The 57671-nt window shown below is 71.4% G+C and carries 46 protein-coding genes and 2 pseudogenes (1 of these 48 running past the window's edge); 27 read left to right on the forward strand and 21 right to left on the reverse strand.

Translation table 11 applies throughout. The features are described from left to right. Positions 1–116: 116 nt before the first annotated feature. Together pspAB and BGM09_RS27195 are read left to right on the forward strand one after the other, a co-directional pair. Positions 117–272: pseudogene (gene pspAB / locus BGM09_RS27190) on the forward strand (PspA-associated protein PspAB); the annotation flags it as partial. Positions 273–348: 76 nt separating this feature from the next. Continuing rightward, positions 349–789, forward strand: coding sequence for a nitroreductase family deazaflavin-dependent oxidoreductase (locus tag BGM09_RS27195; protein WP_188284348.1), 441 nt, complete (start codon positions 349–351; stop codon positions 787–789). Positions 790–891: 102 nt separating this feature from the next. Here the strand turns inward: BGM09_RS27195 and BGM09_RS27200 are convergent, their stop codons facing one another. The 3 genes from BGM09_RS27200 to BGM09_RS27210 form a co-directional block, all read right to left on the reverse strand. Next, positions 892–2343 (reverse strand): MFS transporter, encoded by a 1452-nt coding sequence (locus tag BGM09_RS27200; protein WP_188284349.1) that lies wholly within the window; start codon positions 2341–2343, stop codon positions 892–894. A 153-nt stretch (positions 2344–2496) separates the two neighbouring features. Next, positions 2497–2862 (reverse strand): nuclear transport factor 2 family protein, encoded by a 366-nt coding sequence (locus BGM09_RS27205; protein WP_188284350.1) that lies wholly within the window; start codon positions 2860–2862, stop codon positions 2497–2499. Between the two features lie 329 nt (positions 2863–3191). Next, positions 3192–4793 (reverse strand): hypothetical protein, encoded by a 1602-nt coding sequence (locus BGM09_RS27210; protein WP_188284351.1) that lies wholly within the window; start codon positions 4791–4793, stop codon positions 3192–3194. A gap of 251 nt (positions 4794–5044) precedes the next feature. Here BGM09_RS27210 and BGM09_RS27215 point away from each other — a divergent pair, with 251 nt between their 5' ends. The 6 genes from BGM09_RS27215 to BGM09_RS27240 all read left to right on the forward strand — a co-directional run bounded on the left by BGM09_RS27215 (position 5045) and on the right by BGM09_RS27240 (position 14521). Further along, positions 5045–6001 (forward strand): hypothetical protein, encoded by a 957-nt coding sequence (locus BGM09_RS27215; protein ID WP_188284352.1) that lies wholly within the window; start codon positions 5045–5047, stop codon positions 5999–6001. A gap of 117 nt (positions 6002–6118) precedes the next feature. Continuing rightward, the gene (locus BGM09_RS27220; RefSeq protein WP_188284353.1) at positions 6119–7657 is read left to right on the forward strand and encodes an APC family permease; all 1539 of its coding nucleotides are present in this window, start codon (positions 6119–6121) and stop codon (positions 7655–7657) included. Between the two features lie 130 nt (positions 7658–7787). Further along, positions 7788–9728 (forward strand): primary-amine oxidase, encoded by a 1941-nt coding sequence (locus tag BGM09_RS27225; RefSeq protein WP_188284354.1) that lies wholly within the window; start codon positions 7788–7790, stop codon positions 9726–9728. A gap of 128 nt (positions 9729–9856) precedes the next feature. Further along, positions 9857–10999, forward strand: a complete 1143-nt coding sequence (locus BGM09_RS27230; RefSeq protein ID WP_317452913.1) for a CaiB/BaiF CoA-transferase family protein — start codon at positions 9857–9859, stop codon at positions 10997–10999. Positions 11000–11082: 83 nt separating this feature from the next. Beyond that, the gene (locus tag BGM09_RS27235; protein WP_188284355.1) at positions 11083–12297 is read left to right on the forward strand and encodes an acetyl-CoA C-acetyltransferase; all 1215 of its coding nucleotides are present in this window, start codon (positions 11083–11085) and stop codon (positions 12295–12297) included. Positions 12298–12346: 49 nt separating this feature from the next. After that, positions 12347–14521 (forward strand): 3-hydroxyacyl-CoA dehydrogenase NAD-binding domain-containing protein, encoded by a 2175-nt coding sequence (locus tag BGM09_RS27240; protein ID WP_188284356.1) that lies wholly within the window; start codon positions 12347–12349, stop codon positions 14519–14521. 50 nt (positions 14522–14571) lie between these two features. Here the strand turns inward: BGM09_RS27240 and BGM09_RS27245 are convergent, their stop codons facing one another. Further along, entirely contained in the window at positions 14572–15303 is a 732-nt protein-coding gene (locus BGM09_RS27245) for a MerR family transcriptional regulator (protein ID WP_188284357.1), read from the reverse strand. Positions 15304–15399: 96 nt separating this feature from the next. Between BGM09_RS27245 and BGM09_RS27250 the strand changes: the two genes are divergently transcribed. After that, a complete protein-coding gene (locus tag BGM09_RS27250) occupies positions 15400–16866 on the forward strand; it encodes a M1 family metallopeptidase (protein ID WP_317452914.1) in 1467 nt (488 codons plus the stop codon). A gap of 51 nt (positions 16867–16917) precedes the next feature. Continuing rightward, entirely contained in the window at positions 16918–17397 is a 480-nt protein-coding gene (locus BGM09_RS27255) for a macro domain-containing protein (protein WP_188284358.1), read from the forward strand. Positions 17398–17449: 52 nt separating this feature from the next. Here BGM09_RS27255 and BGM09_RS27260 read toward each other — a convergent pair whose 3' ends face one another. Then, entirely contained in the window at positions 17450–18535 is a 1086-nt protein-coding gene (locus BGM09_RS27260) for a fatty acid desaturase family protein (protein ID WP_188284359.1), read from the reverse strand. 181 nt (positions 18536–18716) lie between these two features. On the opposite strand from BGM09_RS27260, the gene BGM09_RS27265 reads away from it, so the two are divergent. The 5 genes from BGM09_RS27265 to BGM09_RS27285 all read left to right on the forward strand — a co-directional run bounded on the left by BGM09_RS27265 (position 18717) and on the right by BGM09_RS27285 (position 24916). Beyond that, entirely contained in the window at positions 18717–19238 is a 522-nt protein-coding gene (locus tag BGM09_RS27265) for a GNAT family N-acetyltransferase (RefSeq protein WP_317452915.1), read from the forward strand. A 93-nt stretch (positions 19239–19331) separates the two neighbouring features. Then, positions 19332–21815: a Tex family protein gene (locus tag BGM09_RS27270; RefSeq protein ID WP_188284400.1), complete on the forward strand. Its 2484-nt coding sequence runs from the start codon at positions 19332–19334 to the stop codon at positions 21813–21815. A gap of 126 nt (positions 21816–21941) precedes the next feature. Then, complete coding sequence (locus tag BGM09_RS27275; protein ID WP_317452916.1) at positions 21942–23924, forward strand: Xaa-Pro dipeptidyl-peptidase; 1983 nt, start codon at positions 21942–21944, stop codon at positions 23922–23924. A 150-nt stretch (positions 23925–24074) separates the two neighbouring features. Continuing rightward, complete coding sequence (locus BGM09_RS27280) at positions 24075–24257, forward strand: hypothetical protein (protein WP_188284361.1); 183 nt, start codon at positions 24075–24077, stop codon at positions 24255–24257. A 104-nt stretch (positions 24258–24361) separates the two neighbouring features. Next, a complete protein-coding gene (locus BGM09_RS27285) occupies positions 24362–24916 on the forward strand; it encodes an NADAR family protein (protein WP_188284362.1) in 555 nt (184 codons plus the stop codon). A 33-nt stretch (positions 24917–24949) separates the two neighbouring features. Here the strand turns inward: BGM09_RS27285 and BGM09_RS27290 are convergent, their stop codons facing one another. Beyond that, positions 24950–27931 (reverse strand): carbohydrate binding domain-containing protein, encoded by a 2982-nt coding sequence (locus BGM09_RS27290; protein WP_188284363.1) that lies wholly within the window; start codon positions 27929–27931, stop codon positions 24950–24952. A gap of 368 nt (positions 27932–28299) precedes the next feature. On the opposite strand from BGM09_RS27290, the gene BGM09_RS27295 reads away from it, so the two are divergent. After that, on the forward strand, positions 28300–29679 hold the full coding sequence (locus BGM09_RS27295) for an FAD-dependent oxidoreductase (RefSeq protein WP_188284364.1): 1380 nt from the start codon (positions 28300–28302) through the stop codon (positions 29677–29679). Positions 29680–29798: 119 nt separating this feature from the next. On the opposite strand, the gene BGM09_RS27300 is transcribed toward BGM09_RS27295, so the two are convergent. The 3 genes and pseudogenes from BGM09_RS27300 to BGM09_RS27305 all read right to left on the reverse strand — a co-directional run bounded on the left by BGM09_RS27300 (position 29799) and on the right by BGM09_RS27305 (position 31765). Beyond that, complete coding sequence (locus BGM09_RS27300; RefSeq protein ID WP_188284365.1) at positions 29799–30728, reverse strand: hypothetical protein; 930 nt, start codon at positions 30726–30728, stop codon at positions 29799–29801. 182 nt (positions 30729–30910) lie between these two features. Then, positions 30911–31102, reverse strand: a pseudogene (locus tag BGM09_RS38040) (PadR family transcriptional regulator); the annotation flags it as partial. Between the two features lie 54 nt (positions 31103–31156). Then, positions 31157–31765 (reverse strand): class I SAM-dependent methyltransferase, encoded by a 609-nt coding sequence (locus BGM09_RS27305; RefSeq protein ID WP_188284366.1) that lies wholly within the window; start codon positions 31763–31765, stop codon positions 31157–31159. Between the two features lie 13 nt (positions 31766–31778). Here BGM09_RS27305 and BGM09_RS27310 point away from each other — a divergent pair, with 13 nt between their 5' ends. From BGM09_RS27310 to BGM09_RS27320, 3 genes are all read left to right on the forward strand, one after another. Further along, complete coding sequence (locus BGM09_RS27310) at positions 31779–32114, forward strand: YnfA family protein (protein ID WP_188284367.1); 336 nt, start codon at positions 31779–31781, stop codon at positions 32112–32114. Positions 32115–32231: 117 nt separating this feature from the next. Next, entirely contained in the window at positions 32232–32636 is a 405-nt protein-coding gene (locus tag BGM09_RS27315) for a roadblock/LC7 domain-containing protein (RefSeq protein ID WP_188284368.1), read from the forward strand. A gap of 103 nt (positions 32637–32739) precedes the next feature. Then, the gene (locus tag BGM09_RS27320) at positions 32740–34125 is read left to right on the forward strand and encodes a DUF6397 family protein (protein ID WP_188284369.1); all 1386 of its coding nucleotides are present in this window, start codon (positions 32740–32742) and stop codon (positions 34123–34125) included. Here BGM09_RS27320 and BGM09_RS27325 read toward each other — a convergent pair. Together BGM09_RS27325 and BGM09_RS27330 are read right to left on the reverse strand one after the other, a co-directional pair. Further along, a complete protein-coding gene (locus BGM09_RS27325) occupies positions 34012–34878 on the reverse strand; it encodes an acyl-CoA thioesterase (protein ID WP_188284402.1) in 867 nt (288 codons plus the stop codon). The genes BGM09_RS27320 and BGM09_RS27325 overlap by 114 nt on opposite strands. Positions 34879–34903: 25 nt before the next feature. Continuing rightward, a complete protein-coding gene (locus BGM09_RS27330; RefSeq protein WP_188284370.1) occupies positions 34904–37417 on the reverse strand; it encodes a DEAD/DEAH box helicase in 2514 nt (837 codons plus the stop codon). 133 nt (positions 37418–37550) lie between these two features. Between BGM09_RS27330 and BGM09_RS27335 the strand changes: the two genes are divergently transcribed. Beyond that, on the forward strand, positions 37551–38345 hold the full coding sequence (locus BGM09_RS27335) for a metal-dependent hydrolase (RefSeq protein ID WP_188284371.1): 795 nt from the start codon (positions 37551–37553) through the stop codon (positions 38343–38345). A 69-nt stretch (positions 38346–38414) separates the two neighbouring features. Here the strand turns inward: BGM09_RS27335 and BGM09_RS27340 are convergent, their stop codons facing one another. After that, on the reverse strand, positions 38415–40196 hold the full coding sequence (locus BGM09_RS27340) for an ABC transporter ATP-binding protein (RefSeq protein ID WP_188284372.1): 1782 nt from the start codon (positions 40194–40196) through the stop codon (positions 38415–38417). Next, positions 40193–42067, reverse strand: coding sequence for an ABC transporter transmembrane domain-containing protein (locus BGM09_RS27345; protein ID WP_188284373.1), 1875 nt, complete (start codon positions 42065–42067; stop codon positions 40193–40195). The genes BGM09_RS27340 and BGM09_RS27345 overlap by 4 nt, the downstream gene beginning before the upstream one ends. Positions 42068–42446: 379 nt before the next feature. Here BGM09_RS27345 and BGM09_RS27350 point away from each other — a divergent pair, with 379 nt between their 5' ends. Both BGM09_RS27350 and mscL read left to right on the forward strand, forming a co-directional pair. Next, positions 42447–44186: a carbohydrate-binding module family 20 domain-containing protein gene (locus tag BGM09_RS27350; RefSeq protein WP_188284374.1), complete on the forward strand. Its 1740-nt coding sequence runs from the start codon at positions 42447–42449 to the stop codon at positions 44184–44186. An 87-nt stretch (positions 44187–44273) separates the two neighbouring features. After that, positions 44274–44714 (forward strand): large conductance mechanosensitive channel protein MscL, encoded by a 441-nt coding sequence (mscL, locus tag BGM09_RS27355; RefSeq protein WP_188284375.1) that lies wholly within the window; start codon positions 44274–44276, stop codon positions 44712–44714. Between the two features lie 15 nt (positions 44715–44729). On the opposite strand, the gene BGM09_RS27360 is transcribed toward mscL, so the two are convergent. Continuing rightward, positions 44730–45245 (reverse strand): MarR family winged helix-turn-helix transcriptional regulator, encoded by a 516-nt coding sequence (locus tag BGM09_RS27360; protein ID WP_188284376.1) that lies wholly within the window; start codon positions 45243–45245, stop codon positions 44730–44732. A gap of 95 nt (positions 45246–45340) precedes the next feature. Here BGM09_RS27360 and BGM09_RS27365 point away from each other — a divergent pair, with 95 nt between their 5' ends. Further along, positions 45341–47173 (forward strand): ABC transporter ATP-binding protein, encoded by a 1833-nt coding sequence (locus tag BGM09_RS27365; protein ID WP_223187675.1) that lies wholly within the window; start codon positions 45341–45343, stop codon positions 47171–47173. A gap of 84 nt (positions 47174–47257) precedes the next feature. Next, complete coding sequence (locus BGM09_RS27370; protein ID WP_188284378.1) at positions 47258–47635, forward strand: hypothetical protein; 378 nt, start codon at positions 47258–47260, stop codon at positions 47633–47635. Here BGM09_RS27370 and BGM09_RS27375 read toward each other — a convergent pair. The 4 genes from BGM09_RS27375 to BGM09_RS27390 form a co-directional block, all read right to left on the reverse strand. Next, on the reverse strand, positions 47604–48263 hold the full coding sequence (locus tag BGM09_RS27375; RefSeq protein WP_188284379.1) for a lactate utilization protein C: 660 nt from the start codon (positions 48261–48263) through the stop codon (positions 47604–47606). The two genes, BGM09_RS27370 and BGM09_RS27375, sit on opposite strands and share 32 nt — an antisense overlap. Further along, on the reverse strand, positions 48260–49753 hold the full coding sequence (locus BGM09_RS27380; protein ID WP_188284380.1) for a lactate utilization protein B: 1494 nt from the start codon (positions 49751–49753) through the stop codon (positions 48260–48262). Before BGM09_RS27380 ends, BGM09_RS27375 begins: the two co-directional genes overlap by 4 nt. Continuing rightward, positions 49750–50520 (reverse strand): (Fe-S)-binding protein, encoded by a 771-nt coding sequence (locus BGM09_RS27385; RefSeq protein ID WP_188284381.1) that lies wholly within the window; start codon positions 50518–50520, stop codon positions 49750–49752. Before BGM09_RS27385 ends, BGM09_RS27380 begins: the two co-directional genes overlap by 4 nt. A gap of 188 nt (positions 50521–50708) precedes the next feature. After that, on the reverse strand, positions 50709–51848 hold the full coding sequence (locus tag BGM09_RS27390) for an NAD(P)-binding domain-containing protein (protein WP_188284382.1): 1140 nt from the start codon (positions 51846–51848) through the stop codon (positions 50709–50711). Between the two features lie 176 nt (positions 51849–52024). Here BGM09_RS27390 and BGM09_RS27395 point away from each other — a divergent pair, with 176 nt between their 5' ends. After that, positions 52025–52570, forward strand: a complete 546-nt coding sequence (locus BGM09_RS27395) for a MarR family winged helix-turn-helix transcriptional regulator (RefSeq protein WP_188284383.1) — start codon at positions 52025–52027, stop codon at positions 52568–52570. An 11-nt stretch (positions 52571–52581) separates the two neighbouring features. Here BGM09_RS27395 and BGM09_RS27400 read toward each other — a convergent pair whose 3' ends face one another. The 3 genes from BGM09_RS27400 to BGM09_RS27410 form a co-directional block, all read right to left on the reverse strand. Further along, the gene (locus tag BGM09_RS27400) at positions 52582–53424 is read right to left on the reverse strand and encodes an NAD(P)H-binding protein (RefSeq protein ID WP_188284384.1); all 843 of its coding nucleotides are present in this window, start codon (positions 53422–53424) and stop codon (positions 52582–52584) included. A gap of 230 nt (positions 53425–53654) precedes the next feature. Further along, positions 53655–54488, reverse strand: a complete 834-nt coding sequence (locus tag BGM09_RS27405) for a glycoside hydrolase family 3 N-terminal domain-containing protein (RefSeq protein WP_188284385.1) — start codon at positions 54486–54488, stop codon at positions 53655–53657. Positions 54489–54655: 167 nt separating this feature from the next. Next, positions 54656–55861 carry an LLM class flavin-dependent oxidoreductase gene (locus tag BGM09_RS27410; protein WP_188284386.1) on the reverse strand — a complete coding sequence of 402 codons (1206 nt, stop codon included), beginning with the start codon at positions 55859–55861 and terminating at the stop codon, positions 54656–54658. A 376-nt stretch (positions 55862–56237) separates the two neighbouring features. On the opposite strand from BGM09_RS27410, the gene BGM09_RS27415 reads away from it, so the two are divergent. Both BGM09_RS27415 and BGM09_RS27420 read left to right on the forward strand, forming a co-directional pair. Next, positions 56238–56660: a secondary thiamine-phosphate synthase enzyme YjbQ gene (locus tag BGM09_RS27415; RefSeq protein WP_188284387.1), complete on the forward strand. Its 423-nt coding sequence runs from the start codon at positions 56238–56240 to the stop codon at positions 56658–56660. A 262-nt stretch (positions 56661–56922) separates the two neighbouring features. Then, on the forward strand, positions 56923–57671 hold the 5' portion of the coding sequence (locus BGM09_RS27420) for an extracellular solute-binding protein (RefSeq protein ID WP_188284388.1). Its footprint extends 481 nt past the window's final position; the window shows 749 of its 1230 coding nt (coding positions 1–749); the start codon lies at positions 56923–56925; the stop codon falls past the right edge of the window.

A 57671-nucleotide genomic window follows, 5' to 3' on the forward strand; every position in this document is an offset into this window, starting at 1 on the left:
GGTAGCTGATGCGTAGACCGATGAGGACTCGGACCGGCTTGACCCGACCTACGAAGGTCGCGGGGGCGTCTATCGCTGCTGTCACCTGCGGAAACTTAGCCGGTATACATCCCAGATACAAGCGCGGCTCCTTCTACCCCTTCGCCCCACTGCCCGGCGAGAAGCGGGACAACGCGCTGGAACTCCAGGTCAGAGCCCTGGTCACCAATGACCTCCGGCTGGAGGACGACCTGTCGCGCTGGTTCCCCGTCTGGGGCGCGCCGGGCCTGTGACCGCTCCGTACGCCCGATTTGCGGCGCGCCCGTCCTACGCTGGGTGCTACCCGAACCCTCTGGAAGGCACACACGCATGACGTCTTACGACCCCGCCGCGGTGAAGGTCAGCCCCGAGAAGTGGGTGGCCGACCAGGCCCGCCTCTACGAGGAGTCCAACGGCACCGAGGGCAACGACCTCAACGGCTCGCCCTGCCTGCTCCTCGACTACCAGGGCCGTCGCAGCGGCGCGTGGCTGCGCACCGTACTGATCTACGGCCGGGACGGCGACGACTACCTGATCGTCGCCTCCAAGGGCGGCGCCCCCGAGCACCCCCTGTGGTACCTGAGCGTCCGCGACCACCCCGAGGTCCACCTGCGGGTGCTCGGCGAGCGCTTCGCCGCCCGCGCCGAGACGCTGTCGCCGCAGGACAAGGCCCGGGTGTGGCCGCACCTGCTCGATGTGTACGCGCCGTACGCCGACTACCAGAAGAAGACCGACCGCGACATTCCCGTGGTGCGGCTCCGCCGGATCTGACGACATGTCGTTCTGACGTTCTGATGGTCTGACGATCCGACGACGGGTAAGGGGCGACCACCTGGGTGGTCGCCCCTTACCCGTGCCGTCCGAAGGCTCGGATCACTGAGCCGCCCTGCGCCGCCCGACGGCGAAGCTCAGGCCCGCAAGCACCAGTTCAAGGCCGAACAGGAACACCAGCCCCATCCGGAAGGCGTGCGGGTAGCCGCCGGGTGAGCCGTCGCCGACCGCGCCGTAGAAGATGATGCCGATCAGGGCGATGCCGAGCGCGCCGCCGATCTGCTGGGTGGTGGCCACCACGCCGGAGGCCGAGCCGACGAGCCGGGGCGGGACGGTGGCCAGCGCGTCGTGGGTGAGCGGCGCGATCACCATGCCCATCCCGACGCCGTCCATGATGAGCCCCGGCACCAGCTCCCACAGGCTGCCGGTGGTGCCGGAGCGGTGCGCCGCCTCCCACAGCAGGCCGAGCCCCGCGGCCATCGCCAGCGCTCCGGCCGGGACCGTACGGCCGCCGAGCCTGGCCGCGATACGGTGCGCGTTCGTCGAGGTCAGCAGGTAGCCGCCGCCGATCGCCAGGAAGACCGTGCCGGAGTGCAGGGCGTTCAGGCCGCGGCCCGCCTGGAGGTACAGGGCGAGGATCAGGAAGAACGAGCCCTGCCCGCTCCAGAAGACGAACTGCGCGAGGGAGCCGGGGCCGAAACCGCGCTGCCGGAACAGGTCCGTGTTCAGCACCGGGTCGCCGCCGCGGCGGCCGAGCCGGTCCTGGTGGCGGACGAAGACGGTGACCAGCACGGCGGAGGCGGCCAGGCACAGCCAGGTCCACAGCGGCCAGCCCGCCGCACGCCCCTGGATCAGCGGCAGTACGAGCGCGACGACCGCGGCGGTGGACAGCGCCACGCCGGTGAGGTCCAGCCGGGGCCGCTGCGGCGCCCTCGACTCGGCCAGGGCGCGCGGCGCCAGCGCCAGGGCGAGCAGCCCGACCGGGAGGTTGATCAGGAAGCAGGCCCGCCAGCCGAGGCCGAGCACGTCGGCCTTGATCAGCAGACCGCCGATGAGCTGCCCGAAGACCGCGCCGATGCCCATCGTCAGCCCGTACATGCTGAAGGCGCGGGCCTGCGCCTTGCCGGTGTAGGCGGTCTGGAGGATCGACAGCACCTGCGGGCTCATCAGCGCGGCCGACAGGCCCTGGAGGACCCGCGCGGCCACCAGCGTCCCGGCGGTGGGGGCGAATCCGCACGCCGCCGAGGTGGCGGTGAACAGCGCGAGCCCGACGGTGAACATCCGCCTGCGGCCGAAGACGTCACCGAGCCGCCCCGCCGTGATCAGCCCGGTGGCCACGGCCAGGCCGAAGCCCGCGACCACCCACTGGATCGACGCGGTGCCCGCGTGCAGGTCGCTCTGGACGGAGGGGATCGCCACATTCACGATGAAGATGTCGAGCGCGATCATGAAGGTCGCGGCCAGCAGGAGCAGCAGGCCGAGGTCTGGCCGCTTGCTGACCGGCGAGCCGTCGCGGCTCGCGGGCGGGGACGTGGCGGTGGTGGCCGAGGCCATGACGGAACTCCTGTCGCAGGGGGACGGATGTCCGGGGCGGTGACGGGGCACGGGTGCGGCTCGGTGGTGACGGGATGCGGGGTTACGGGGCACGGGGTACGGGGTACGGGTAGGGGCCCTGCGCGGGCCGCACCCGTACCCGTGGCGGGGTGCTCAGGCGCCGGCCGGGACCTTGTCGAGGAACCCCTGGACGCTGTGCACCAGCCCGTCCTCGCCGATCGCGGCCACGTCGAAGCCGACCACCAGCGACTCGCCGCCTGCCGGGCCCAGCTCCCAGGTGAAGCGGGCGATGTGGTGGTGTGCGTCGACCGGGCCCAGGGCGAAGACGAAGCCGGGGAACTGCGCCTGCACGGCGCTGACCACCGCGTCGAAGGCGTCCCGCCCGGTGACGTCGGCCAGGGGGTCGGTGTAGCGGCCGTCGGCCGCGAAGACCTCATCGATCAGGCGGCGCCGGGCGGCCGGGTCGGTCTCGTTCCAGACGGCGAGGTAGCGCTGGACCAGGTACAGGGTGTCGCTCATGGCTGGTGTCTCCCTACGTTGTCCGGCGCCGGGTGGCGCCGTGTTCTCGCAGGTCAAGACGGTACGGACGGGACCGCGTCCGCGAATCAGTCATCGTTGGGTACTTGCGCGGCCGGTTGTACGTCACGACCGGTCGCCCTGACGTACCCGCCGTGCGGGCCGGGGTCCGAACCGGCCTCTCGCGGCGGTCCCGTACGGCTCCGGCCGGTCCCGTGGAGACCTTGAGCGCCGTCCTTGAGCACCGTCCCTGAGCACCGTTCGCCGGAGCAGCCCGCACGATCGCCCCCGGTGCGCGGTCCGCGTCGGCGGGGCCGCGCACCGGGGAGGGATCACCTCGTGGCGTCGAGCCGGACCTTCAGCGCGTCCAGCGTGTCCGCGATGCGCGGGGAGCCGCAGTGCCGGGACAGCCGGGCCGCCTCGCGGCCCAGCGTGCGCGCGCCCTCCAGGTCACCGGTCAGGGCGCGGGCGGTGGCGGCGCGCGCCGAGTACAGGCAGCGGTCGCGTACGTACGAGGCGTCCTGCATCGCCAGCGCCTGCTCCAGCAGGGGCCTGGCCTCGTGCGCGTGGCCCAGGTCGAGCAGCGACTGACCGGTCTGCGCGGCCAGTTCGGCCGCGTCGAACCAGTAGAGCCACGACGGACCCGACTCCCGCTCCGCCAGGTCCAGTTGGCGTTCCGACTCGGAGACCGCGCGCCGTGAGGCGCCGTCGGCGCCGACCGCGGCGTGCGCCCGGCTCAGCCTGCTGGCGGCCAGCGCCCGAACGGCCGGGGGAGTGCCGCCCGCCGCCCGTACCCCCGCCTCCGCCGCGGCCACCGCGTCCCGCGGCTGACCCGCGATCACCGCGTGCAGCGCGAGGCCGCCCCACAGCGCGACGGCCAGCGAGCGGTCGCCCGCGCTGTGCGCGAGCCGCAGCCCGGTCAGATAGTGCCGCTGCGCCGCCCCGAGCCGGCCGGTGTCGGTGGCCGCCCAGCCGCCGAGCTGGGCTAGGTCGGCGGCGACCCGCAACAGCCGTGTCCCGTGCGTCCGTTCGTGCTGTCCCCGGTGCAACAGCCCGCGCACCATGCGCAGATCGGCCTCGACCCGGTGCCGCACGGCCGCGCCGCCGAGCCGGTCGTCCAGCTTGCGCAGCCCCAGCACTCCGGCTTCGAGCCAGTCGATCACCGGGCCGTCCACGACGGCCGCGGCGACCGCTTTGTCGACGGCGTTGTCGCGGTACGCGGCCGCGGCGCTCGCCTGTCGCGGCACGCGTCCCGAGCGGGTGCCGGGTACCGGGTCGTCCCACCGCTCGGCCATGGCGGCCGACGCCGGCCCGCGTCCCGCCGCGGCCGAGGATGAACCCGCCTTCGTATCCACGGCACTTGACGAGCCCATCGAGCCCATCGAGCCCATCGAGTCCGTTGAGCCCAGCGCGCCCGCCGCGCCCGCCGCACCGCCCGCGCCCGCTGAACCGGCAGCGCCCGCCGTGCTTCCCGCGCCCCCGGTGCCCTCCGCGCCCGCCGCGTCCCAGTCCGCGATGGCGTCGAGCAGCGCCTGCTCGTCCGCGATGGGGAAGCCGCGCGGGTCGCTCGCGCCGTTGTCGAGCAGCGCCGTGAGCGCGGTGAAACTGCCCTCGACCGTCCACGGCAGCCCGTCCGGCATGCCGCCGTGCGCCGGGAGCCAGCGCGGCCAGGGCCGCAACTCCAGTTCCCTGGAAGGGATTCCGAGCGCGCGGGCCAGCGCGCGCTGGCTGTCGGCCTCCGGCACGACCCCCCAGTGCTCCCAGCGCCAGACCTTCTCCCGGCGGGCCGCCATCGGCACCCCGAGGATCCGCGCGTTGTCGGCTATGACCCGTGCCAGGTCCTGGTAGCTCCACCCGTGTCTTCGCCGTACATAGGCGAGCGGGTGGGTGGAGGCTGCCGCACTCTGTCGTTCCCCCGCGTCCGCACCGCTCACGCTCCCGCCGTCCATGTCACCTGGTCCCCCACCGCGCGATGCCGACACACCTTGATCGGCCTCTCGAATATCAGGTGTCCGGCTGATCGCGCAGCCGAACCAGCGCATCCATCCCGATCCGTGTCCCAAACCCCCGTCACCCTACGGGACTACAGCGAGACAACAGGTCCGGGCTTGATGCCACCCCGTGCCGACCGGTTGGCTGTGCGTGATCACATGACGTTACGCACGCCGTGGAGGGCTGCCCGCGGATGACCCCACCGCCGCCACCCTTCCGCTTCTCGCGTGGCAAGGACGACGTGGCTTTTGACCCGGCTCTCGGTGACGAGGAGCTGGTCGCGGCTCGTGCTGCCCTGGCCCACGGCCGCTGGGCGGAGACCCGTGACCTGCTGAGCCGTACCGGGGACAACTGGGACCGCCGAGGGCATCGGCTGGTCGTCCTCGGCGAGGGCAAGAGCGCCGCCGCCTGGGCGGGCGAGTGGCAACTCACCGAACCCGAGAGCGCGGACGCCGCCGCGCTGGCCGCGTTCGCCGCCGTCTTCCGCGCGGTCGCGGGCAAGCAGAGCGCCGAGTCGGCGCGCGAACTGTGCCTGCGCGCGGCCCGGATGACCCCGCGCGACCCGTCGCCGTGGCTCGCCCTGCTGGTGCTCGCGCGCCGCACCGGCACCGACGACGAGCAGGTGCGGGCCTTCGACCAGGCGCGCGGCCGGCACCGCGCCCACCACCACGCCCATCACCTGATGACGCAGTGCCTGGCGGAGCGTCAGAAGACCGACGGCGAGGACCCGTTCCACGAGGTGTACGAGTTCGCCGAGTGGGCCGCGGACGAGGCGGGCCGCGGATCGCCGCTGGCCGTACTGCCGTTGGTCGCGCTGGTGGAGCGCTACCGGGTGCTCGCGTCGGCCGACGTACTGCCCGACGTCCCCAACGGCCTCCCGTACTGGGTCAGTCCGCGCGCCCGGCAGAGCGTGCGCATGGCCTTCGACTGGTGGCTCGAATGGCAGGGCTACGACCACTCGCGGTTGCTGCTCGACCTGAACTACCTTGCGTACGGCAAATTCCACGCGGGCGACACGGTGGAAGCCGCCGCACTGTTCAACCGGATCGGGTCGGAGGCGACACGCACCCCGTGGTCGTATCCGGACCGCGACCCGAAGAAGGCGTTCCGCACGGCGCGCAACTACGCGCTCGGCTTCGGTTCCGCCTAGGCCCCCACGGTCGTACTCACCCAGCAGGAAACGCAGTTGGAACCACGCACGAAGAACCATGCTCGAAGACCGATCCCGTAAGACCCGAACCACGGACCACCGGAAGGACACCGCAGCATGCTGACGGGCAGTACAAGCGAGATCAGCACGTTCAAGGGCGAGCAACGCGCACTGCGCGCGGACCGGATCGGCGCACCGGCCCTCCTGCTCTCGGTCCTCGCCGCGACCGCGCCCCTGATGGTGGTGGCCGGGGTGGTGCCGACCACCTTCGCCACCATGGGCGTCGTCGGGGTGCCGCTGCTGTTCGTCATCGTCGGCCTCGTGCTGATCCTCTTCAGCTTCGGCTACGCCGAGATGAGCCGCCATGTGCACAACGCGGGCGCGCTGTACGCGTACATCTCCAGGGGCCTGGGCGGCACCATGGGCGCCTGCGCCTCGTACGTCGCCCTGTTCGCGTACAGCATCATGCAGGTCGGTCTCTACGGGATCTTCGGCTACGAGATCTCCAGCCAGATCGCCCAGCACTGGAACCACAACGTGGCCTGGTGGATCCCGGCGCTCGGCGGAGTCGCGATCACCGCGATCTTCGGCGCGCTGAAGATCGACCTGAACGCGAAGACGCTCGGTGTGCTGCTGCTGGTCGAGACGCTGCTGACCATCGTCTTCGACATCAGCTTCCTGTCCGACCCCGGCCCGCAGGGTGTCTCGGTGCACGCCTTCGACCCCGGCACGCTCAGCGGCGCGGGTCTGGGCACCGCCCTGTGCTTCACCATCGCCGGCTTCGTCGGCTTCGAACAGGCCCCGGTCTACGCCGAGGAGACCAGCGACGCCCAACGCGTCGTGTCCAAGGTGATGTTCATCGCGATCGGCTTCGCCACCCTCTTCTTCGCCTTCAGCGCCTGGGCGATCACCGTCGGCACCGGCCCCGACCACGTCGTGGCCGCCGCTCAGGAGCAGGGCCCGAACCTGATCTTCTCGCTGAACCAGGCCCGGCTGGGCACCGCGTTCACCGACACCCTGAACATCTTCTTCATCACCGGCATCTTCGCCTCGATGCTGAGCTTCCACAACGTGGTCGCCCGCTACGCGTTCGCGATGGGCCGCGACGGTCTGCTGCCCTCGGCGGTGGGCCGCACCTCGAAGTCCAGCGGCGCCCCCGCCGTCGGCTCCTTCCTCCAGTCGATCGTCGCGCTGGCCGTCGTCGTGGCCTTCGCCGCCACCGACAACGGGAAGTTCGACCCGAAGTTCGGCCCGGACCCGACGGCTCCCGTGCTGCGCATGTTCACTTGGGCGGGCAACGTCGGCGCGCTCGGCATCGTGCTGCTGATGGCCACCGCGGCCATCGCCGTCATCGCCTTCTTCGTCAAGCGCGGCGCCGCCGGTGTGCAGGCATGGCGGCTGGTCACCTCGGCCGTCGCCGCTCTCGGACTGCTGACCATCGCCGTCTACTCGGTGAAGGACTTCTCGGTGCTGCTCGGCGCCAACCCCGGCCACGGGCTGCGCTGGCTGCTGCCCGGCATCATCGCTCTGGCCGCCGCCATCGGACTGGTCTACGGTCTGATACTGCGCGCCAAGCGGCCCGAGGTGCATGCCAGGATCGGCCAGGGCAACGAGGCGTTCCAACTGGAGAAGGCCGCCGCGCAAGCGTCCTCCTGACCATCTCGCCAGGTCTCACCGCGACGGCCCGCCACACCCCACAGGGTGCGGCGGGCCGCCCGTTTTTTCCGGAGCCATGTCCCGAACTCCCCTTCCCCGCACCGTTCCTGTTTTGCCGTCAGGAGGCCCCATGACCGCGTCGGCCGCCACCACCACTCCGCATCCGCTCGACCCGCTGACCGCCGACGAGATCGACACGGCCCGCGCCGTACTGGAGGCGGAGGGCCTGGTGTCCGACGCCACCCGCTTCCCGCTCGTCCTGCCCGACGAGCCCGACCGGCACGCCGCGCTCGCCCACCGCGACGGCGACGCCTTCACCCGCCGGGTACGTGTCACGCTGCTCGACTCCGCCACCGGCCGCGCCGCCGAGGCCCTGGTCGACGTCACCTCGCGCCTGCTGCTCGCCCACCGTGACCTGGACCCGGCCACCGACGGCCAACCGCCGCTGCTGTTCGAGGAGTACGAGACCTGCGACGAGATCGTCAAGGCCGACCCCGCCTGGCGCGCGGCGATGGCCGAGCGCGGCGTCACCGACACCTCGCTGGTGATCGCGGCGCCGCTCGCCGCGGGCAACTTCGGCATCGCCTCCGAGACCGGCCGCCGCATGCTGCGCTCGCTGACCTTCCTGCGCTGCGACGAGAGCGACAACCCGTTCGCCCACCCGGTCGGCGGCCTGGTCGCCGAGGTCGACCTGATCGAGCGGCGCGTCGTACGCCTCATCGACACCGGCGCCGTCCCCACGCCCGCCCAATGCGGGCGCTACGAGGCCGAGTTCAACAGACCGGCCCGCACCGACCTGCGCCCGCTGGAGATCGGCCAGCCGGAGGGACCGTCCTTCACGCTCGAAGGCCCCGTGCTGAGCTGGCAGAACTGGCGGCTGCGGCTGGACTTCAACGCCCGTGAGGGCTTGGTGCTGCACCGGATCACCCACCGCGACGGCGACCGCGACCGGCTCGTCCTGCACCGCGCCTCGATCGCCGAGATGGCCGTGCCGTACGCGGAGCCCGACGCGGCCCGCAACTGGGTCTGCTACCTGGACGCGGGCGAGTACCTGCTCGGCCGCAACGCCAACGCGCTGCGCCTGGGCTGCGACTGCCTCGGCGAGATCGCGTACGTGGACGCCGTGCTGGCCGACGACCTCGGCCGCCCCGAGACGCTGAGCAACGCGATCTGCGTCCACGAGGAGGACGCCGGGCTGCTGTGGAAGCACACCAACATCTTCGACAACTTCGCGGTGGACAGCCGCCGTTCGCGCCGCCTGGTGATCTCCTACATCGCCACCCTCGGCAACTACGACTACGGCTTCTACTGGTATCTCCACCAGGACGGCACGATCGCCTTCGAGGCCAAGGCCACCGGGCTCGTGCAGACGTCGGCCGCCGTGCCGGGTCAGGGCTCGCCGCACGCCACCGAGATCGCGCCGGGGCTGCTCGCGCCGTACCACCAGCATCTGTTCTGCGCCCGGCTCGACGTGGCGGTGGACGGCCCAGCCAACACGGTCGAGGAAGTGGACGTCGTACGGCTGCCGATGGGCCCTGGCAACCCGAACGGCAACGCCTTCACCACGCGCGCCACCGCGGTGGCCGACAGCGGTGACGCGGGCCGGGTCGCCGACCCGGCGGTCGGGCGGCGCTGGCGGATCAGCAACCCCGGCTCGCTCAACCGCATGGGACAACCGGTCGCGTACACCCTGCTGCCCGACGCGGGACCGACGCTGCTCGCGCAGCCCGGCTCACCGGTCGCCGAGCGCGTCACGTACGCCACCAAGCACCTGTGGGTGACCCGCTACCGCCCCGAGCGGCACTATCCGGACGGCGACTACCCCAACCAGCACCGGGGCGGGGCCGGCGTCGGGCAGTGGTCGCGGCCGGGCGAGGCGCTGGAGGACACCGACCTCACGCTGTGGCACGCCTTCGGGCCGACGCATCTGCCGCGCCTGGAGGACTGGCCGGTGATGCCGGTGGACACCTGCGGTTTCACGCTGAGACCGACCGGCTTCTTCGACCGCAATCCCACGCTCGACCTGCCCCGGGAGACCGGACGCGGCTCCGGCGGCCACTGCCACCTGTGACGCGGTACGCGACGGCGACCGCCGAAGGCGGGACCGAAGGCGAGCGGACCGGTTGAGCGAACGGACTGGCTGAGCGAGCGCTCAGTCAGCTCTTGCCAAGACTGGAACACGTTCCTAGCATCATTGATGTGACATCAGAATTGTCAAACCGGGGCGCGGCGCCTGACGGCCCGCTGGCGGGCGTCCGCGTCGTCGAACTGGCCGGGATCGGTCCGGGACCGTTCGCCGCGATGCTCCTCGCCGATCTCGGCGCCGATGTCGTACGGGTGGACCGGCCGGGCGGCGCGGGCCTCGGCGTCGCGCCCGAGCACGACCTCACCAACCGCAACAAGCGCTCGGTGCGGGTCGACCTCAAGGCGGACCGGGGACCCGCGACCGTACTCGACCTGGCCGAGCGCGCCGACATCCTCATCGAGGGCTACCGGCCGGGTGTCGCCGAGCGGCTGGGCGTCGGCCCCGACGCGTGCCTGGCCCGCAATCCGCGGCTCGTCTACGGCCGGATGACCGGCTGGGGCCAGCGGGGCCCGCTGGCCGACACCGCGGGACACGACATCGCCTACCTCGCGGTGACCGGCGCGCTCGGCATGACGGGACCGGCCGACGGACCGCCGGTCGCTCCCGCCAATCTCCTCGGCGACTACGCGGGCGGCTCCCTCTACCTGGTCACCGGCGTCCTCGCCGCCCTCCACCACGCCCGCGCGCACGGCGAGGGACAGGTCGTGGACGCCGCGATCGTCGACGGCGTCGCGCACCTCACCACGATGATCCACGCCATCCTCGCCACCGGCCGCTGGCAGGACAGGCGCGGCGCCAACCTCCTGGACGGCGGCACCCCCTTCTACGGCGTCTACGAGACCTCCGACGGCCGGTACATGGCGGTCGGCGCTCTGGAACAGCGCTTCTACGACGAATTCGTCCGGCTGCTGGACCTGGCGCCGCGGGACGCGGCCCTGCGCACGGAACCCGGCCGCTGGCACGACCTGCGCGCCGCCCTCGCGGCCCGCTTCCGTACCCGTACCCGCGAGGAGTGGACACGCGTCTTCGACGGGACGGACGCGTGCGTGGCGCCCGTACTCTCGTTGGGTGAGGCCCCGCATCACCCGCATCTGGCCGCCCGCGGCACCTTCACCGAGGCGGCCGGGACCGTGCAGCCCGCGCCCGCGCCGCGCCTGTCCGCGACACCGGGCACCCTGCGCCGACCGCCCGCGCTGCCCGGCGCGCACACCGCGGAGGTCGCCCGCGACTGGGACACCCCCGCGCTGCTGGACTGAGACCGTACGGCCCCCGGGCGGCACCTACCGACCGCTCCCCAGGACCAGGACCCTCCCGCCCCACCCTCCAGAAAGGCACGACGTTGAGCACCGAGGCTTACGTCTACGACGCCGTACGCACCCCGCGCGGTCGCGGAAAGGCGAACGGATCCCTGCACGGCACCAAGCCGATCGACCTCGTCGTCGGCCTCATCCACGAACTGCGACGCCGCTTCCCGACTCTCGATCCGGCGGCCATCGACGACATCGTGCTCGGCGTCGTCAGCCCGATCGGCGACCAGGGCTCGGACATCGCGCGGATCGCGGCCATCGCCGCGGGCCTGCCCGACACCGTCGCGGGCGTCCAGGAGAACCGCTTCTGCGCCTCCGGGCTCGAAGCGGTCAACCTGGCGGCGGCCAAGGTGCGTTCCGGCTGGGAGGACCTGATCCTCGCGGGCGGCGTCGAGTCCATGTCGCGCGTCGCGATGGGTTCGGACGGCGGTGCCTGGGCCATGGACCCCATGACCTCGTACGAGACCGGCTTCGTGCCGCAGGGCGTCGGCGCCGACCTGATCGCCACCCTCGGCGGCTGGACCAGGCACGACGTGGACTCCTTCGCCGCGCTGTCCCAGGAACGCGCAGCGGAGGCGTGGAAGCAGGGCCACTTCGCCCGTTCGGTCGTGCCCGTGCTCGACCGCAACGGCCTCACCGTCCTGGACCACGACGAGTTCATCCGCCCCGGCACCACCCCCGAGACGCTCGCCAAGCTCAAGCCGTCCTTCGCCGACATCGGCGACCTGGGCGGCTTCGACGCCGTCGCGCTCCAGAAGTACCACTGGGTCGAGGCCATCGACCACGTCCACCACGCGGGCAACTCCTCCGGCATCGTGGACGGCGCCGCGCTCGTCGCCATCGGCAACCGCGAGATCGGCGAGCGCTACGGCCTCACCCCCCGCGCCCGGATCGTCTCGGCCGCCGTCTCCGGCTCCGAGCCGACCATCATGCTGACCGGCCCCGCCCCCGCCTCCCGCAAGGCCCTGGCCAAGGCCGGGCTGACCATCGACGACATCGACCTGATCGAGATGAACGAGGCGTTCGCCGCCGTCGTGCTGCGCTTCGCCTCCGACATGGGCGTCAGCATTGACAAGGTCAACGTCAACGGCGGTGCCATCGCGCTCGGCCACCCGCTCGGCGCGACCGGCGCGATGATCCTCGGCACCCTCATCGACGAACTGGAGCGCCGCGACCAGCGGTACGGGCTCGCCACCCTCTGCGTCGGCGGCGGCATGGGCGTCGCCACCGTCGTCGAACGTCTCTGACCCTGCCCTCCCACGCGCCCCCTCACGGATCCAACGGAGCCCGAAGACCATGAGCGAGTCCACCACCATCCGCTGGGAGCAGGACACCGACGGCATCGTCACCCTGGTCCTGGACGACCCCGCGCAGTCCGCGAACACCATGAACGCGGCCTTCGCCGATTCCCTCGACGCCACCCTCGACCGCCTCGAAGCCGAACTCGACGGCGTACGCGGCATCATCGTCACCTCCGCGAAGAAGACCTTCTTCGCGGGCGGCGACCTGCGCGACCTGATCCGCGCCACCCCGGAGAACGCGGCCGACGTGCTCGCCGGATCGCTGCGGATCAAGCGCCGCCTGCGCCGTCTGGAAACCCTCGGCAAGCCGGTCGTCGCGGCCATCAACGGAGCGGCGCTCGGCGGCGGTTACGAGATCGCGCTGGCCTGCCACCACCGCATCGCGCTCGACACGCCCGGCACCAAGATCGGCCTGCCCGAGGTGACGCTCGGCCTGCTGCCCGGCGGCGGCGGAGTCGTCCGCACCGTCCGGCTGCTCGGCATCGCGGACGCACTGCTGAAGGTCCTGCTCCAGGGCCGGCAGTACGCGCCGCAGCGCGCTCTCGAGGCCGGTCTCATCCACGAGGTCGCCACCGACCGGGACGCCATGCTGGCGAGCGCGCGGGCGTACGTCCTGACGCACCCCGACGCCCGGCAGCCCTGGGACACCCCCGGCTACAAGATCCCCGGCGGCACCCCGAAGAGCCCCGCCTTCGCGGCGAATCTGCCGGCCTTCCCCGCGAATCTGCGCAAGCAGCTCGCGGGCGCGCCCTACCCGGCGCCGTTGGCGATCCTGTCCGCCGCCGTCGAGGGCTCGCAGGTCGACATCGACACCGCCACCCTCATCGAGGCCCGCTACTTCACCGAGCTGGCCTGCGGCCGGACCTCGAAGAACATGATCCAGGCGTTCTTCTTCGACATGCAGGCCGTCAACTCCGGTGCCAGCCGCCCCGAGGGCGTGCCGGTCCGGCCGGTCACCAAGGTCGCCGTCCTCGGCGCGGGCATGATGGGCGCGGGCATCGCGTACTCCTGCGCGCGCGCCGGGATCGACGTCGTCCTCAAGGACGTCACCGCGGAGGCCGCCGAGCGCGGCAAGGCGTATTCGGTGACGCTGCTCGACAAGGCGCTGGCCAAGGGCCGCACCACCCCGCGGAAGCGGGACGCGCTGCTCGCCCGGATCACCCCGACCGCCGATCCGGCGGACCTGGCGGGCTGTGACGCCGTCATCGAGGCGGTCTTCGAGGACGCCACGCTCAAGCACAAGGTCTTCCAGGAGATCGAGCACATCGTGGCGCCCGACGCGCTGCTCTGCTCCAACACCTCCACGCTGCCCATCTCGGCGCTCGCCGAAGGCGTGCGGCGGCAGGACGACTTCATCGGCCTGCACTTCTTCTCGCCGGTCGACAAGATGCCGCTGGTGGAGATCATCAGGGGCGAGGGGACCGGCGACGAGGCGCTGGCCCGCGCCTTCGACCTGGTGCGGCAGATCCGCAAGACGCCGATCGTCGTCAACGACTCACGCGGCTTCTTCACCTCCCGCGTCATCGGCCACTTCATCAACGAGGGCGTCGCCATGGTCGGCGAGGGCGTCGCGGCGGCCTCCGTCGAACAGGCCGCGGCCCAGGCGGGCTACCCGGCCAAGGTGCTGTCGCTCCTCGACGAGCTGACGCTCACCCTGCCGCGCAAGATCCGCCGCGAGACGCGTACCGCGATCGAGGCGGAGGGCGGTCAGTGGCAGGAGCACCCGGCCGAGCGGGTCATCGACCGCATGGTGGACGAGTTCGAGCGGACCGGACGCAGCGGCGGCGCGGGCTTCTACGACTACGCCGACGGCCGCCGTACCCGGCTGTGGCCCGGTCTTGCGGAGCATTTCGGTAAACCCGGCATCGAGATCCCGATGCGCGACATGCAGGAGCGGATGCTCTTCGCGGAGTCCCTGGACACGGTCCGGCTGCTCGAAGAAGGGGTCCTCACCTCGGTCGCCGACGCCAACATCGGCTCCGTCCTCGGCATCGGCTTCCCCGCCTGGACCGGCGGCGTCCTTCAGTACATCAACGGCTACGAGGGCGGCGTCGCGGGCTTCACCGCCCGCGCCCGCGAACTGGCCGCCGCCTATGGCGAGCGTTTCGCACCGCCCGCGCTGCTGGTGGCGAAGGCCGAGAGCGGGGAGACGTTCACGGACGGGCGCTGAGGTCCAAGCGCTCCGGGGCTCCGGGACTACGGGGCTCCGGGGCTCAGGCGCTACGGGGAATGCCGCGGGTTCTGCCCGGGGTCCGGCTTCGGCGGGGGCACCGGCCAGGCCCGCAGCTCCTCCTTCAGCGACCGCTGGAAGGCGGTGACCAGCGCCTGTACGACCAGCGGCTGCATCTGGGCCGACAGCGACCGCATCCGCTCCGGACGGTCCGGCTCCCCCACCTCGTCCAGGAAGATCCGGCCCAGCTCGTGCGCGGCGGCCCGCGCGTGCTCCAGCATCACCTCGCGCGCGGCCAGGATCGTCTCCACGGGGAAGGGCACGTCCAGCAGACGCACCCCCAGGTGCAGGATGCCCGGATCCACCCGGAAGGCGTCGGGGTCGTCGGTGCGCTCCAGCACGTTCATGGCGGCGAGCCGGTCCAGGTCCGCGTCGTCCAGCGGACGCCCCGCGCGGCGTTCGAGCCGCTCCCGGTCGATCTCCTGGCTGCCCTCCGGCAGCCAGGACGCCACCAGGGCGCGGTGGATCGCCAGGTCGTGGGCGCTGATGCCGGCGGGGAGCTGCTGGAGATAACGCTCGATCGCCGCCAGGGTGAGGCCCTGGTGCCGCAACTCCTCGATCAGCGCCAGCCGCGACAGATGCGCGGCGCCGTATCGGCCCACCCGGCGCGGACCGATGTCGGGCGGCGTGAGCAGGCCGCGGGCGCTGTAGAAGCGGACGGTGCGCACCGTCACCCCGGCGCGGGCGGCCAGCTCGTCGATGGTGAGCGGGGTCTGGGGCACCTGGACAGTATCGCTGTCGCACCAGCGCTGTGAAAGTCCTCGCAGGCCGTACGGCGGACGCCTCCGCCCGGCCCCGGGCCTCGTACGCTGGCCCGCGTGCGCCTGTTTCCGCCGCCGCGCGCGGCCCTGCCGATCCTGCTCGCGTGCTCCTTGTCGTGCTGCCTGTCGTGCTCCGGCGGCGGCACGGCGGCCCCCGACCGTACGGGCCCCGCCGCGAGCAGCGCGGGTACGGGCGGCACGGATGTCGGCGCGCCCGGCGTCGGGGACCGGCTCTTCCCCGGGGCGGGGAACGGTGGATACGACGTCACGCACTACGGCCTCGACCTCGCGTACGACCCCGGCTCAGGAAAGCTGCGCGGCACAGCGGTCGTCACCGTCACCGCCACCCAGCCGCTCGCCCGCTTCAACCTCGACCTGTCCGGGTTCACCGTCACCCGCGTCACCGTGGACGGGCGGACCGCCGCCGTGGACCGCGACGGCACCGAGATGAGGGTGCGGCCCGTGACACCGCTGCGCGACGGCGCGCGCTTCGAGACGACCGTGACGTACGAAGGCGTCCCGCCGACCCTCACCGACCCGGACGGCTCGCACGAGGGCTGGTTCCGTACCGACGACGGCGCGCTCGCCCTGGGCGAACCGGTCGGCGCCATGGCCTGGTTCCCTTCGAACAACCACCCCTCGGACAAGGCCGCCTACGACATCACCGTCACCGTCCCCCATGGCCTCACCGCCGTGTCCAACGGCGAACTGGTCGACAGCGAGAGCGCGAGCGGTCGGACCGCTTTCCACTGGCGCAGCAAGGAGCCGATGGCGACCTATCTGGCCACCGTCGCCATCGGGCACTTCGACATCACGCGGTCCCGTACCGGTGGCGGCGTGCCGGTCTACGTCGCGGTCGACCCGCGCTCCGACGATCCGACGACGGCGGCGGCACTGCGCCGTATCCCGGAGATCGTCGACTGGGAGAGCGGGCTGTTCGGGCCCTATCCCTTCTCGTCCGTCGGCGCGATCGTCGACCACCTGCCGAGCGGGCGCGTCGGGTACGCGCTGGAGGCCCAGACGAAGCCGGTCTTCCCCGGCGACGGCGAGCCGGGCGACCCCGCCGTACCGTTGGACACCCTCGTCCACGAACTGTCCCACCAGTGGTTCGGCGACTCCGTCACGCCCGCCGCCTGGCAGGACATGTGGCTCAACGAAGGTTTCGCGACCTACACCGAATGGCTCTGGCAGGAGCACGAGGGCGGGCGCACCGTCGAGCAGAGCGCCGCAGCGGCCCTCGCCGACCCCGCCAACAGCGCCTTCCCGCCCGCCGCGCCGCCCGGCCCCGACCGCATCTCCGACGCCCCCGTCTACGGCGGCGGCGCCCTCGTCCTCTACCAACTCCGCGAAACCCTCGGCCCGACCGTCTTCGCCACCCTCCTGCGCACCTGGCCCGCCGCCCGCCGCCACGGCAACGCCACCACAGCCGACTTCACCGCCTTCTGCCAGCACCTCACCCCCCACAACCTCACCCCCCTGTTCACCGCCTGGCTCCACACCACCCACCACCCGTCGGTGCCGTAGCCCGCCAAAAGTCCAGGGCGCGTTGTCAGTGGTCGCGGCTACCGTGAGGTCATGGGGGAGATCACGTACGTACGGGGAGACGCCACCTCACCACACGGCAAGGGCGTCAAGGTCATCGCGCATGTCTGCAACGACTTGGGCGGCTGGGGAAAGGGGTTCGTCGTCGCCGTCTCGCGGCGCTGGCCGGAGCCGGAGGCCGCCTATCGGAGCTGGCACCGCGAGCGGGCGCGCAACGACTTCGGGCTCGGCGCGCTGCAATTGGTGAGGGTCGGCAGCTATGTGTGGGTGGCCAACATGATCGGCCAGCGCGGCACGCGTACCGGAAGCAAGGGGGTGCCGGTGCGGTACGAGGCGATAGACGCCGCCCTCGCGCCGCTCGGCGACCGGGCGTTGGAACTGGGCGCGTCCGTGCACATGCCGCGAATCGGCTGCGGGCTGGCTGGCGGGCGGTGGGCGCGGGTCGAACCGCTGGTGACGGCGCGGCTCGTGGAGCGCGGCGTGGCCGTCACGGTCTACGACCATGACGGCTGAGCCGGGGCTCGCAAAGGGCTTGCGGCGGTGCGGAGTTCGGGCCGAGGGGAGTTCAGACGGCGGGGGAGCGGAGCGGGGCGCCGACGCTGTGCATGTGGGTGAGGGCCTGGACGTAGGAGTCGATCAGGCCGGTCTCGGTGTAGGGGATGGCGAGGCTGCGGCAGTGGGCGCGTACCAGCGGCTGGGCGAGGCGGAGGTGGGGGCGGGGGAGGCTGGGGAAGAGGTGGTGTTCGACCTGGTAGTTGAGCCCGCCGAGGAACCAGTCGGTAAGCGGATTGCCGCGCACATTGCGGGAGGTGAGCACCTGACGGCGCAGATGACCCCAGCGCGAGCCCTCCTCGGGCATCTCCATGCCCTTGTGGTTGGGCGCGAAGGCGCAGCCCAGGTGCAGCCCGAACAGCGCGTGGTGCACCAGGGCGAAGACAACCGCCTGCCACACCGGCATCGCGAACAGCAACAGCGCCGCGTAACCCGCCAGGTGGGCCGCCAACAGCGAGCCCTCGACCAGCCGTTGCCGCGGCTCCTGCCGCTTCAGCTCCTGGAGACTCGCCACCTTCAGGGCCAGCCCCTCCAGCAGCAGCATCGGGAAGAACAGCCGCGCCTGATGACGGGTCAGGAAGCGCGCGAAGCCCTCCCGTTCGACCGCCTGCGCCTGCGTCCACACCAGCGCGCCGACCTCGACGTCCGGATCCTTGCCCACATGGTTCGGATTGGCGTGGTGCCGATTGTGCTTGTCGGTCCACCAGCCCGCGCCCATGCCCAGCAGCAGATTGCCGTGGATGAGCCCGATCAGCCGGTTCGTACGACGGCTCTCGGCGATCTGGTGGTGCCCGGCGTCGTGCCCGATGAACGCGGTACGCGCCCCCAGCGCCGCCGCGGGCAGCGCCAGCGCCACCACCCACCACGAACCCGTCCCGCCGACCAGCACCACCGCCGACCACACCGCGGCGACGGCCACGAGATTCAGCGCGATCGACTTCGCGTAGTGGCCGACGCGCCGCCGCAGCAGCCCGGCCGCCCTGACCTCGCGCAGCAGCGGGGCGAATTCGCTGCCCGCACCGGAAACCGTCTCCCCGGTGTCGGCAGACTCCGGCGCGCGCCCCGGTGCGTCGATGAGTGTGCTGGTCGCTGCGGGCATGGGGGCTCCTCGGGGCCGGCGACGGCCGGTTCGACGTCGGGTGCGCGGCCTGACGGCCACACCTCGACGCTAGGGACTGCCACCGATTCCCGGCCATGGCGCCATCACCCGGTTCCACGGGGTGGCAGACCCCGGATAAACCTGGGGATAACCCCACCCGCGCGCTGCCAGGATGTCCGGCGTGACGACGAACGACATCCACGCGACCGGCTGGGCGGTCGCGCCCGTACCCATCACCGGCCCTGAGGCGGCGACGCTGCTGCGCCGCTACTACACCGAGCTGGTCAGCCGCTTCTACGGCCGTCCGACGGACGACGCCGAGGTCTCCGCCGTGCTCGCGGAGGAGCCCAGCGACGATCTCGCGCCACCCACCGGAGAATTCCTCGCCGTCCGGCTCGTCGGCGCTCCTGCCGGTGGCCTACCGGTCGGATGCGTCGGCCTGCGCGTCCTCGACGCGCACACCATGGAGCTGACCCGGATGTATGTCGGCCCCGAAGCTCGCGGCCAAGGCGTCGCTGGCCTGCTCATCGGCGCCGCGGAGACCCTCGCCCGCGACACCTTCCACGCGGACACGATCCGCCTGGACACGCGCGAGGACCTGGTGGAGGCCCGCGCGTTGTACGCCAAGCACGGCTACCGGGAGATCGCCCGCTACAACACGAGCCCGTACGCGGACCACTGGTTCGAAAAGCGGCTGCGCTGACGCACCGCATCCGCCTTCCCGCCGCCTACGGCCGGTCGCGGGCGGGTGACGTCTAACATGCAGTGAACAGCCGAGCACACGAGGAGCGAGATCATCAGCGGTAACGGATCGGTCGAGCGCAGGATCGCCGAGGAACTGGGCGTACGCGAAGGGCAGGTGCGCTCCGCCGTCGAACTGCTCGACGGCGGAGCGACCGTGCCGTTCATCGCGCGGTACCGCAAGGAAGCCACCGGCACCCTGGACGACGCGCAACTGCGCGCCCTGGAGGAGCGGTTGCGCTACCTGCGCGAGCTGGACGAACGGCGCGCGGCCGTCCTGGAGTCCATCGAGTCCCAGGGCAAGCTGGACGACGCGCTGAAGGCGCAGATCATGGCAGCCGACTCCAAGGCGCGCCTGGAGGACATCTATCTGCCCTTCAAGCCCAAGCGCCGCACCAAGGCCCAGATCGCCCGCGAGGCGGGTCTGGAACCGCTGGCCGACCTGCTGCTGACCGACCCGGAGACCGACCCTCAGGCGGAGGCGGCGAAATACGTCTCCGCCGACAAGGGCGTGGAGGACCCGGCGGCGGCGCTCGAGGGCGCGCGCTCCATCCTCACCGAGCGTTTCTCCGAGGACGCCGACCTGGTCGGCGAGCTGCGCACCCGGATGTGGACGCGCGGCAGGCTCGTCGCGAAGGTGCGTGACGGCAAGGAGGAGCCGGGCGCCAAATTCTCCGACTACTTCGACTTCGCCGAGCCCTTCACCAAGCTCCCCTCGCACCGCGTGCTGGCCATGCTGCGCGGCGAGAAGGAGGAGATCCTCGACCTCACGCTGGAGCCGGAGGAGCCCACCGAGGGACCGTCCAGTTTCGAGCGGCGCATCGCGCGGAACTTCGACATCGCCGACCGCGGACGCCCCGCCGACAAGTGGCTCGGCGACACCGTGCGCTGGGCCTGGCGCACCCGTTTCCTGGTCCGGCTCGGCATCGACCTGCGCGTCCAGCTCCGCCAGGAGGCCGAGGACGAGGCGGTACGGGTCTTCGCCGCGAATCTCCGCGACCTGCTGCTCGCCGCGCCCGCGGGCACCCGCGCCACCATGGGCCTGGACCCCGGCCTGCGTACGGGCGTCAAGGTCGCCGTGGTCGACGACACCGGCAAGGTGGTCGCCACCGACACGATCTACCCGCACGTGCCGCGCAACAAGTGGGACGAGTCGCTGGCCACCCTCGCCCGGCTCGCGAAGGCCCACCGCGTCGACCTGATCGCCATCGGCAACGGCACGGCCTCCCGCGAGACCGACAAGCTCGCCGCCGACCTGATCAAGCTGCACCCCGATCTGAAACTCACCAAGGCCGTCGTCTCCGAGGCGGGCGCCTCGGTCTACTCCGCCTCGGCCTACGCCTCCGCCGAACTCCCCGAACTCGACGTGTCCCTGCGCGGCGCCGTGTCCATCGCCCGCCGCCTCCAGGACCCGCTCGCCGAACTGGTGAAGATCGACCCGCGCTCGATCGGCGTCGGCCAGTACCAGCACGACCTGTCGGAGCTGAAGCTCTCCCGCTCCCTGGACGCGGTCGTCGAGGACTGCGTCAACGGCGTCGGCGTGGACGTCAACACCGCGTCCGTACCGCTGCTGCGCCGCGTCTCGGGCATCACCGAGGGCCTGGCGGGCAACATCGTCGCGCACCGCGACGCCAACGGCCCCTTCCGTACCCGCAAGAACCTCAAGGAGGTCGCGCGGCTCGGCCCGAAGGCGTACGAGCAGTGCGCGGGCTTCCTGCGGATCGTGGACGGCGACGACCCGCTGGACGCCTCCAGCGTGCACCCGGAGTCGTATCCGGTGGTGCGGCGGATCAGCGGCACCGCGAAGACCGACATCACGTCGCTGATCGGCAACGGCACGGTCCTGCGGACGCTGCGCCCGCAGGACTTCGTGGACGACTCCTTCGGTCTGCCGACCGTCACCGACATCCTCGCCGAGTTGGAGAAGCCGGGCCGCGACCCGCGTCCCGCCTTCAAGACCGCCACCTTCAAGGACGGCGTCGAGGAGATGAAGGACCTCAGGCCGGGAATGATCCTCGAAGGCGTCGTCACCAATGTCGCCGCCTTCGGCGCCTTCGTGGACGTCGGCGTTCACCAGGACGGCCTGGTCCATGTCTCCGCGCTCTCCGACACCTTCGTGTCCGACCCGCGCGAGGTCGTCAAGCCCGGCGACATCGTCCGCGTCAAGGTGATGGACGTCGACCTGCCGCGCAAGCGGATCTCGCTGACGCTGCGCCTGGACGACGAGCCGGGCGCCGGGCGCCAACAGCGCGGCGGCGGGGCCGGTGGCGGCGGCGAGCGCCGCAGCGGACCGCCCCGGCAGGGCGGCGGCCAGGGCCAGAACCGACAGGGCGGCCAGGGGCAGAACGGGCAAGGCGGCCAAGGCCAGAACCGGCAGGGTGGCGGCCAGGGCAGGCAGGGCCAGAGCGGTGGCCAGGGCGGTGGCCAGAGCGGTGGCCAGAGCCAGGGCGGCGGACGCCGCGGCGGCGGTCAACAGCCCGCGCCCGGCGGCGCGATGGCCGACGCCCTGCGCAGGGCGGGCCTGACCGGCAACAAGTAGCCGACGACGTACGACCGTTGAGGCGGCGGGACCAGGAACTCCGCACACCCCCCTGCCGCCTCAGCCGTCTCAGAACCTTACGTACGCCCCCTGTTGACGTGGCCTGGTCAGGCGCTAGCCTCTGGCGTGCTCTCCCTCACGCGGGCTGCCCGCTTCCAGTGGATATCCGTGGTGGTGGCGGTACTCGCCGCCCTGGCCGCCGTACTCACCGCCCCGTCCTCGGCGTACGCCGGTACCCCCGGCGGCGGAGGAGGCGGAACCGTACGGCACGGTCTCAGCCAACCCGACTACTCCTACGCCAAGGCGATCCGCGAGGCCGTCTGGGTGGACACCGGCCTCGACGGCGACGGCGACGGCCGCACCGACCGGGTCGCCGTCGACATCGTCCGCCCCTCGGAGCCCGCCGCCGCCGGGCGCAAGGTCCCCGTGATCATGGACGCGAGCCCGTACTACTCCTGCTGCGGACGCGGCAACGAGAGCCAGCTCAAGACCTATGACGCCAACGGGAACATCGTCCAGGCGCCGCTGTTCTACGACAACTACTTCGTGCCCCGCGGCTACGCGACCGTCCTGGTCGACCTCGCGGGAACCGACCGCTCCGACGGCTGCGTGGACGTCGGCGGCCCCTCCGACGTGCAGTCCGCGAAGGCCGTCATCGACTGGCTCAACGGCCGCGCCCGCGGCTACAGCGCCCGCTCCGGCGGCCACGCGGTCTCGGCGGGCTGGACCAACGGCAGCGTCGGCATGATCGGCAAGAGCTGGGACGGCACCATCGCCAACGGCGTCGCCGCCACCGGGGTGCGCGGCCTGAAGACCATCGTGCCGATCAGCTCCATCTCCTCCTGGTACGACTACTACTTCCACCAGGGCGCGGCGCTCCAGGACGGCCCCGAGTGGCTGTCGGACTACGTCGAGAGCGACAGCGCCCACGCCAACTGCGCCGCCGCCCAGCAGAAGATCATCGACGGCTCGCCGCGCAGCGGGGACTGGACACCGTTCTGGACCGCGCGGGACTACGTGAAGGACGCGGGCAAGGTACGGGCCAGCGTCTTCGCCGTGCAGGGCATGCAGGACCTCAACGTCCGCACCAAGCACTTCGGCCAGTGGTGGCAGGCGCTCGCCGCCCACGGCGTCGAGCGCAAGGTGTGGCTGTCGCAGACCGGCCACGTCGACCCCTTCGACTACCGGCGCACCGACTGGGTCCCCACCCTCCAGCGCTGGTTCGACCACTACCTGCTGGGCGTCGACAACGGCATCCAGCGGCAGCCGATGGCCGACATCGAGCGGACCGTCGACCACTGGACCACCGACCGCGTGTGGCCGCCCGCCACGACCCGCACGACCTCGCTCAGCCTGAGCCCGACGGCCACCGACGGCCTGGGCACGCTCGGCGCCCGGCACGCCAGGCCCGGCAGCACCGAGTCGTTCACCGACGACCCGAATCTGTGGGAGGAGGACTGGGCGGCGGCGGCCGACACCGCGACCGCGGCCAAGACCGTCTTCACCACCGGGACGCTCGCCAAGGACCTGCGGCTGTCCGGCGGCGGCACCTTCACCGTGACCGCCACCTCGTCCACCACCAGCGCGCACCTGTCGGCGGTCCTGGTCGACCTCGGGCCGGCCACCATCCGTGACTTCCTCGGCAACGGCGAGGGCATCACCACCCTGGCCACCCGCTCCTGCTACGGGGAGAGCACCGCGGGTGACAGCGCCTGCTACCTCGACACCGCCGCCGACACCACGACCGTCGACCACACGGTCTTCAGCCGCGGCTGGGCCGACCTCGGGCACTACGCGTCGCTCTCCCACGGCGTGCCGCTCACCCCGGGCAAGCCGTACACGATGACCGTGCAGCTCGCGGCCACCGACCACGTCGTACCGGCGGGGCACCGGCTCGCGCTGATCGTCGCGGGCACCGACGGCGGCCTCATCCTGCCGCCCGACACGACGCCCAAGGTCACCGTCGACCTGTCGCACTCGGTGCTGAAGCTGCCGCTGGTCGGCGGTTCCGGCGCGCTGTCGACCCGTGCGGGCACGGCGCCCCGTGGCAAGGCCGCGCTGACCCCCGCTCCGGCGCCCTCCGTGGCCCCGGCCGCGCGGCTGGGCTGACGCCCGGCCTGGTTCCCCCCGCTTCCCGGAGTTACCGTTACAGGGATACGGCCCTCGGGACGCGGGGGGAACCACGGTTGTCCGCGGCGCGTTCTCCTGGGTAGAAGCGGTGAGGGCGCGGCGCTTGCCGCCGTGAACGGAGGCGGGGAAATGTCGAATCGCGCGAAGATCGTCATCGGTGGCGTGGCGTTGGGTCTGTTCCTGTGGATCTGGATCCCCTTCTGGGCTGTCGTCCTGGTCATCGTGGGCGTGCCCGCGATCGCCTACTTCTCCCTCGACTCCTCGCAGCGGCGTCGGCTGCGGCGCGTGAGCCGTCGGCAAATAGGTCGCTGACCTGGTACGACCCCCGATAGGGTGCCGCTGCGACAAGGGCATCCACGTCGGGCGAACACGTCCCGTTCCCGTGTCGCCGCGGCGCGAGAGGGCCTGATCAGACGATGGCGACGGACATCCGGTCCACCCAGGACCTGCTCGACCACACCGGGGACCGACTGAAGTATCTGTACTTCTGGGGCCACCGCCCACAGCGCGACGGCAGTGTCGGCGCCGGCTGCCTCAGCCAGTGGTGGCCCGCGCCCTTCACCGTCGACGGCGTCACCTACGCGACCGCCGAGCACTGGATGATGGCGGGCAAGGCCCGGCTCTTCGCCGACCCCGACGCCGAACGGCGGGCTGTCGCGGCGGGTCACCCGAAGACCGCCAAGAGCGTCGGCCGCACCGTCCGCGGCTTCGACCAGGCCGTGTGGGAAGCCGAGCGTTTCGACCTGGTCATCCAGGGCAATGTCCACAAATTCCGGCAGCACCCCGGCCTGCTGGCCTACCTGCTCGGCACCGGGGGCCGCGTCCTGGTCGAGGCCAGCCCGATGGACCGCGTCTGGGGCATCGGACTGGCCGCCGACGACGAGCGCGCCGCGGACCCGGCCACCTGGCGTGGTCTGAATCTCCTGGGCTTCGCCTTGATGGAGGCGCGAGCCCGGCTGGCGGCGAAGTAGCCCGCCGCCAGCGGGCCCCGGTGGGTGCGGCCGCTACTTCAGATACGGGCCGTCCGTACCGATCTTGCCGGGCGCCGCGTTCTTGCCGCCCAGGTCGAGCACGTACACCCGCATGTCGCCCTTGCCGGGCGCCGCGAGGGACAGCGTCCCGTCCGTCACGGTCCGCACGTCACCCGAGACGGCGTCCACGTAACGGCCGTTGGGGATGCCGCTGAAGGACGCCGCGTCCGTCACCGTCACCAGCGCGAAGCTGTCGACGCCCGACGCGGCGTCGGTGTATCGGCGCTTGAACGACATGCCGCCGCCGTTCACCCCCTCGGTGCTGTACTGGCCCATCTGCAACGCCGGAATGGCGCGCCGGATCAGATTCAGCCGTTGGAGGTGTTTGACCAGAGGCTGCGCCAAAGTGGTGGCCACCGCCCCCGAGGCACTGTCGACCTTCCCGAACTCCGAGGCCGTCACCGTGCCCGCCACATGGTCGCCGTAGTACGCGCGCCCCGTCGTCGCCAGCGGGCAGCTCGGCCCGCAGTCGATCGTCTTCCCGGCCTGGAACTGGATCTCCGACCCGTAGTAGAGCGTCGGGATGCCGCGGAAGGTCCACATCAGCGCCATGTTCTCGGCCCACGCGTCCTGTCCGCCGGTGTAGCGCACCGACGACTTGTTGGGACCGTAGTCGTGGCTGTCGACATAGACGACGTTGTACGTGGCGTCGTTCGTCGAGTCGTCCGAGTCCTTGCCGTTGTTGAAGGCGTTGTGCGCGTCACCGAAATTCATGTGCATGCGCATGTCGATGATGTTCATCCCGGAGAATTTGCTGTGGTCCGGGGTGTGATACGCGTTCCCTTCCAGGAAGGCGTTGGCGGACGTCGGCTGATTGCCGGTGCCGAGCTGCTCCTCGTAGTTGTACTGCTCGATCGACGCGGTGGCGTCGTCCGCGCTGTACTCCTTGCGCTCCTTCCAGGTGTAGAACTGCGCCGAGTGATTGACCGATCCGCGGTTCCACTTGTCGTTGACGAAAGCGCCGACCTCACCGAAGACGAAGAAGTTCTGCGCCTTGTCGGGACCCCAGTCCTGGATCTCGCGCTGCTGGATCGCGGGCAGGAAACGGCGGTTCCAGGTGACGCGCGGAATGTGCACGGCGGTGTCCACGCGGAAGCCGTCCACCCCCATGTCGATGTACTTGTTGTAGGCGCCGATCAGATAGTTCTGCACCTGCGCGTTCTCGGTGTTGAAGTCCGCGAGGTCGTCGGCCAGCCAGCAGGAACGCGAGTCCTCGCCCTCCCAGTTGCCGATCCAGCACTGGTGGTAGAGCGACGCGGGGAACATCTTCGACGTGGGATTCGGCCACTGGCAGTTGTAGAGCGTGTAGCCCTCGGGGCTCTTCTGCCCCGTTGGCTTGCCCCAGTTCAGGCACGTATTGCCGGACGGCTCGGCCGTGGACCACAGATCCCCGTTGTAGTACGACTTGCCGGTCTTCGGGTCGATCGTCAGACCGTCGTACTCAAAGCCCTGCTCCTTCTCGTCGTAATACCATGACCACTGCGAGTCCCTGACGCCGTAGACCGTCGGCACGAACAGCCCCTTGGCGCCCCACCGGGAACTGTGGTTGTAGACCACGTCCTGGTAGATCTTGATCCCCTTGGCGTGGGCCGCGTTGATCAGATCCTGATACGACGCCCCGGCCGATTCCAGGCGCGGATCGACCCGGTAGAAGTCCCAACCGTGGTAACCGTGGTAGTCGTAGTCGCTGCGGTTGAGCACCACGGGCGTGATCCAGATCGCCGAGAAACCGAGCGCCTTGATGTAGTCGAGCTTCTGCACCAGGCCCTTGAAGTCACCCCGGAACATCGGGTCGTTGTTGGCCGCGTTCCCCGACGCCACATCCTGGTTGCCGCCGCGGTCGTTGCTCGTGTCACCGTCGTAGAAGCGCGCGGTGAGCACGAAGTAGATCGGGTCCTTGCGCGGGTCGGTGCCGATCGGTGTGCCCGCGGTCGCGGGCGGCGGCGCGTGGCCGGTGGTCGCCTGCGCCGGAGTGGAGGCGGCGGAGATGTTGCCCGCCGCGTCCAGCGCCTGGACGGTGTACGTGTAGGCGGTGTCCGCTTCCAGGCCGGACTCGGAGAAGACCGTCGAGCCGACGCTGGTGACGATCGTGCCCTTGGTGCCGCCGGTCCTGGTGACCCGGTAGCCCGTGACCCCGGTGTCGTCGGTCGACGGGTTCCAGGTCACCACGATCGAGGTGTCGGTCGCGGTCGCCTTCACCGTGCCGGGGACGGTCGGCGGCGTCGTGTCGGGGACGACGGCCGCGCAAGGGTCGGCCGCGTTGGCCGTGACCTTGGTGTCCTTCACGGTGCTGACGCCCTTGGACAGCGCGTAGTTGGCGCCGTTGTTGTTGTCCCAGGTGCCGTTGCCGTTGTTGAAGGTGGCGGCGAGCCCCGCGGCCGTGCCGAGGTCGACGGTCTTCTTCACCCAGCCGGTGCAGGCCGCCTCCATGCCGATGCCCGGCACGGTCGTCCATGCGCCGCCGGTCGGCGCGTAGTGCAGGTTGACGGTGGTCCAGCCGACGGTCGCGGTGGAGTAGAAGACGGTGGCCGAGGTGGCGGACGGGCTGCCCGTCTCGCCGCCGCCCGGGTCCCCGCCGCTCGCGCACGGGTCGCTGTGGGCGATGGCGCCGTTGTTGACGGTGATGGCGCCGGTGCCCAGGGCGTAGTTCTTGCCGGCGTTGTTGTCCCAGGTGCCCTGGCCGTTGTTGAAGGTCGCCTGCCAGCCGGTGGCCGTGCCGAGGTCGACGGTCTTCTTCACCCAGCCGGTGCAGGCGCTCTGCATGGCGACGCCGGGCACGGTCGTCCAGCTCCCGCCGTCCGGCGCCCAGTGCAGGTTGTACGACGACCAGTTGGTCGTCGCGGTGGAGTAGTAGACGGTTGCGGTGTTCGAGCCCGCGGCCGAGGCGGCGTGCGCGGAACCGGTGGACAGGGAGGGGAGCAGGGCCGCCAGGAGTCCCAAGACGACAGCCACCACGGCTGTCAGCGGACCTGGTCGATATCTGTGGCGCGAAGCGACGGTCACGTCGTGCTCCTCGAACGGGGCCGCGAAGGCGGCCGGTGGAGGAAGCCGTACGTCCGCGCGCCACGGAACGAACGGCCGGATAATTTGCGCAAGTTGCTGCAACAAGTTGCTGTCGGAACGGTCGTGAGATTACTGGGACATGTCATGGACGTAAAGAGGTCTGACGGGGCTGCGTCCCCAGGTCCCGCCGCGCCGCCGCGTAGGGTTCCCGAGACGGGCGGGTGTCGTACCCGGCCGGCTGGTCGTAGAACCGTACGGATCGGACCCGGACCCCGGCCTCGGACTCCGGCGGACCGTAAGCGGAAGGGGACCCACGGAAGATGACGGAGCGTCTGGTGGTCATCGGCGGTGACGCCGCCGGGATGTCGGCCGCGTCCCAGGCCCGCCGCCGCAGAGCCGCGGACGACCTGGAGATCGTCGCGTTCGAACGCGGACGGCACACCTCGTACTCCGCCTGCGGCATCCCGTACTGGATCGGCGGCGACACCACGGGCCCCGACGCGCTGGTCGCGCGTACCGCCGAGGAGCACCGCGAGCGCGCCATCGACCTGCGGATGGGCACCGAGGTGGTCGACATCGACCTCGCCGCCGGCCGGGTGCGGGCGCGGGACGCCGACGGCCGCGAGGAGTGGACCGGCTATGACCACCTCGTCGTCGCCACCGGCGCGGAACCCGTAAGGCCGCCCGTTCCCGGCATCGACGCGCCCGGTGTGCACGGCGTCCAGACCCTGGACGACGGCGAGCGCGTCCTGGCCACCCTCGACGGGGTCGGCGTACGCCGCGCCGTCGTGGTCGGCGGCGGCTACATCGGCGTGGAGATGGCCGAGGCCCTGCTGAAGCACGGCCTCGACGTGACCCTCGTCGACCGCTCCGAACAGCCGATGAGCACCCTCGACCCCGACATGGGACGCCTGGTGCGCGACGCGATGGAAGGACTCGGCGTCCGCGTCGTCTCCGGCGCCGCCGTCCGCGCGGTGCTCACCGGCGCAGACGGCAGGGCCCGCGCGGTCGCCACCGACGACGCCGAATACCCCGCCGACATCGTGATCCTGGGCATCGGCGTACGCCCCGGCACCGCGCTCGCCCGCGACGCGGGACTGCCGCTGGGCGCGCACGGCGGCCTGCTGACCGACCTGGCCATGCGCGTACGCGGCCACGAGCGGGTCTGGGCGGGCGGCGACTGCGTCGAAGTCCTCAACCTCGTCTCCGGCGACCTCCAGCACATCGCCCTCGGCACCCACGCCAACAAGCACGGCCGCATCATCGGCACCAACATCGGCGGCGGCTACACCACCTTCCCCGGTGTCGTCGGCACCGCCGTCAGCAAGGTCTGCGACGTCGAGATCGCCCGCACCGGCCTCAAGGAGTCGCAGGCGCGCCGCGCCGGACTCCACTACGTGACCGCCGTCATCGAGTCCACCAGCAGGGCCGGCTACTACCCGGACGCCGACCCGATGACCGTCAAGATGCTCGCGGAACGCGGCACCGGGCGGCTGCTCGGCCTCCAGATCGTCGGCCGCGAAGGCGCCGCCAAGCGGGTCGACGTCGGGGCCGTCGCGCTCACCGCACGGATGACGGTCGAGGACATGGTCGCCCTCGACCTCGGCTACGCGCCGCCTTTCTCGCCCGTGTGGGACCCGGTGCTGGTCGCCGCGCGCAAGGCGGCGGACGCGGTGGTGGCGGACGTCAGAGCGGGCTGACGGCGGTTTGCGGTTTCCGGTCCCTTGCGGGGCTTCGCAGGGGTCGCGAGTTCTTGCGGGCCTTGCGGGTCCTCGTGAGTCCTGATGGGTGCTTTGCTGCTCTTCGCGCGGCTTCGCGGTCAGGACGGAGCCGCGGCCAGCTTGCTGAGGGCTTCCAGCAACGGCGGCAGGGCGGCGCCGCGGCCGACCGGCAGCACCTCGCCGGGCGCGTCGTCCAGCAGCACGAAGGCGATGTCGTCGGTTCTGCCCACCAGGCTCCAGCCGGGTCCGTCCGCCCGCACCGCACCATATGCGGCCCGTACGCGGCCGGGCGGAGGCGGATTGCGTACGTACTCCTCCGCGCTTTCGAGGACGCGGCGGATGCCGGTGTGCGAGATGGAGGGCGGGGCGGCCGGGGGCCCGGCCGCGTCCTGGGGTTCGGATTCCGTCTCGGTGCCGACGGCTGTTCCGGCGTCGGTGCCCGTATCCGTGCCCGTGTCCGTATTCGTGTCCGTATCCGTGCTCGCGTCCGGCCACGCGTCTTTGGCCGTCACTTTGGCCGCTTCCTCGGCCGCTTCCGCCGGTACGTCGAGCTGGTCGCGCCACTCGAACCAGCGGACCGCGATCTCGTCGGCCCCGAGGCGCCGTTGCGGCGGACCCCAGACGGAGGTGTCGGGCGGGGAGAGCGGAGCACGGCCGCCCTCTTCGTCCGTAGGGTCGTGCGGGGCGGGGATGCCGGGTACGGCGACGGCGACCGGCAGCGGCCACCCAGGCAGCGAGGCGGCCAGGCTGTTCTCGTCGGGCGCCAGATCGTACTCGAGTCCGCAGTCCCAGGCCGCCAGCGCGCACGCCACCATGGCGGTGTCCGTCGTCGCCACGGTCCAGCGCGCCCCGCCGCCGTCCTGACCGAAGACCAGGCCGTAGCCGTCGGCCAGCGGTTCGAGCCCCAACTCGGCGCAAGCGGCCGGATAGTCGTCCCCCAGGACACCCGGGAACTGCCCCGGCGTCAGCATCGCGGCCGTCAGCACGAACAGCGCGTCGTCGTCCTCCGGGTTCTCGGCCGCGGTCATCCGTCGTTCCCTCTCGCCTCGCCCGCCGTCTCTCGTCCGCGCACCTTAACCAGCGAGTAACCTCCGCGTCGAGAGGTCGCGAAGGCCGGAAATCCGCTCGGGCGGTGCGACGCCGGACGGCCGATTTCCTTACGGTCCGCACCTCGTGATCGCCCGGCGTCGGCCCCGTCCCGGCCGCGCCGTCACTTCTTCGCGCCCGGTCCGGTCAACGTCGTACGCAGCCAGGCGAGTTCGGCGCGGCCGGTGGCGCGGGCGATGGTGAGCACGTCCTGCCGGAAGGGGGCGTCGACCTCCTGGGCGCGCAGCTGACGGTCGCCGTCGTAGGAGAAGCCGGCGGGCTGTTCGTGGAAGGCCGGCCTGCGGCGGAGGATGGCGGGCCTGCGCCGCGGGGCCAGGCGTGTGCTGCGGGGTCAGGCGTGCGTCGCGGGTCAGGCGTGTCGGACGGCCACCGCCAGATACCGCTCCGCGGAGTCGTCCAGCGATGCCAGCTCCCAGCCGGTCGCGGCCAGCAGGGGACGCAGCTGCGGCTCGGCGCGTACGTCGTCGGCTCGCAGCTCGTGCCCGCGGCGGGCTGCGAGGGCGGCGCGGCCGATCGGATGGAAGAGCGCCAACCTGCCGCCGGACCTGGTCACCCGGGCCAATTCGCGCAGGCCGGCCGCAGGGTCCGGCAGATGGTGCACGAGTCCGGCGGCGAGGACGGCGTCGAAAGCCGCGTCCCGCAACGGAAGCTCCTCGCCGGCCGCCTCGATCAGCGCTCCGTCCCGGTCCCGGCCGAGGGCGACGGCTTCCCGCAGCATCTCCGGAGTCAGGTCGACACCGACCACCGTGCCCGCCGCACCGACGACGGCCCGCATCAGCGGCAGCGCCCGCGCCGTACCGCAGCCCGCGTCCAGTGCCCTGCCGCCCGGCCGCAGCCCCAACTCGCCGACCGCCGCCGCGTAGACGGGAGTGTCGTCGGGGAACCGCTTCTCCCACCCCACGGCCTTCGCGGCGAAGAACTCCCTGACCTGTCGGCGCCCGCTCTCGAAACTGGCCATGCATCATGGTCGCATGATCACGTTCCGCTCCATCGGGCTCTTCCTGCTCGCCGCCGTCCTGGAGATCGGCGGCGCCTGGTTGATCTGGCAAGCGGTGCGCGAACACCGCGGCGTCGGCTGGGCGGGGGCCGGGATCGTCGCGCTCGGCCTTTACGGCTTCGTCGCCACGCTCCAGCCCAACGCCGAGTTCGGCCGGATCCTGGCGGCCTACGGAGGGGTCTTCGTGGCCGGATCTCTCCTGTGGGCGATGGCACTCGACGGCTACCGTCCCGACCGATTCGACATCGTCGGAGCGGTCATCTGCCTGGTCGGAGTGGGTGTCATCATGTACGCGCCACGCGGCGGCTGATTTCCGCCGGTCGCCTCCTTTCACGGCCCCGGCCGGGCGCCGCCCGTCCCGAGAGGGGGTTGCCGAAGCGGGCCCGGCAGGACAGGCTCGTACCGCAGCGGAGACGGGAGGCAGGCAATGACGGTGGGCAAACCGCTCGCATGGCTGCTCGACGACCTGACGAAGCGGGTGCCGCACGTGAAGCACGCGCTGGTGCTCTCCAACGACGGGTTGGTCACGGGCGCCAGCGGCGATCTCGACCGGCCGACCGCGGAACACCTGGCCGCCGTGTCCTCGGGCTTTCACAGCCTGGCCAAGGGTGCGGGGCGGCAGTTCGCCGTCGGCGGCGTGCGCCAGACGATGGTCGAGTTCGACGACGGCTTCCTCTTCGTCACCGCGGCGGGCGACGGCAGTTGCCTGTCCGTGCTCAGCGGCATGGAGGCCGATGTCGGCCAGGTCGCCTACGAGATGACGCTGCTCGTCCACCGCGTCGGCGAACACCTCGGCGTGGCTCCCAGGCAACCGGGCGCGGCACCTTCCTGAGCCGGGGCGTCCCGAAGTTATCCACAGGCTTCGAACGGGCTGTCGTCCGTACGCGATACATTCGTCACTGTCAGTGATCGAAGTTCGCGGGGGAGTGACGACAGTGAAGACGACGAAGACGACGAAGACGACGAAGCACACGAAGGCGGCGGCGGGGACGGCGACCGTCGAGACGAAGCAGGTGGCGTGGACGCCGGTCGGTGGGGCGGGGCAAGGGCCGGGAGGCGGCCGGGCGGCGCCGGAGACGGTGACGCTGAACCGGGCGCGGGAGGAGCTGGGCCTGGATTTCACGCTCTTCGAGCTGGCGCTCCAACTCGGCGAGATCCGCACGGTCTCGCGCGGGAGCGGCCAGTGGCGGGTGCCCGTGGACGAGGTGACCCGGCTGCGGGACGCGGAAGGCCATCCGCAGGCGCTGCTCGACCGGCTCCGACTGGTGACCAGCACCGAGGGCGCGGCGATGATCGGGATCAGCCGGGACCGCCTTGTGCGACTGGCGAGGCTCGGGCTGATCCGCCCGGTGCGCTGGTACGTCAACCGGTACCGGGCGCTGGTGTGGGTGTATCTCGGCCATGAGCTGAGGGAGTTCGCCGCCGCGAGCCCCGCGATGCTGAAGGGGCGGCTGCCCGCGGGACTGCGTGAGGCGCTGGACGCCGGGCAGGATCAGCGGGCCCTCGGCTGGCGGTCCCGCCGGGTCGCCCAGCTCGTAAGGGACTGCCATGACGCCTGGGACGAGGCCGCCGTCTGGGCCGCGCTGCTCGGTCCCGAGGTGACCGACGACGCCGTGCCCGCCCCCTTCGACCGGGCCCGACTGCGCGGAATCCGTGCGGCGCTGCCACCGGGCCGCCCAGGACCGCTCGCCTCACCCGAGCTGACGCGAAGCCTCACGACCGCCGACCATCCGGACGAGATCGCGCTGGCCCTGGTCGCCCTCGCGGACGCGCTGGGCCGCGCTCGGACCGAACAGCCCGCACCGCACCCGGCCTTCGCCCCGGCGGACCGTCTGCCGCTCGCGCTCGCGCTCACGGAGCGGGTGCCGCAGCCGCCTGAGCGACTTCCAGAACCGGGCCCGGTTCCAGGCCCGAAACCTGATCCGAGCCCGACCGCGATCCCGGGACTGGGCGCGATCCTGGACTTGGGCGCGCGTCCGAATTTTGGGCCGATTTCTGGGCCGGAGCCGGAGCCGGAGCCGGAGCCGATGTCGAGGCCGGTGCCGGGTGAGCCGGCCGGGCCGCACTCGGCGGAGAGGCCCGCGCCCGTGCGCCCCCGGCACGCGGCGCCGCACCGAAAGCGGGGCACCGCCCGGCCGCCGGGCAGGCCGGTGGGTGAGGGCAGGCGGCCCCGGCGCGGGCTGTTGGGGCTGCTGCGCGGACGCAGGTCAGCCGCCGATCTTGCGGAACAGCCCTTCCTGCATCACCGATACCAGCAGACGCCCCCGCCGGTCGAAGATCTGTCCCCGCGCCAGACCGCGGGCACCGGTCGCGACGGGTGACTCCTGCTGGTACAGGAACCACTCGTCGGCGCGGAACGGCCGGTGGAACCACATGGCGTGGTCGAGGGACGCCATGTCGAAGCCCCGCGGTCCCCACAGCGGTTCGATCGGCACACGTACGGCGTCCAGCAGCATCATGTCGCTGGCGTAGGTGAGGGCGCAGGTGTGCACGAGCGGGTCGTCACCGAGCTGTCCGACCGCGCGCATCCACACCGCGCTGCGCGGCTCGGCGCCCTCGATCTCCTCGGGCGTCCAGCGCAGCCGCTCCACATAGCGGATCTCGAAGGGCTGGCGGCGGGTCATCCGCTCCAGCGCCTCGGGCAGCACGTCCAGATGCGAACGCAGTTCTTCGCCGAGTCCCGGCAGGTCGTCGGGCTCGGGCACGTCGGGCATCGGCAGTTGGTGCTCGAATCCCGGTTCCGGCTGATGGAAGGAGGCGGTCAGGTTGAAGATCGTCCGGCCCTGTTGGATCGCCACCACCCGCCGGGTGGTGAAGGAACGGCCGTCACGGACCCGTTCGACCTGGTACACGATGGGCACTCCGGGCCGGCCCGGCCGCAGGAAGTACGCGTGCAGCGAGTGCACCGGCCGCCCGCCGTCGGTGGTGCGGCCCGCGGCGACCAGCGCCTGCCCGGCGACCTGGCCGCCGAAAACCCGCTGCAACCGCTCCTGCGGACTCTGCCCGCGGAAGATGTCCTGTTCGATCCGCTCCAGGTCGAGCAGATCCACCAGCCTCTCGGCCGGGTTCGTCATCGCGTCCTCTTCGTCGTGCACCGGATCACAGCTCGCCGACGTCGGTCAGCCGGATCACCGCGCGGCCCTCTTCGTCGGAGGCCGCGAGGTCGACCTCGGCGGAGATCCCCCAGCCGTGGTCACCATTGGGGTCGGCGAAGGTCTGCCGGACCCGCCACAAGCCGTGCTCCGGCTGCTCCTCGATCTGCAACAGCTTCGGGCCGCGAGCGTCGGGACCGGTGCCGAGGTCGTCGTACTCGTCCCAGTACGCGTCCATCGCCTCCGCCCAGGCGTCGGCGTCCCACCCGGCCTCGGCGTCCAACTCGCCGAGCTGGTGGTACTTCTCCAGCGCCGCCAGCTCGACCCGGCGGAACATCGCGTTGCGCACCAGCACCCGGAAGGCGCGGGAGTTGGCGGTGACCGGCTTGACCTGGTCGGCCCGCTCCGCCGCCTGCTCGGCCGTCTCCACCTCCGGATTGGCGAGCTGCTCCCACTCGTCCAGCAGGCTGGAGTCGACCTGGCGCACCAACTCGCCAAGCCACGCCGTCAGATCCTGGAAGTCCTCCGACTTCAGGTCGTCGGGCACCGTGTGCTCCAGCGCCTTGTACGCGCCGGCCAGGTAGCGCAGCACGATGCCCTCGGTGCGGGCCAGCTCGTAGTAGGAGGTGAACTCGCCGAAGGTCATGGCGCGTTCGTACATGTCACGGACGATGGACTTGGGCGACAGCGGGTGGTCGCCCACCCACGGGTGGCTCTGGCGGTAGATGCCATAGGCGTGCGACAGCAGCTCTTCGAGAGGCTTGGGATAGGAGACGTCCTGAAGACGCTCCATCCGCTCCTCGTACTCGACACCGTCCATCTTCATCTCGGCGACGGCTTCGCCACGGGCCTTGTTCTGCTGGGCTGCCAGGATCTGCCGCGGGTCGTCGAGGGTGGACTCCACCACCGAGACCATGTCCAGGGCGTAGGACGGGGAGTCCTTGTCGAGCAGTTCGAAGGAGGCCAGGGCGAAGGTCGACAGCGGCTGGTTGAGCGCGAAGTCCTGCTGGAGTTCGACGGTCAGCCGGATGATGCGGCCCTCCGCGTCAGGCTCGGGGAGGCGTTCGACCACCCCGCCGTCGACCAGCGAGCGGTAGATGGCGATGGCCCGGCGGATGTGCCGCAACTGGTGGCGGCGGTCCTCGTGGTTGTCCTCCAGGAGGTGCCGCATCGCGTCGAAGGCGTTGCCGGGCCGGGCGATCACCGACAGCAGCATGGTGTGGGTGACGCGGAAGCGGGAGGTCAGCGGCTCCGGCTCGGCGGCGATCAGCTTCTCGAAGGTGAGATCCGACCAGTTGACGAAGCCCTCGGGCGGCTTCTTGCGGACCACCTTGCGGATCTTCTTCGGGTCGTCCCCGGCCTTGGCGAGCGCCTTCTTGTTCTCGATGACGTGCTCGGGCGCCTGTGCCACCACGAACCCGGCGGTGTCGAAACCGGCCCGCCCGGCGCGCCCCGCGATCTGGTGGAATTCCCGCGCCCGCAGCGTGCGCACCCGCGTGCCGTCGTATTTGGTGAGCGCGGTGAACAGCACGGTGCGAATCGGCACGTTGACGCCGACCCCGAGGGTGTCGGTGCCGCAGATGACCTTCAGCAAGCCCGCCTGGGCGAGCTTCTCCACCAGCCGCCGGTACTTGGGCAGCATCCCCGCGTGGTGGACACCGATGCCGTGCTTGGCGAAGCGCGCGAGGTTGCGGCCGAAGGTCGTGGTGAAGCGGAAGTGGCCGATCAGATCGGAGATGGCGTCCTTCTCGGCCTTCGTGCACATGTTGATGCTCATCAGCGCCTGGGCCCGCTCGACGGCCGCCGCCTGCGTGAAGTGCACGATGTAGACCGGGGACTGCCGGGTCTCCAGCAGTTCGGTCAGCGTCTCCGTCAAAGGCGTCGTCACATACTCGTACGACAGCGGCACCGGCCGGGTCGCCGAGCGCACGACCGCCGTGGGGCGGCCGGTGCGGAGGGTCAGGTCCTCCTCGAAGCGGGAGACGTCACCCAGCGTCGCCGACATCAGCAGGAACTGCGCCTGGGGCAGTTCGAGGATCGGGATCTGCCAGGCCCAGCCGCGGTCCGGCTCCGCGTAGAAGTGGAATTCGTCCATCACGACCTGGCCGACGTCGGCGCTCTTGCCGTCGCGCAGTGCGATGGAGGCGAGGACCTCGGCGGTACAGCAGATCACCGGCGCGTCCGGGTTGACCGAGGCGTCGCCGGTCAGCATCCCGACGTTCTCGGTGCCGAACAGCTTGCACAGGTCGAAGAACTTCTCCGACACCAGCGCCTTGATCGGCGCGGTGTAGAAGGTGACCTCGTCCCGGGCCAGCGCGGCGAAGTGCGCACCTGCCGCGACCAGGCTCTTTCCCGACCCGGTGGGGGTGGAAAGGATCACGTTCGCACCCGAGACCACCTCGATGAGCGCCTCCTCCTGTGCCGGATAGAGAGTGATCCCCTGACCCTCGGCCCACGTCGAAAACGCTTCGAAGAGGGCATCGGGGTCCGGGGCGGGAGGCATCTGATCGATAAGGGTCACCCCACCATCTTGCCTGTACCGGCGGCACGCGGCGGAACCGGAGCGGGCCGCGGTGATCATCAACGATATGGTGTGCCGTCAACGATGCGTCAACTCCGCCTGCGGGCGGCCTTGTAGGGGGCTGAGCACCACCATGATGGGACCTGCGCACTCACTCTCGGGAGCGGCGGCCTGGCTGGCCGTCGGAGCGGTCGCGGCGGGTGTGGATCATGCCATGCCCTGGCCCACGCTCGTCGTCGGTGCGCTGATCTGTGCGGGTGCCGCCCTCGCCCCCGACCTGGACCATCAGGCCGCGACGATCTCGCGCGCGTTCGGCCCGATCTCCCGCGTGCTGTGCAAGATCATCGAGCATCTGGCGCACGCCGTCTACAAGGCGACCCGGATGCAGGGCGACCCGCGACGGGCGGGCGGCCACCGCACCCTCACCCACACCTGGCTCTGGGCGGTCCTGATCGGCGGCGGCTTCTCGGCCGCCGCGGTCTACGGCGGCCACTGGGCGGTGTTGGTCATCTTGTTCATACACATGGTGCTCGCCGTCGAGGGACTGCTGTGGCGGCAGGCCCGGATGTCCAGCGACGTGCTGGTGTGGCTGCTCGGCGCGACCAGCGCCTGGGTGCTCGCCGACGTGCTCGACAATCCGGGCAACGGCAAGGACTGGCTGTTCACCGACCCCGGCCAGCACTACCTGTGGATCGGGCTGCCCATCGTGCTCGGCTCGCTCGTGCACTGCGTCGGTGACGCGCTGACCGTCTCCGGCTGCCCGATCCTGTGGCCGATCCCGATCGGCCGCCGCCGCTGGTACCCGATGGGACCCCCGAAGTTCATGCGCTTCCGAGCCGGGAGCTGGGTGGAGCTGAAGGTGCTCACCCCGGTCTTCTTCCTGGCGGGCGGCGGCTGCGCGCTCGGCGCGCTGGGCGTCTTCGGCTGACGCGGGACCCCGCGCACGCGAGCGGGGCCCGGCGGCAGTGCCGCCGGGCCCCGTGCCACGTCACCTGGGTCAGCTGTGCCAGGACCGCCACAGCGCCGCGTAGGCGCCGTCGGCGTCCACCAACTGGTGGTGGCTGCCCAGCTCGCTGATCCGGCCGTCCTCGACCACCGCGATCACATCCGCGTCGTGCGCGGTGTGCAGCCGGTGGGCGATGGCGATCACGGTACGGCCGTCCAGCACCCGGGACAGCGAGCGTTCCAGATGGCGGGCGGCCCGTGGGTCGAGCAGCGAGGTCGCCTCGTCCAGCACCAGGGTGTGCGGGTCGGCCAGCACCAGCCGGGCCAGCGCGAGCTGCTGCGCCTGCGCCGGGGTGAGCACGGCGCCGCCCGAGCCCACCTCCGCGTCGAGACCGTCCGCCAGATTGCGGCCCCAGTCCTCGGCGTCCACCGCGCGCAGCGCCGCCCACAGCTCGTCGTCGGTGGCACCGGTCCGCGCCAGCCGCAGATTGTCGCGGAGCGTGCCGACGAAGACGTGGTGCTCCTGGTTGACCAGCGCCACATGCTCGCGCACCCGCTCGGCGGGCATCCGGGCCAGCTGGGCGCCGCCCAGCGTGACCTCGCCCGCACGCGGGGCGTAGATCCCCGCCAGCAGCCGCCCGAGCGTGGACTTGCCCGCGCCTGACGGGCCGACCAGCGCCACCCGGGTGCCGGGCGGCACCGTCAGGCTCACGCCGTGCAGCACGTCGCTGCCCGCCCGGTAGCCGAACCGCACCTGGTCGGCGGCCATCTCGCGGCCGTCGGGCGAGACCGTGTGGTCGGGCTTGTCCTCGGCCACCTCGCGCACCCCGACCAGCCGGGCCAGCGACACCTGGGCGATCTGCAACTCGTCGTACCAGCGCAGGATCATGTTCACCGGGTCGACGAGCATCTGCGCGTACAGCGCGCCCGTGGTCAGCTCGCCGACCGTCATCCAGCCGTTGAGGGCGAAGGTGCCGCCGATCATCAGCACCGCGACCACGATCAGCGCGTGCGTCATGTTGATCACCGGGAACAGCACACTGCGCAGCCACATCGTGTAGCGCTCCCATGCCACCCACTGCCCGATCCGCTGCCGCGACAGCTTCTCGCGCCGGTCGCCGAGACCGTGCGCCTCGATGGTGCGGCCGGCGTCCACGGACTCCGCCAGCGCCGCCGCCACCGCCGCGTATCCCGCCGCCTCCGAGCGGTAGGCCCGCGGTGCGCGCCGGAAGTACCAGCGGCAGCCGACCAGCAGCAACGGCAGCGCGACCAGCACCGACAGCGCGAGCGGCGGCGAGGTCACCGTCAGCGCGCCGAGCAGCAGCCCGGCCCAGACCACGGCGATGGCCAGTTCGGGCACCGCCTCGCGCATCGCGTTCGACAGCCGGTCGATGTCCGTCGTGATCCGCGACAGCAGATCGCCCGTGCCCGCCCGCTCCAGCACACCCGGCGGCAGCGACACCGACCGTACGAGGAAGTCCTCGCGCAGATCGGCCAGCATCTCCTCACCGAGGATCGCGCCGCGCAGCCGTACCAGCCGGACGAAGTACGCCTGCACCACGAGGGCGGCCAGGAACAGGCTGACAGCCCGCCCGAGATGGATGTCCCGGTCGCCCTTCGACAGGTCCTCGACCAGACCGCCGAGCAGGTAGGGCCCCACCATCGAGGCCAGTACCGACACGGTGTTGACGGTCACCAGCAGGGCGAAGGCACCGCGATGCCGTTTCGCCAGTTCGCGCACGTAGCCGCGCACGGTCGCGGGGGAGCCCACCGGCAGCGTGGCGCTCTGCTGCGGCGCGGCCGGGTCGTACTCCGGCGGTCGCAGGCCGATCATGCGGATTCCTCCATCGATGCGTGGGGTACGGCCCCGGAGCCCGCGACGGACGCGGTGACGGGGCTGTGGACGGGATCGCGGTCGTCGGACGGCTCGCTCTCGCGGGTCACCACCGCCCGGTAGCGCGGGTCGGTGCGCAGCAGTTCGTGGTGGTCGCCGACCGACGTCGCCGTGCCCTCGTCCACGAAGACCACCAGGTCGGCGCGGTCCAGGACGAGCGGGCTCGACGTGAGCACCACCGTCGTGCGACCCGCGCGCAGTTCCTTCAGGCCGCGCGCGATCCTGGCCTCGGTGTGCGCGTCGACCGCCGAGGTCGGTTCGTCGAGCACCAGCACCTCGGGGTCGGCGATCAGCGACCTGGCCAGTGCCAGGCGCTGCCGTTGGCCGCCGGACAGCGACCGGCCGCGCTCGGTGATCCGCGCCGACATCGGGTCGCCCGCCACCCCCGCGGGGTCGGCGGCGGACTGCGCGAGCGCGTCCAGCACGTCCGCGCACTGCGCGGCGGTGAGCGCCTGCTCGGCCGTGACCCGGCCGGAGGACGGCACACCCAGCAGTTCGGTCAGCGTTCCCGACAGCAGCACCGGGTCCTTGTCCTGGACGAGCACGGCAGCGCGGGCCGCCGCGAGCGGCAGCGCGTCCAGCGCCTGCCCGCCCAGCAGCGCCGACGCCTCGCCCTCGGCTCGGACCGGGCTGTGCCCGCCGAGCCGGTCGGCCAGTACGCCCGCCGCGTCCGGGTCGCCGCACACCACGGCGGTCAGCAGCCCGGCCGGGGCGCGGAGCCCCGACTCCGGGTCGTACATCTCCCCGGCCAGCGCGCCCGCCTCCTCGGGAGCGACGCTCCCCTCGGAGAAGACGGCCGCGCCCCCGGCGGTCTCACGCGTCAGCGCCAGTACGCGCGCCGCCCGCTTCGCCGAGGGCCGCGAGAACGACCAGGCCATGGCGATCTCCTCGAAATTCCGCAGCGGGAACATCAAGAAGGCCACCGAGCCGTAGACCGTCACCAGCGCGCCGACCGAGATCCGGCCGTCCGTCGCCAGCCGGGCGCCGTCCCAGGCGACGGCCACCAGCAGCAGCCCCGGCAGCACCACCTGGACGGCACTGATCGCTGCCCACATCCGGGCGCTGTGCACCGCGGCGGTCCTGACCTGCTGGGACGCGCGACGGTAGCGGTCGAGGAACAGCTCCTCGCCGCCGATGCCGCGCAGCACCCGCAGTCCGGCGACGGTGTCGGAGGCCAGTTCCGTGGCCTTGCCCGCCTTCTCCCGCTGGAGGTCGGCCCGCTTGGTGGCGGCGGGAAGCAGCGGCAGTACGGCCAGCGCCAGCACCGGTACGGACGCGGCCACGATCACGCCGAGCGCGGGCTCGTAGAGGACCAGCGCGACGGCCACGCCGACCGTGGCGACCAGGGCGGAGGTGAAGCGCGCCAGCGCCTCGACGAACCACCCGATCTTCTCCACGTCTCCGGTGCTGACCGCGACGACCTCGCCCGCCGCGACCCGGCGGGTGAGCACCGAGCCCAGCTCGACCGTCTTACCGGCGAGCAGCTGCTGGACCCGCGCCGCGACGCTGATCCAGTTCGTGACGGCCGTACGGTGCAGCATCGTGTCGCCGAGCGCGGTGAGCACGCCGAGCAGCAGCATCAGCCCGCCCGACAGCGCCAGCCGCGACCCCGAGCGGTCCACGACCGACTGCACGGCCATTCCGACGGCCGCGGGGAACGACGCGACGGCCGCCATGTGCAGGATGCCCCACGCGGTGGCGGCTGCCAGGCCCTTCCCCTCGCGGAGCGACAGCCAGAGCAGGAAGCGGAATCCCGTCCGGGCGTCGGGGACGCCCGGATCGGACAGGGGGAGCTTGCGGAGGGACGGCATGGTGTCCTGAGTTCGGTGCGAGTGTGAGCGAGTGTCGGCGGGCAGCCGCGTACCTGACGGCTTCGCCCGTGCGGACATCCCGCCGGAATCCGGTCGGAGAGGAGCAAGGCTCGTCTTGCGGCCCGTACCGGGTCAACAGGTTTTCCTGTGAGCGACGGGATCGAGCCGCGGCCCGCGGGGGAGTGTTCCGGCAACAACTTGCAGCAAAACAGCGAAAGTTCTTCCGCCGACGTCTTGACGTGTACGCACACACGGCGGGAAGCTCCTGGGCGGAACCCGAGGGCCCCGAGGACAACGAGGCCCGCACCCCCCACCCGGCGGCCAGGCGCGTGGCTGCCTTCGAGGGCAGAACCCTGCCCGTTCACCGAAGGAGCCGCCCATGAGATCCCGTGTCCTGAACGGCGCGCTGGCCGCGATCGTCGCCGCCGCCGGTCTGTTCGCCCTCTCCCCGCAACAGGCGGACGCCACGCCGCCCGGCAGCAAGGACGTCACCGCGACGCTCTTCCAGTGGAAGTTCGACTCCGTGGCGAAGGCATGCACGGACACCCTCGGCCCCGCGGGCTACGGCTTCGTCGAGGTCTCCCCGGCCTCCGAGCAGATCCAGGGCGACCAGTGGTGGACCTCGTACCAGCCGGTCAGCTACAAGATCGCCGGGCGGCTCGGCAACGAGAGCTCGTTCCAGAACATGGTCAGCACCTGCCACAGCGCGGGCGTCAAGGTCGTCGCCGACGCGGTGATCAACCACATGACGTCGGGCTCCGGCACCGGCACGGGCGGTACGACGTACAGCAAGTACAACTACCCGGGCTACTACCAGAACCAGGACTTCCACACCTGCCGCAGTGACATCAACAACTACGGCGACCGCAACAACGTCCAGAACTGCGAGCTGGTCGGCCTCGCCGACCTCGACACCGGCAGCGACTACGTGCGCGGCACCATCGCCGCCTACCTCAACCACCTGATCGCGCTGGGCGTCGACGGCTTCCGGGTGGACGCCGCCAAGCACATGGCCGAGACCGACCTGGCCGCCATCAAGGCCAAGCTCAGCAACCCGGGCATCTACTGGGCCCAGGAGGCCATCTACGGCGCGGGCGAGGCCGTACAGCCGGGCGAGTACGTCAACACCGGTGACGTGGACGCCTTCCAGGGCGCCTTCGACCTCAAGCGCATCTTCACCGGCGACAAGCTGGCGTCCCTGAGCAACTGGGGCGCGTCCTGGGGCGCGGGCTACCTGTCGAGCGACAAGGCCCGCACCTTCGTGGACAACTGGGACACCGAGCGCAACGGCTCGACCCTCAGCTACAAGAACGGCGCCACGTACACCCTCGCCAACGTCTACCTGCTGGCCTGGCCGTACGGCTCGCCCAACGTCTACTCCGGTTACGAGTTCTCCAACAACGACGCCGGTGCGCCCAACGGCGGCACCGTCAACGCCTGCTACAGCGACGGCTGGAAGTGCCAGCACGCCTGGCCGCAGATCGCCAACATGGTCGGCTTCCGCAACGCGGTCTCCGGCACCGCCGTCACCAACTGGTGGTCCAACGGCAACAACGCCATCGCCTTCGGCCGGGGCGGCAAGGGCTATGTGGCGATCAACCACGAGGGCGGCTCGCTCACCCAGACCTTCACCACCTCACTGCCCGCCGGCTCCTACTGCGACGTGCAGCACAGCGGCACCAGCTACACCGTCGGCTCCGACGGCAAGTTCACCGCCACCATCGGCTCCAACGACGCGGTCGCGCTGTACGTCGGCGCGCCCTGCGGCAGCGGCACCACGAACGGCGGCACCACGGGCGGCAGCACCGGAGGCAGCACCAACCCGTCGTCCGCCGCGTCCTTCGCGGTGAACGCCACCACGGTCTTCGGCCAGAACATCTACGTCGTCGGCGACAACTCCACCCTCGGCAACTGGAACACCGGCAGCGCCCTGCCGCTGTCGTCGGCGAGCTACCCGGTCTGGAAGCTCGACGTGGCGATGCCCGCGGGCACCTCGTTCCAGTACAAGTACATACGGAAGGACGGAAGCGGCAACGTGACGTGGGAATCCGGCGCCAACCGGACGGCGACGGTCCCGTCGAGCGGGGCGGTCACACTCAACGACACCTGGCGTAATTGATCTGATCATCGACCGATTACCCCTCTGTGGTGAGGACCGGCACACTGTGGTGTTCCAATTCCTGACTACAGAGGGGACCCCCCACCCATGAGAGGCTTCCGGACGTTTCTGCTCCGTGGCAACGTCGTCGACCTCGCGGTCGGCATCGTCATCGGCGCGGCCTTCACCGCGCTGGTGACCGCCTTCGTCAAGGCGTTCCTGACGCCGCTCATCGGCCTGGCCTCCGGCGCGACGGGCAGCTTCACCTCGCAGAAGTTCACGGTCTCCAGCGTGACGTTCCCCTACGGCGCCTTCATCGACGCGGTGATCAGCTTCGTGATCGTCGCCGCGGTGATCTACTTCCTGGTGGTCCTGCCGATGAACCGCATGCAGGAGAAGTTCTTCCCGAAGGCGGCGGCGGCCCCGGTCCGCGAATGCCCCGAGTGCCTGACCGCGATACCGACCGCCGCCCGCCGGTGCAGCGCCTGCACCGCCGAGGTCGGGCCGCAGATCGGCGGCCAGACCGCCCCGGTCGACCTGGCCGAGTGAGCCCGGAGGCGCCGCTCAGCGCGACGGCCGGTGGCCGCCGCCGTGCGGCGCCTCCTCGTCGAGTACGGCCAGCAGCGCGGTGAGCGCCGCGCGCTGGCCGTCGTCGAGCGGGGCCAGCAGTTCGGCGGCGGCCGTGCGGCGGGCCCCGCGCAGCTCCAGCAGCGCGGCGCCGCCCGCCTCGGTCAGTTCGATCCTGATCACCCGGCGGTTGCTCGGATCGGGCACCCGCCGTACCAGCTCAAGCCCCTCCAGCGCGTCCACCAGGGTCGTCACGGCCCGCGGCACGACCTCGAGGCGCTGGGCGAGATCGGCCATCCGCGGCGGCTCGTCGCAGTGCGCGAGGGTGCGCAGCAGTCGCGCCTGGGCCGGTGTGATCCCCAGCGGCTCCATGAGATGACGCTGGGACTTGTGCAGGCGGCGGCTCAGCCGGATGAGCTGGTCGGCGAGCCGCCCGGTGATCTCGTCCGGCGCGGTCGTGGCGGGGCCGGCGGTCACCGGGCCCGACGGCACGGCTGTCGTGCGGGATTCCATGTGACGAGCGTATCAGGACCATGTCCATTGTGAACATAGGTAACAATGACCTATACTCCCGATGTCAGCATCTGCCTGAACTCTCAAGGAGTCCTTTGCGCCCCGATCACGAACGAGAACTCGCCTCCCGGTGGACCCCACCGAAGAAGAAATCCGACACCAAATCCGACACCCCTGTTGATGTGCGCCGCATCCTGCGGCTCTTCCGTCCCTACCGTGGCCGCCTCGCCGTCGTCGGCGCCCTGGTCGGCCTCTCCTCCCTCGTCTCGGTCGCCTCGCCGTTCCTGCTGCGGGCGATCCTCGACACCGCGATCCCGCAGGGCCGCACCGGCCTGCTGAGCCTGCTCGCCCTCGGCATGATCGCCACCGCCGTCGCCACCGGCGTCTTCGGCGTCCTCCAGACCCTGATCTCCACCACCGTCGGCCAGCGCGTCATGCACGACCTGCGCACCGCCGTCTACGAACGCCTCCAGCGCATGTCGCTGGCCTTCTTCACCCGCACCCGCACGGGTGAGGTGCAGTCCAGGATCGCCAACGACATCGGCGGCATGCAGGCCACCGTCACCTCCACCGCGACCTCCCTGGTCTCCAACCTCACGGCGGTCATCGCCTCCGTCATCGCGATGCTCGCCCTCGACTGGCGGCTGACCGTCGTCTCACTGCTGCTGCTCCCGCTCTTCGTCTGGATCGCCCGCCGGGTCGGCCGCGAACGCAAGCGGATCGCCACCGACCGGCAGCGGCAGATGGCCTCGATGTCCGCGATCGTCACCGAGTCGCTGTCCGTCAGCGGCATCCTGCTCGGCCGCACCATGGGCCGCTCCGACTCCCTGACCCGCGACTTCTCGACCGAGTCCGAGCGCCTGGTCGACCTCGAAGTGCGCTCCAGCATGTCCGGCCGCTGGCGGATGTCCACCATCGGCATCGTCATGTCGGCGATGCCCGCACTGCTCTACTGGGCCGCCGGCCTGACCATGTCGAACGGCGCGCCCGCCGTCTCCATCGGCACCCTCGTCGCCTTCGTCTCGCTCCAGCAGGGCCTCTTCCGCCCGTCCGTGTCACTGCTGTCCACCGGCGTGGACGTCCAGACCTCGCTCGCGCTCTTCCAGCGCATCTTCGAATACCTCGACCTGCCCGTCGACATCACCGAGCGCCCCGACGCCCGGACCCTGGACCGCGTTCGCGGCGACGTCCGCTTCGAGCACGTCGACTTCGCCTACGACCCCGAGTCCGGCGCGCCGACCCTGCGCGACATCGACATCACCGTCCCCGCGGGCAGCAGCCTCGCCGTCGTCGGCGCCACCGGCTCCGGCAAGAGCACCCTGAGCTACCTGGTGCCCCGGCTGTACGACGTGACCGACGGCAAGGTGACGCTCGACGGCACCGACGTACGCGACCTCACCTTCGACACCCTCGCCGACGCGGTGGGCGTCGTCTCCCAGGAGACGTACCTCTTCCACGCCTCGGTCGCCGAGAACCTGCGCTTCGCCAAGCCCGAGGCCACCGACGACGAGATCCGCGCCGCCGCGAAGGCCGCCCAGATCCACGACCACATCTCGGGACTTCCCGACGGCTACGACACCCTCGTCGGCGAACGCGGCTACCGCTTCTCCGGCGGCGAGAAGCAGCGCCTGGCCATCGCCCGCACCATTCTCCGCGACCCGCCCGTCCTCATCCTGGACGAGGCCACCAGCGCGCTCGACACCCGGACCGAACACGACGTCCAGGAAGCGATCGACTCGCTGTCCGCGGGACGCACCACCATTACGATCGCCCACCGGCTGTCCACCGTGCGCGACGCCGACCAGATCGTGGTCCTCGACGCGGGCCGCATCATGGAGCGCGGCACACACGACGAACTGCTCGCCCAGGACGGCCGCTACGCCGCGCTCGTACGGCGCGACTCGCAGCTCGCCACCACCGCCTCGTAACGCAGGAGGGGCTGCCACCCCGACCTTACTCATGGGTAAGGTGAGAGCGCGGCGGGAATCGCCCGCCCGCTCAGGAGGTGCCCGGTGTCCGCACGTTCCACTCGACTGCTCGTCGGCCTGCTCGCCGGAGCCGGTGCCACCCACTTCCTCGCCCCCGGACCGTACGAGGCGATCGTGCCCGAGTCCCTTCCCGGCAGCCCCCGCGCCTGGACCCGCGCCAGCGGCGTCGCCGAACTCGCGCTGGCCGCCGCGGTGGCCCTCCCCGCGACCCGCCGCACCGGCGCCCTGGTCACCGCCGGATTCTTCGCCGCCGTCTTCCCCGCCAACGTCAAGATGGCCTACGACTGGCGGCACCGCCCCGCACCCCTGAAGGCCGCGGCCTACGCCCGGCTCCCTGTCCAGATCCCTCTGGTGGTGTGGGCGCTGAAGGTCAGCCGCTCGGCGGCGGACCCACGAGGATGACGTCTAGTGTGCGGGGGCCGTGGACGCCTTCGACGCGGTCGAGTTCGATGTCGCTGGTGGCGGAGGGTCCGGAGATCCAGGTCTGGGGGCGGGTGGGGTCCAGGCGGGGGAGGGCGTGGGGGACCGAGGCGACCACCTGATCCGGTGCCCGCACGACGCAGATGTGGTGGTCGGGGACGAGCGTGAGAATCCGCCGCCCCTGGTCGGGGGAGGCGTCGAGCACGATTGTGCCGGTCTCGGCGATGGCCAGCGCGCAGCCGGTGATCACGCTGTCGACCTCGTCCAACTGCCCCGCGGTCAGCGCCGGTGCGTCGTCCAGCAACCGCGTCCCGCCGATCCCGGCCAGCCATTCCACCGGGACCCCCGAGGGGACGACCGCCGTCCGCGAACCCCGCTCGGCCAGCAGCCGCGCCACCGTGGGCGCCAGCCCCGCCTCATCGGTGCGGTGCACCTTCGCCCGGTAGTCGGTGAGGTTCTCCGCGAGCAGATCGGCGGTCTCGTACGGGGTGCGGTCCGCGTGCACGGTGAGGTAGTCGCGGGCTGCGTATGTGGTGGCCGGTGCCGGGCTGTGTGGCGTGGTGCCCAGCGCGTTGCGGATGCGGGTGAGGACGGTGTCGCGGGAGGTCACTGGCCGTTCTCCTTGGTCTGCTGCTCGTCGTGTTGCTTGTTCTTCTGCCACCAGTCGCGGAAGGTTTGTGGGGGGAGGGTGGGGAGGTCGCGGGTCTGCGTCCAGGCTTTGGCGGGTCTGGGGAGTCGCTTCGGGTGGAGGTGTCGGGTGCGGGTGGCGAGGCGTTGGCCTTGGCGCATGAGGGCGGGGTGGTCGAGGCCCCAGCGGGCGGTGCGCATGGCGGCGCGTTCGGCGGCGTGGCCTTTGGCGGGTTTGATTGTGACCCGTCGGCCGGCCTGGACGGTGGTGCCGCCTTGGGCGATGCGCTCACGCAGGTGGACGAGGATTTCGGGGATGTTGATGGCGACGGGGCAGACGTCGTAGCAGGCGCCGCAGAGGGTGGAGGCGTAGGGGAGGGAGGCGTCGAGTTTGCTTGCTGTGCCGCGGAGTTGGGGGGTGAGGATGGCGCCGATGGGGCCGGGGTAGGGGGAGCCGTAGGCGTGGCCGCCGGCGCGTTCGTAGACGGGGCAGACGTTGAGGCAGGCGGAGCAGCGGATGCAGCGCAGGGCTTGGCGTCCTGTGGTGTCGGCGAGGGTGTTGGTGCGGCCGTTGTCGATGAGGACGAGGTGGAAGTTGCGGGGCCCGTCGCCGTCGGTGGTGCCGGTGAACAGGGTGGTGTAGGGGTTCATGCGTTCGGCGGTGGAGGAGCGGGGGAGGGTCTGGAGGAAGACTTCCAGGTCCTGGAAGGTGGGGATGGTCTTCTCGATGCCCACGACCGAGATCAGTGTCTCGGGGAGGGTGAGGCACATGCGGCCGTTGCCCTCGGATTCCACCACCACCAGGGTGCCGGTGTCGGCGATCATGAAGTTGGCGCCGGAGATGCCGACTTTCGCGCGGAGGAATTTCTCGCGCAGGTGCAGGCGGGCGGCCTCGGCCAGCTCCGCGGGGCTGTCGGTCAGTTCTTCGGGTGCGGGGCGCCCCCACGCTCCCATCTGCTCGTGGAAGATGTCGCGGATCTGGTGGCGGTTCTTGTGGATCGCGGGGACGAGGATGTGGGAGGGGAGGTCGTCGCCGAGCTGGACGATGAGTTCGGCGAGGTCGGTTTCGTAGGCGGTGATGCCTGCTTCTGCGAGAGCGTCGTTGAGGCCGATCTCCTGGGTGGCCATGGATTTGACTTTGACGACTTCGGTTTCGCCGGTCGCCCGTACGAGGCCGGTGATGATGCGGTTGGCGTCGGCGGCGTCCAGGGCCCAGTGGACGGTGCCTCCCGCCGCGGTGACCTTTTCCTCCAGTTGCAGGAGGTAGTGGTCGAGGTGGCGCAGGGTGTGGTCCTTGATCGCTGCGCCCGCTGCCCGCAGTTGCGGCCAGTCCGCCAGTTCCCCGATGGCTTTGGCGCGTTTGTCGCGGATGGTGTGGGTGGCGTGGGTGAGGTTCGCGCGGAGTTGGGTGTCCTTCGTGGACGCGGCGGCGGCCTTCGGGAACGACGGCAGACCCAGATACGTACCACTCATCGGACCACTTCCTGACGGTAGGGCTGTTCCTCGGTGGACGCGAGAATCTCTGCCAGATGCACGGCCCGCAGGCCGGCGTCCTGCCGCCGCAACAGACCGTCCAGGTGCATCAGGCAGGAGTTGTCCGCGCCGCACAGCACCTGCGCGCCGCTGTCGAGCGCGTGCCGCACCTTGTCCTCACCCATGGCGGCCGAGACATCGGGGTTCTTGACGGCGAAGGTGCCGCCGAAGCCGCAGCACTCCTCCGCGCCCTCCAACTCCCGCAGTTCAAGCCCCTTCACGGCCTCCAGCAGCCGCCGGGGCCGCTCACCGAGCCCCAGCATCCGCAGCCCGTGACAGGACGGGTGATAGGTCACCGTGTGCGGGAAGTACGCGCCCACGTCCGTCACTCCCAGCACGTCCACCAGGAACTCGGTGAGTTCGTACGTCTTGGGTACGGCGCTCGCCGCGGCCTCGGTGAGCCCGCGGTCACGACCCTCGGCGACCGCCTTGGCGGCGATCCGCGGGTAGTTGTCGCGCACCATCGCCGCGCAGGAGCCGGACGGCGTGACCACGTGGTCGTAGCCGTCGAAGGCGGCGGCGTAGCGGCGGACCAGCGGTTCGGTCTCGTGCCGGTAGCCGGTGTTGAACTGCGGCTGTCCGCAACACGACTGGGCGGCCGGGAAGTCCACCTCGACGCCGAGCCGTTCCAGCAGGGTGACGACGGCCCGCCCGGTGTCCGGGTACAGCAGGTCGTTCACGCATGTCACGAAAAGCGCTACGCGCATGTCTCCTCCGTGCCGCGCCGCGGCAGGCCGTGCGACTGACGATGACCCATGGCACTCATACTGCCGCAACGGCGCGAGACGGGGAAGCAAGACATCCGATGTTTATCGGAATCGGTGGCCAGAGGGGCCGACAACGCGGAGTGACCAGAGCGGCGGACAACGCGGAGCGCCGCCCTTCCCGCTCGCGTTCAGTGCACGCGTTCGAGCGAACGCTCGCTCGGGGATTCGGCTGTTCGGTTGGCCAGGAAGGCGCGGATCTCGCGTACGGCGCTCCGCCCGGCCCGGTTGGCGCCGATCGTGCTCGCCGACGGGCCGTAGCCGACCAGGTGGATGCGGGGGTCCTTGACCACGCGGCTGCCGTCGAGCCGGACGCCGCCGCCGGGCTCGCGCAGTTTGAGCGGTGCCAGGTGGTCGAGGGCGGCGCGGAAGCCGGTCGCCCACAAGATGACGTCGGCGTCCAGGGCGCGGCCGTCGGACCACGCGACGCCGTGCGGGGTGATCCGGTCGAAGACGGGCTCGGGCCGCAGGACACCGCGGGCCTGCGCGTCGCGGATCGCGTCGGTCGCGGCCAGCCCGGTGACGCTGACGACGCTCTGCGGCGGCAGCCCCCGGCGGACCCGGTCCTCGACGAGCGCGACCGCGGAACGTCCCCACTCCTGGTCGAAGGGCGCGCTGTGGAAGACGGGCGGGCGGCGGGTCAGCCAGGTGGTGCGGGCGACCTCGGCCAGCTCCATCAGCAACTGCACCGCCGACGTACCGCCGCCGACCACCAGGACGTGCTTCCCGGCGAATTCCGCCGATCCCCGGTACTCCGCGGTGTGCAACTGCCGCCCGAGGAAGGTCTCCTGGCCCGGGTAGTACGGCAGGAACGGCCGGTCCCAGGTGCCCGTCGCGTTGATCAGCGTCCGCGTGGACCACGCGCCCGTGTCGGTCTCCACCCGCAGCCGCCCCGCGGCCCCCTCCCGTACGGCGGTGACGTCGACCGGCCGCCGGACGTTCAGGTCGAACTCCCGCTCGTAGCGCGCGAAGTACTCGCCGACCACCTCGGCGGACGGCCGGTCGGGGTCGGCGTCGCCCAGCGGCATGCCGGGCAGCTCGTGCACGCGGTGCGCTTTGCCATAGGTGAGCGACGGCCAGCGGAACTGCCAGGCGCCGCCCGCGCCGGGGGAGTGGTCGAGGACGACGAAGTCCGTGCCGGACCGCAGCCCCGCGCGGCGCAGGAAATACCCGGCCGAGAGCCCCGCCTGCCCGGCGCCGACCACGACCGTCCGCACGTTCCGCACGCCGGACACGTCCCGCCCGTCCGCCGCGTCACCCAAGTCGTTCATGTTTCACCCAACGGTGGTGGCGAGTGAAACCTTCCCCCGCGCGCGGGCGGCCGGGGACGCGGGAGAGGTCGGTGTCCGGGCGGGCGGCGGTCTGGCAAACTGTCTGCGTCGCGCAGGCAAGCGCGACGGCACGGGTGCGGGCCCCCATGGCCGCGCGGAAATACGCAGGAGGCACCATGGCGCGGACCGACGCCCCCACCGGCCGCCGCTCCGATCTGCTGTCCGAGCTGTCCGTGGCCTCGCGCCACTACACGGCGTCGTACGCGCTGTTCAACCAGGCACTCGCCGACTACTTCGGGCTGCACCCCACGGACGTGCAGTGCCTCAATCTGCTGAGCCTGGAGTCGCGCCCGGTCACCATCGGGCGGATCGCCGAGCTGACCGGCCTCACCACCGGCTCCGCCACCCGGCTCGTGGACCGGCTGGAACGCGCGGGTTACGTGGTCCGTGAGCGGGACACCGAGGACCGGCGCCGGGTCATGGTGACCACCGTGCCCGACCGGATGGCGGACTTCGGCCGTGTGTGGGGCGGCCTCAGCGGCGGCTGGTGGCGGATGCTCGACTCCTACGACGACGGCCAACTCGCGCTCCTGCTCACCCATATGCGCCGCACCGTCGATCTGAGCACCGCGCAGATCGCCCGGCTGCGGGCGGGCGACGTGGCCGACCCCGGCGGCGCGGGCGCGCCTGACGGTCACAGGGGCGGCGCCGCCGGGGCCTGATCCCGTAGCCGCTACGGGCGGGTGAAGGCGGCGGCGTTCTCCCTCGCCCAGGACGCGAAGGTGCGCGGCGGACGCCCGATCAGCCGTTCAAGAGTGTCGGTCACCTCCGTGGGCGTACCGTCGAGCGCCTTCCACCAGTCGAGCAGCGCCTCGGCGAACGCCTCGGGCAGATGCTCCGCCGTCTCCGCCCGCCATGCCTCACGGCTGACCGGCACGGCGGCGATCGGCTGTCCCGTGATGTCCGCGAGCACCTCGACCTGCGCGGCGAAGCTCAGCGACTCGGGCCCCGTCAGGTGGTAAGTCCCGCCGCGCACACGGGAATCGGTGAGCGCCGCGCAGGCCGCCTCGGCGAGATCGGCCTCGTGCACGGGGTCGGTGTGGGCGCCGGGATACGGCAGATTCACCGCGCCTGATGCCTTGACGGGCCACGCCCACTGGAGGGCGTTGGCGGCGAAGGCGCCGGGGCGCAGCACGGTCGAGGTGATCGGTGAGGCGGCGAGCGCGGTCTCCACCGCCAGGTGGTGCCGGGCGATCGGGTCCCGCTCGGCGTCGGGCTCCATGACGCTGGCGGACGAGAGCAGCACCACGTGCCCGACCCCCGCCTGTTCCGCCCGCTCCAGGAACGCGCCGATGTGCGACGCCTCGGCGTAGAGGAACACCGAGTCGACCCCCGCCAGCGCGGCGGGGAAGCCGGACGGTTCGTCCAGGCTCAAGGCTGTGGTCCGCACCCCTTCCGGCGGTTGGACCTCCTCCGGTTTCCGCGAGGCGACGCGTACGCCGACGCCCCGGTCGTGCAGGAGCGCGGTGAGGGCGCGGGCGACGCGCCCGCGGCTTCCGGTGATGAGGACGGTCATGGCGGTGTTCCCCGTTCGTGGAAAGGGCTTGGGAGCGGGTGGCACAAGCAGCCGTGCGGCCGACGGAAGGTCGGCGGGAGCAGCCGTGGCAAAAACTATGCGCCACGAAGAATCTGTGTCACGCAGATAAATATGAGCGTCGTCCCCAGGGCTGTCAAACGGATTGGCTACGAGGCACCGGCGCGCGACGGACACGCGCCGCCGCCGTGATCCGAGGATCGAGCGCTGCCTCAGGGGGCGGGTGTGCGGGCCGGCCGACCCGTGACCCCGGCCTGGGCGGGCATGCGCGGTTCCGAGGCCCAGCGGCGCAGCCGGGAGACGCGTTCCGCCGCCTCCTCCAGCCGGGACAGCGGCAGGTCGCCGTCGGCGACCGCGCGGGCCGCCGCCGTGTGGATCGCGTCGTGCACACCCGCGCCGCACGCGGGGCCGAGTCGTACCAGGTCGACCCCGGCGATCCAGGCGAGTACGGCGGCGCCCGGCACGCCCCAGCCGTCGACGATCGACGGCGCGTCCAGGGTGTCGCTGACCACGACCCCTCCGTAGCCCAGCTCGCCGCGCAGGATGCCGGTGACGGCCGGGCCGCTGAGTGTGGCGGGCAGACCGTCCTCGCCGGGTACGGGGGAGCGCCCCGCGGTGATCGCGCGGACACCGGCCGCGGCGCCCTCGGCGAAGGGCCGCAGGCTGCCCGTGCCGGTGAACGGCCCCAGCGCGGCGGCCACTCCGTGCGTCTGGAGGTCGGTCACGAAGACCCGCGTCTCGTCGGCGCGGGTGCCGGGCCGTACGGCGAGGTGCAGATTGGCACCGGCCGCCACGAGTTCGGCCGCCGCGGCGCTGCCGCCACCCGGCCGGTGCGGCTCCGGGTGGCCGGTGAGGGCGTCGGGGAGCGCCGCGCGCAGCGCGTCGGACGCCTTGCGCGCCGCCTGGCCGCGCGCGTGCACCGCGACCCCGGGGGTGCCGCGTTCCAGGCCGCGCAGGATCCAGTCGGGCAGTCTCCCGTCCGCGCCGTCGACGGCGGGCAGCAGGCACGAGTCGACGAGCACGGCGAGCCGGTGCAGCGCGTTCACGTGGTGGTCCCCCTTCGGGGCGCGACAGAGGCGGATGTCCCGAGGCCCGGCGATATCCCGGGGCCCGCCGAATGGTACAGACCAATACCCGGAGGCGGCAATCACCCCAGGTCCGCGTCCCCTCGGTGACCCCCGCGACCACAGCCGGCCCCTCGGCCGCGGACAGCTCAGCGGCCCCCGGACAGCAGCAGCGGCGCCCCGCCCGGAGCGGACGGCGGGCGGCCGTTGGCGGCGGGCACGGCGGACAGCGGCGACGGAAGGGCCTCCAGCAGACCGCGCGCGGCCAGTTCCGGCATCACGCCCTCGCCGAACCAGTACGCCTCCTCCAGGTGCGGATAGCCGGAGAAGATGAAGTGGTCGATGCCCAGCGCGTGGTACTCCTCGATCCGGTCGGCGACCTCCGCGTGGGCGCCGACCAGCGCCGTACCGGCGCCGCCGCGCACCAGCCCGACGCCCGCCCACAGATTCGGCGAGATCTCCAGCTTGTCCCGCTGCCCGCCGTGCAGCGCGAGCATCCGCTGCTGGCCCACCGACTCGCTGCGGCCGAGCGCCTGTTGGGCCGCGGCGACGGTGTCCTCGTCGAGGTCGGCCAGCAGCCGGTCCGCGGTCGCCCACGCGTCCCGCGCCGAGTCCCGCGCGATGACGTGCAGTCGGATGCCGAACCTGACCGTACGGCCCTCGGCCTCCGCGAGCCCCCTGATCCAGTCGGTCTTCCGCCTCACCTGCTCGGGCGGCTCGCCCCAGGTCAGATAGACGTCGGCGTGCCGGGCGGCGACCGGACCTGCGGCCTGCGAGGAACCGCCGAAGAAGATGTCGGGGCGGGGCTCGGGCGGCAGCGCCACCACCCCGCCCGCCACCTGGTAGTGCTCGCCGTCGTAGTCGAACGGCGTGCCCTCCCACACCCCGCGCACCACCGACAGGAACTCCGCGGTGCGCGCGTACCGGCTGTCGTGGTCGAGGTGGTCGCCGAACCGCTTCTGCTCGGTGGAGTCGCCGCCTGTCACCACGTTGAGCAGCAGCCGCCCCCGGCTGATCCGCTGATACGTGGCCGCCATCTGCGCCGCGAGCACCGGCGAGATCACCCCGGGCCTGAAGGCGACCAGGAACTTCAGCCGCTCGGTGTGCTGGGTCAGCGCCAGCGTCGTCAGCCACGCGTCCTCGCACCACGTACCGGTCGGCGTCAGCACCCCCTCGAACCCCAACTGGTCGGCGGCGCGCGCGATCTGGGCCAGATACTCGATGTCGGGGGCGCGGATGCCGGAGACCGGCGTGATCCGGGAGCGCTTCACGCCTCCGTCGGTGTAGGCGTGGCGGTCCACCAGGGTGCGGCCGTCGCCGCCGGTGGGCAGGAACCAGTGCAGGTGTACGGACATCGGGCGGACGCCTTTCGATGGGCGGGATCCGGTGCGGTCCGGCGGGATTCCGGTGCGCGGCACGGGAGGTCCGCCGGATCACCGCGGGGACGTCCCGAGGGGACCGGCGGGCCGGAACGCGAAGAAGAGCTACGCAAGCGCGGGGGAGGGGAAGCGGCGCGAAACGTCAGCGACCGCGACAACACGCGGCAGACGCCACCCGCAGGAGGTCGATGTGACCACGCAAGGTGAGCATGCAAGGACGCGGCATGCGACGACGGTAGTCACGCCTCCGTCGGCAGGTCAACGCCGTCTCACCTCGCGGATGGCGGCGGATGGGCAGCGGATGGCAGCGGGACGCCCCCGCCCGCCCGCGGAAGTGAGTGACCATGGACGTATGGCCGACAACCTCACTTCACGCGTCATCGACATCGCGACCGGCTCCAGCGAGACCGTCCACGACCTCACCGCCGCCTGCGCGTCGTTCCTGCGCGAGGCGGCGGCCGGGCGCGACGGGCTGCTGAACGTCTTCGTGCCGCACGCCACCGCGGGAGTGGCCGTCATCGAGACGGGCGCGGGCAGTGACGACGACCTGCTCGCCGCGCTCCAGGACCTGCTTCCCGCCGACGACCGCTGGAGCCACCGCCACGGCAGCCGCGGGCACGGCCGCGACCACGTACTCCCCGCGCTCGTCCCGCCGCACGCCACCTTGCCGGTACTGGACGGCCGCCTGGAACTCGGCACCTGGCAGTCCGTCGTCCTGGTGGACACCAACGTCGACAATCCGCGCCGCCAGGTCCGGCTGAGCTTTCTGGGCTGACCGGCGGGTTCCCGCCAGGAAGCGCCGGCGCCAGTCATATCCGCCTTTTGCGGCGCATATGACTGGCGCGATTTCCGATATACCGCGATGTGTTGTACCGGTGCGCTCCGCTTCTTCTGACGGGATATCACCTGTGGTGTTGACCGTTGGTGAAGGTATGCGGAAAACTCAGCACGGTTAATACGGGGCAAGTAATATACGAAGGCGGTAGAAAGCGGTGCGGCGGCGACGATATCTGGGCTTAGCGGCGGTCGGTGGCTCGATGGCGCTGGCGGTGACCACACTCGGCGCATGCGGGAACACCTCGCCGCAGAGCAAAAACATCACCCTGCACGTGGTCGCCACCGACTACAGCGGTCTGAAGACCGCGAGTCCGGTGGCCCAGACCTGGAACAGCCTGGCCCGCTCGTTCGAGGAGCGGAATCCGAACATCACGATCGACGTGCAGTTCGTGCCCGTCGCCGACGCCGACGCTCAGGTCGCCACCATGGTCGCGGACGGCCGGGCGCCCGATCTCGCACAGCTCGACTCCTTCAGCGCCTTCACCGACGACAAGCAGCTCTACAGCGCGGACGAACTGTTCCCGATCAGCATGGAGTCCGCCTTCGTCCCGTCGCTGACGGACGCCGGTTCCGTCAACCACGTGCAGTACGGCATCCCGTGGGTCGCCTCCACCCGGATGTTCTTCTACAACAAGAAGCTCTTCGCCCGCGCGGGCATCACCCGCGCCCCGGAGACCTGGGCCGACATCAGGCGCGATGCCGTCAAACTCAAGGAGCACGGCGTCCCGGTGCCGTACGGACTGCCGCTCGGCCCGCAGGAAGCGGAAGCCGAGACCATGATGTGGATGATCGGCAACGACGGCGGCTACACCGACAACGTCGGCTCGTACAACCTGGACTCGGTCCGCAATGTCGACGCCTTCGTCTGGCTGAGGAAGAACCTCGTCGACGCCGGTCTCGTCGGCCCCAAGGACCCGGCCAAGACGAGTGTCAGCGATGCCTTCAGCGA

Source organism: Streptomyces sp. CBMA29 (genome assembly GCF_014596445.1).
GTDB lineage: Bacteria > Actinomycetota > Actinomycetes > Streptomycetales > Streptomycetaceae > Actinacidiphila.

Excerpts from the sequence above, each read along its gene's own strand:
- mscL (WP_188284375.1), top strand. The coding sequence starts at position 44,274 with ATGAGAGGCTTCCGGACGTTTCTGCTCCGTGGCAACGTCGTCGACCTC.
- BGM09_RS27325 (WP_188284402.1), bottom strand. The coding sequence starts at position 34,878 with ATGACGAACCCGGCCGAGAGGCTGGTGGATCTGCTCGACCTGGAGCGG.
- BGM09_RS27400 (WP_188284384.1), bottom strand. The coding sequence starts at position 53,424 with ATGACCGTCCTCATCACCGGAAGCCGCGGGCGCGTCGCCCGCGCCCTC.
- BGM09_RS27200 (WP_188284349.1), bottom strand. The coding sequence starts at position 2,343 with ATGGCCTCGGCCACCACCGCCACGTCCCCGCCCGCGAGCCGCGACGGC.
- BGM09_RS27415 (WP_188284387.1), top strand. The coding sequence starts at position 56,238 with ATGGCCGACAACCTCACTTCACGCGTCATCGACATCGCGACCGGCTCC.
- BGM09_RS27255 (WP_188284358.1), top strand. The coding sequence starts at position 16,918 with ATGGGGGAGATCACGTACGTACGGGGAGACGCCACCTCACCACACGGC.
- BGM09_RS27225 (WP_188284354.1), top strand. The coding sequence starts at position 7,788 with ATGACCGCGTCGGCCGCCACCACCACTCCGCATCCGCTCGACCCGCTG.
- BGM09_RS27220 (WP_188284353.1), top strand. The coding sequence starts at position 6,119 with ATGCTGACGGGCAGTACAAGCGAGATCAGCACGTTCAAGGGCGAGCAA.
- BGM09_RS27340 (WP_188284372.1), bottom strand. The coding sequence starts at position 40,196 with ATGATCGGCCTGCGACCGCCGGAGTACGACCCGGCCGCGCCGCAGCAG.
- BGM09_RS27240 (WP_188284356.1), top strand. The coding sequence starts at position 12,347 with ATGAGCGAGTCCACCACCATCCGCTGGGAGCAGGACACCGACGGCATC.
- BGM09_RS27345 (WP_188284373.1), bottom strand. The coding sequence starts at position 42,067 with ATGCCGTCCCTCCGCAAGCTCCCCCTGTCCGATCCGGGCGTCCCCGAC.
- BGM09_RS27300 (WP_188284365.1), bottom strand. The coding sequence starts at position 30,728 with ATGACCGCGGCCGAGAACCCGGAGGACGACGACGCGCTGTTCGTGCTG.
- BGM09_RS27390 (WP_188284382.1), bottom strand. The coding sequence starts at position 51,848 with ATGAACGACTTGGGTGACGCGGCGGACGGGCGGGACGTGTCCGGCGTG.
- BGM09_RS27195 (WP_188284348.1), top strand. The coding sequence starts at position 349 with ATGACGTCTTACGACCCCGCCGCGGTGAAGGTCAGCCCCGAGAAGTGG.
- BGM09_RS27310 (WP_188284367.1), top strand. The coding sequence starts at position 31,779 with ATGATCACGTTCCGCTCCATCGGGCTCTTCCTGCTCGCCGCCGTCCTG.
- BGM09_RS27215 (WP_188284352.1), top strand. The coding sequence starts at position 5,045 with ATGACCCCACCGCCGCCACCCTTCCGCTTCTCGCGTGGCAAGGACGAC.
- BGM09_RS27385 (WP_188284381.1), bottom strand. The coding sequence starts at position 50,520 with ATGCGCGTAGCGCTTTTCGTGACATGCGTGAACGACCTGCTGTACCCG.
- BGM09_RS27380 (WP_188284380.1), bottom strand. The coding sequence starts at position 49,753 with ATGAGTGGTACGTATCTGGGTCTGCCGTCGTTCCCGAAGGCCGCCGCC.
- BGM09_RS27395 (WP_188284383.1), top strand. The coding sequence starts at position 52,025 with ATGGCGCGGACCGACGCCCCCACCGGCCGCCGCTCCGATCTGCTGTCC.
- BGM09_RS27410 (WP_188284386.1), bottom strand. The coding sequence starts at position 55,861 with ATGTCCGTACACCTGCACTGGTTCCTGCCCACCGGCGGCGACGGCCGC.
- BGM09_RS27280 (WP_188284361.1), top strand. The coding sequence starts at position 24,075 with ATGTCGAATCGCGCGAAGATCGTCATCGGTGGCGTGGCGTTGGGTCTG.
- BGM09_RS27360 (WP_188284376.1), bottom strand. The coding sequence starts at position 45,245 with ATGGAATCCCGCACGACAGCCGTGCCGTCGGGCCCGGTGACCGCCGGC.
- BGM09_RS27285 (WP_188284362.1), top strand. The coding sequence starts at position 24,362 with ATGGCGACGGACATCCGGTCCACCCAGGACCTGCTCGACCACACCGGG.
- BGM09_RS27350 (WP_188284374.1), top strand. The coding sequence starts at position 42,447 with ATGAGATCCCGTGTCCTGAACGGCGCGCTGGCCGCGATCGTCGCCGCC.
- BGM09_RS27305 (WP_188284366.1), bottom strand. The coding sequence starts at position 31,765 with ATGGCCAGTTTCGAGAGCGGGCGCCGACAGGTCAGGGAGTTCTTCGCC.
- BGM09_RS27205 (WP_188284350.1), bottom strand. The coding sequence starts at position 2,862 with ATGAGCGACACCCTGTACCTGGTCCAGCGCTACCTCGCCGTCTGGAAC.
- BGM09_RS27295 (WP_188284364.1), top strand. The coding sequence starts at position 28,300 with ATGACGGAGCGTCTGGTGGTCATCGGCGGTGACGCCGCCGGGATGTCG.
- BGM09_RS27260 (WP_188284359.1), bottom strand. The coding sequence starts at position 18,535 with ATGCCCGCAGCGACCAGCACACTCATCGACGCACCGGGGCGCGCGCCG.
- BGM09_RS27335 (WP_188284371.1), top strand. The coding sequence starts at position 37,551 with ATGATGGGACCTGCGCACTCACTCTCGGGAGCGGCGGCCTGGCTGGCC.
- BGM09_RS27315 (WP_188284368.1), top strand. The coding sequence starts at position 32,232 with ATGACGGTGGGCAAACCGCTCGCATGGCTGCTCGACGACCTGACGAAG.